This is a genomic window from Halostella sp. PRR32, from assembly GCF_034808085.1.
In the GTDB taxonomy this organism is placed as follows: Archaea; Halobacteriota; Halobacteria; order Halobacteriales; family Natronoarchaeaceae; genus Halostella; species Halostella pelagica.
Map to the genome: position 1 here is coordinate 167908 of NZ_JAXHGL010000002.1, position 57094 is coordinate 225001.

58 protein-coding genes (2 of these 58 running past the window's edge) are annotated in these 57094 nt (G+C 63.2%); 43 read left to right on the plus strand and 15 right to left on the minus strand.

Going from position 1 to position 57094, the window contains the following annotated elements; all coding sequences use genetic code 11:
* From SM753_RS06065 to SM753_RS06085, 5 genes are all read left to right on the plus strand, one after another.
* Positions 1–231 carry the final stretch of an ABC transporter substrate-binding protein gene (locus tag SM753_RS06065; RefSeq protein ID WP_138798172.1) on the plus strand. Its footprint begins 1356 nt before the window's first position, so the window shows 231 of its 1587 coding nt (coding positions 1357–1587); the start codon falls outside the window, past its left edge; its stop codon occupies positions 229–231.
* A 95-nt stretch (positions 232–326) separates the two neighbouring features.
* A complete protein-coding gene (locus SM753_RS06070) occupies positions 327–1325 on the plus strand; it encodes an ABC transporter permease (RefSeq protein ID WP_369335325.1) in 999 nt (332 codons plus the stop codon).
* 82 nt (positions 1326–1407) lie between these two features.
* A complete protein-coding gene (locus SM753_RS06075; RefSeq protein ID WP_369335342.1) occupies positions 1408–2412 on the plus strand; it encodes an ABC transporter permease in 1005 nt (334 codons plus the stop codon).
* On the plus strand, positions 2412–3542 hold the full coding sequence (locus SM753_RS06080) for an ABC transporter ATP-binding protein (RefSeq protein ID WP_323190930.1): 1131 nt from the start codon (positions 2412–2414) through the stop codon (positions 3540–3542). The genes SM753_RS06075 and SM753_RS06080 overlap by 1 nt, the downstream gene beginning before the upstream one ends.
* A complete protein-coding gene (locus tag SM753_RS06085) occupies positions 3535–4839 on the plus strand; it encodes an ABC transporter ATP-binding protein (protein ID WP_323190931.1) in 1305 nt (434 codons plus the stop codon). Before SM753_RS06080 ends, SM753_RS06085 begins: the two co-directional genes overlap by 8 nt.
* Positions 4840–4912: 73 nt before the next feature.
* On the opposite strand, the gene SM753_RS06090 is transcribed toward SM753_RS06085, so the two are convergent.
* The gene (locus SM753_RS06090; protein WP_323190932.1) at positions 4913–5389 is read right to left on the minus strand and encodes a hypothetical protein; all 477 of its coding nucleotides are present in this window, start codon (positions 5387–5389) and stop codon (positions 4913–4915) included.
* Between the two features lie 2 nt (positions 5390–5391).
* On the minus strand, positions 5392–5733 hold the full coding sequence (locus SM753_RS06095; RefSeq protein WP_138798175.1) for a ferredoxin: 342 nt from the start codon (positions 5731–5733) through the stop codon (positions 5392–5394).
* A 168-nt stretch (positions 5734–5901) separates the two neighbouring features.
* Here SM753_RS06095 and SM753_RS06100 point away from each other — a divergent pair, with 168 nt between their 5' ends.
* Together SM753_RS06100 and SM753_RS06105 are read left to right on the plus strand one after the other, a co-directional pair.
* Positions 5902–6330 (plus strand): CopG family ribbon-helix-helix protein, encoded by a 429-nt coding sequence (locus SM753_RS06100; RefSeq protein ID WP_135536213.1) that lies wholly within the window; start codon positions 5902–5904, stop codon positions 6328–6330.
* A gap of 133 nt (positions 6331–6463) precedes the next feature.
* A complete protein-coding gene (locus tag SM753_RS06105) occupies positions 6464–7252 on the plus strand; it encodes a formate/nitrite transporter family protein (protein WP_323190933.1) in 789 nt (262 codons plus the stop codon).
* Between the two features lie 80 nt (positions 7253–7332).
* Here SM753_RS06105 and SM753_RS06110 read toward each other — a convergent pair whose 3' ends face one another.
* Positions 7333–7881, minus strand: a complete 549-nt coding sequence (locus SM753_RS06110) for a peptidylprolyl isomerase (protein ID WP_135536211.1) — start codon at positions 7879–7881, stop codon at positions 7333–7335.
* Between the two features lie 147 nt (positions 7882–8028).
* On the opposite strand from SM753_RS06110, the gene SM753_RS06115 reads away from it, so the two are divergent.
* Both SM753_RS06115 and SM753_RS06120 read left to right on the plus strand, forming a co-directional pair.
* Positions 8029–8988 (plus strand): succinylglutamate desuccinylase/aspartoacylase family protein, encoded by a 960-nt coding sequence (locus SM753_RS06115; protein ID WP_323190934.1) that lies wholly within the window; start codon positions 8029–8031, stop codon positions 8986–8988.
* Between the two features lie 81 nt (positions 8989–9069).
* Positions 9070–10188: an ATP-binding protein gene (locus tag SM753_RS06120; protein WP_323190935.1), complete on the plus strand. Its 1119-nt coding sequence runs from the start codon at positions 9070–9072 to the stop codon at positions 10186–10188.
* 30 nt (positions 10189–10218) lie between these two features.
* Here the strand turns inward: SM753_RS06120 and SM753_RS06125 are convergent, their stop codons facing one another.
* On the minus strand, positions 10219–11283 hold the full coding sequence (locus tag SM753_RS06125; protein ID WP_135536208.1) for an anthranilate phosphoribosyltransferase: 1065 nt from the start codon (positions 11281–11283) through the stop codon (positions 10219–10221).
* A 243-nt stretch (positions 11284–11526) separates the two neighbouring features.
* Between SM753_RS06125 and SM753_RS06130 the strand changes: the two genes are divergently transcribed.
* Positions 11527–12285, plus strand: a complete 759-nt coding sequence (locus SM753_RS06130; RefSeq protein WP_323190936.1) for a class I SAM-dependent methyltransferase — start codon at positions 11527–11529, stop codon at positions 12283–12285.
* Between the two features lie 132 nt (positions 12286–12417).
* Here the strand turns inward: SM753_RS06130 and SM753_RS06135 are convergent, their stop codons facing one another.
* Positions 12418–13305, minus strand: a complete 888-nt coding sequence (locus tag SM753_RS06135; RefSeq protein WP_323190937.1) for an SDR family NAD(P)-dependent oxidoreductase — start codon at positions 13303–13305, stop codon at positions 12418–12420.
* 100 nt (positions 13306–13405) lie between these two features.
* On the opposite strand from SM753_RS06135, the gene SM753_RS06140 reads away from it, so the two are divergent.
* The gene (locus tag SM753_RS06140) at positions 13406–14488 is read left to right on the plus strand and encodes an Lrp/AsnC family transcriptional regulator (RefSeq protein ID WP_138798181.1); all 1083 of its coding nucleotides are present in this window, start codon (positions 13406–13408) and stop codon (positions 14486–14488) included.
* Here SM753_RS06140 and SM753_RS06145 read toward each other — a convergent pair.
* Positions 14485–15624 carry a thiolase family protein gene (locus tag SM753_RS06145; RefSeq protein ID WP_323190938.1) on the minus strand — a complete coding sequence of 380 codons (1140 nt, stop codon included), beginning with the start codon at positions 15622–15624 and terminating at the stop codon, positions 14485–14487. The genes SM753_RS06140 and SM753_RS06145 overlap by 4 nt on opposite strands.
* Before the next feature lie 435 nt (positions 15625–16059).
* Between SM753_RS06145 and SM753_RS06150 the strand changes: the two genes are divergently transcribed.
* From SM753_RS06150 to SM753_RS06170, 5 genes are all read left to right on the plus strand, one after another.
* Complete coding sequence (locus SM753_RS06150; RefSeq protein WP_323190939.1) at positions 16060–17895, plus strand: flippase activity-associated protein Agl23; 1836 nt, start codon at positions 16060–16062, stop codon at positions 17893–17895.
* 201 nt (positions 17896–18096) lie between these two features.
* On the plus strand, positions 18097–19467 hold the full coding sequence (locus SM753_RS06155; protein WP_323190940.1) for an ATP-binding protein: 1371 nt from the start codon (positions 18097–18099) through the stop codon (positions 19465–19467).
* Positions 19467–20291, plus strand: a complete 825-nt coding sequence (locus SM753_RS06160; protein ID WP_135536201.1) for an MBL fold metallo-hydrolase — start codon at positions 19467–19469, stop codon at positions 20289–20291. The genes SM753_RS06155 and SM753_RS06160 overlap by 1 nt, the downstream gene beginning before the upstream one ends.
* Positions 20288–20479, plus strand: coding sequence for a hypothetical protein (locus tag SM753_RS06165; RefSeq protein ID WP_135536200.1), 192 nt, complete (start codon positions 20288–20290; stop codon positions 20477–20479). The genes SM753_RS06160 and SM753_RS06165 overlap by 4 nt, the downstream gene beginning before the upstream one ends.
* Positions 20480–20576: 97 nt before the next feature.
* Positions 20577–21353, plus strand: coding sequence for a hypothetical protein (locus SM753_RS06170; protein WP_323190941.1), 777 nt, complete (start codon positions 20577–20579; stop codon positions 21351–21353).
* 54 nt (positions 21354–21407) lie between these two features.
* Here SM753_RS06170 and SM753_RS06175 read toward each other — a convergent pair whose 3' ends face one another.
* From SM753_RS06175 to SM753_RS06195, 5 genes are all read right to left on the minus strand, one after another.
* Positions 21408–22373: a DUF5787 family protein gene (locus tag SM753_RS06175; protein WP_323190942.1), complete on the minus strand. Its 966-nt coding sequence runs from the start codon at positions 22371–22373 to the stop codon at positions 21408–21410.
* A gap of 70 nt (positions 22374–22443) precedes the next feature.
* Positions 22444–23667 carry a metal transporter gene (locus SM753_RS06180; RefSeq protein WP_323190943.1) on the minus strand — a complete coding sequence of 408 codons (1224 nt, stop codon included), beginning with the start codon at positions 23665–23667 and terminating at the stop codon, positions 22444–22446.
* Entirely contained in the window at positions 23668–24918 is a 1251-nt protein-coding gene (locus SM753_RS06185) for a multicopper oxidase domain-containing protein (protein ID WP_323190944.1), read from the minus strand.
* Positions 24919–25143: 225 nt separating this feature from the next.
* Positions 25144–25443 (minus strand): hypothetical protein, encoded by a 300-nt coding sequence (locus SM753_RS06190; protein WP_323190945.1) that lies wholly within the window; start codon positions 25441–25443, stop codon positions 25144–25146.
* A gap of 94 nt (positions 25444–25537) precedes the next feature.
* Positions 25538–26509, minus strand: a complete 972-nt coding sequence (locus SM753_RS06195) for a winged helix-turn-helix domain-containing protein (protein ID WP_323190946.1) — start codon at positions 26507–26509, stop codon at positions 25538–25540.
* A 269-nt stretch (positions 26510–26778) separates the two neighbouring features.
* On the opposite strand from SM753_RS06195, the gene SM753_RS06200 reads away from it, so the two are divergent.
* From SM753_RS06200 to SM753_RS06265, 14 genes are all read left to right on the plus strand, one after another.
* Positions 26779–28017: a translation initiation factor IF-2 subunit gamma gene (locus tag SM753_RS06200; RefSeq protein ID WP_323190947.1), complete on the plus strand. Its 1239-nt coding sequence runs from the start codon at positions 26779–26781 to the stop codon at positions 28015–28017.
* The gene (locus SM753_RS06205) at positions 28018–28401 is read left to right on the plus strand and encodes a PIN domain-containing protein (RefSeq protein WP_135536192.1); all 384 of its coding nucleotides are present in this window, start codon (positions 28018–28020) and stop codon (positions 28399–28401) included.
* 3 nt (positions 28402–28404) lie between these two features.
* Positions 28405–28974, plus strand: a complete 570-nt coding sequence (locus SM753_RS06210) for a DNA-directed RNA polymerase (protein ID WP_135536191.1) — start codon at positions 28405–28407, stop codon at positions 28972–28974.
* Positions 28975–28976: 2 nt separating this feature from the next.
* On the plus strand, positions 28977–29174 hold the full coding sequence (gene spt4, locus SM753_RS06215; RefSeq protein WP_135536190.1) for a transcription elongation factor subunit Spt4: 198 nt from the start codon (positions 28977–28979) through the stop codon (positions 29172–29174).
* Between the two features lie 4 nt (positions 29175–29178).
* A complete protein-coding gene (locus SM753_RS06220) occupies positions 29179–29724 on the plus strand; it encodes a GTP-dependent dephospho-CoA kinase family protein (protein WP_323190948.1) in 546 nt (181 codons plus the stop codon).
* Positions 29725–29805: 81 nt separating this feature from the next.
* Positions 29806–29970, plus strand: coding sequence for a hypothetical protein (locus SM753_RS06225; protein WP_323190949.1), 165 nt, complete (start codon positions 29806–29808; stop codon positions 29968–29970).
* Positions 29971–30190: 220 nt separating this feature from the next.
* Entirely contained in the window at positions 30191–30505 is a 315-nt protein-coding gene (locus SM753_RS06230) for a 30S ribosomal protein S24e (protein ID WP_138798191.1), read from the plus strand.
* Between the two features lies 1 nt (position 30506).
* Positions 30507–30641 carry a 30S ribosomal protein S27ae gene (locus SM753_RS06235; RefSeq protein ID WP_135536187.1) on the plus strand — a complete coding sequence of 45 codons (135 nt, stop codon included), beginning with the start codon at positions 30507–30509 and terminating at the stop codon, positions 30639–30641.
* A gap of 64 nt (positions 30642–30705) precedes the next feature.
* Positions 30706–32289, plus strand: a complete 1584-nt coding sequence (locus SM753_RS06240; protein WP_323190950.1) for a bifunctional N(6)-L-threonylcarbamoyladenine synthase/serine/threonine protein kinase — start codon at positions 30706–30708, stop codon at positions 32287–32289.
* Between the two features lie 72 nt (positions 32290–32361).
* A complete protein-coding gene (locus SM753_RS06245; protein WP_323190951.1) occupies positions 32362–32631 on the plus strand; it encodes a DUF5808 domain-containing protein in 270 nt (89 codons plus the stop codon).
* Positions 32632–34499: 1868 nt separating this feature from the next.
* A complete protein-coding gene (locus SM753_RS06250; RefSeq protein ID WP_323190952.1) occupies positions 34500–34796 on the plus strand; it encodes an ArsR family transcriptional regulator in 297 nt (98 codons plus the stop codon).
* A 60-nt stretch (positions 34797–34856) separates the two neighbouring features.
* Positions 34857–35978, plus strand: a complete 1122-nt coding sequence (locus tag SM753_RS06255) for a pyridoxal phosphate-dependent aminotransferase (RefSeq protein ID WP_323190953.1) — start codon at positions 34857–34859, stop codon at positions 35976–35978.
* A 128-nt stretch (positions 35979–36106) separates the two neighbouring features.
* Positions 36107–37534 (plus strand): sodium-dependent transporter, encoded by a 1428-nt coding sequence (locus SM753_RS06260; RefSeq protein ID WP_323190954.1) that lies wholly within the window; start codon positions 36107–36109, stop codon positions 37532–37534.
* A 79-nt stretch (positions 37535–37613) separates the two neighbouring features.
* Positions 37614–38393, plus strand: coding sequence for an IclR family transcriptional regulator (locus SM753_RS06265; RefSeq protein ID WP_323190955.1), 780 nt, complete (start codon positions 37614–37616; stop codon positions 38391–38393).
* Positions 38394–38520: 127 nt separating this feature from the next.
* Here SM753_RS06265 and SM753_RS06270 read toward each other — a convergent pair whose 3' ends face one another.
* Positions 38521–39495 (minus strand): NAD(P)-dependent oxidoreductase, encoded by a 975-nt coding sequence (locus SM753_RS06270; protein ID WP_323190956.1) that lies wholly within the window; start codon positions 39493–39495, stop codon positions 38521–38523.
* A gap of 113 nt (positions 39496–39608) precedes the next feature.
* A complete protein-coding gene (locus tag SM753_RS06275) occupies positions 39609–41306 on the minus strand; it encodes a thiamine pyrophosphate-binding protein (protein WP_135536179.1) in 1698 nt (565 codons plus the stop codon).
* A gap of 746 nt (positions 41307–42052) precedes the next feature.
* Between SM753_RS06275 and pdhA the strand changes: the two genes are divergently transcribed.
* A complete protein-coding gene (gene pdhA, locus SM753_RS06280; protein WP_323190957.1) occupies positions 42053–43201 on the plus strand; it encodes a pyruvate dehydrogenase (acetyl-transferring) E1 component subunit alpha in 1149 nt (382 codons plus the stop codon).
* Positions 43198–44214, plus strand: a complete 1017-nt coding sequence (locus tag SM753_RS06285) for an alpha-ketoacid dehydrogenase subunit beta (protein WP_323190958.1) — start codon at positions 43198–43200, stop codon at positions 44212–44214. Before pdhA ends, SM753_RS06285 begins: the two co-directional genes overlap by 4 nt.
* A 553-nt stretch (positions 44215–44767) precedes the next feature.
* Here the strand turns inward: SM753_RS06285 and SM753_RS06290 are convergent.
* Positions 44768–44980, minus strand: a complete 213-nt coding sequence (locus SM753_RS06290) for a hypothetical protein (RefSeq protein WP_135536176.1) — start codon at positions 44978–44980, stop codon at positions 44768–44770.
* Positions 44981–45523: 543 nt separating this feature from the next.
* Between SM753_RS06290 and dgoD the strand changes: the two genes are divergently transcribed.
* The 6 genes from dgoD (at position 45524) to SM753_RS06320 (ending at position 50816) form a co-directional block, all read left to right on the plus strand.
* A complete protein-coding gene (gene dgoD, locus SM753_RS06295) occupies positions 45524–46675 on the plus strand; it encodes a galactonate dehydratase (protein WP_323190959.1) in 1152 nt (383 codons plus the stop codon).
* A 26-nt stretch (positions 46676–46701) separates the two neighbouring features.
* Positions 46702–46854 carry a hypothetical protein gene (locus SM753_RS06300; protein WP_323190960.1) on the plus strand — a complete coding sequence of 51 codons (153 nt, stop codon included), beginning with the start codon at positions 46702–46704 and terminating at the stop codon, positions 46852–46854.
* A gap of 354 nt (positions 46855–47208) precedes the next feature.
* Positions 47209–47907, plus strand: a complete 699-nt coding sequence (locus tag SM753_RS06305) for a PIG-L family deacetylase (RefSeq protein ID WP_323190961.1) — start codon at positions 47209–47211, stop codon at positions 47905–47907.
* Between the two features lie 130 nt (positions 47908–48037).
* The gene (locus SM753_RS06310) at positions 48038–49159 is read left to right on the plus strand and encodes a sn-glycerol-3-phosphate ABC transporter ATP-binding protein UgpC (RefSeq protein WP_323190962.1); all 1122 of its coding nucleotides are present in this window, start codon (positions 48038–48040) and stop codon (positions 49157–49159) included.
* A 7-nt stretch (positions 49160–49166) separates the two neighbouring features.
* Entirely contained in the window at positions 49167–49541 is a 375-nt protein-coding gene (locus SM753_RS06315; RefSeq protein WP_323190963.1) for a Rid family detoxifying hydrolase, read from the plus strand.
* A gap of 78 nt (positions 49542–49619) precedes the next feature.
* On the plus strand, positions 49620–50816 hold the full coding sequence (locus tag SM753_RS06320) for an aminotransferase class V-fold PLP-dependent enzyme (protein ID WP_138798198.1): 1197 nt from the start codon (positions 49620–49622) through the stop codon (positions 50814–50816).
* A 162-nt stretch (positions 50817–50978) separates the two neighbouring features.
* Here SM753_RS06320 and SM753_RS06325 read toward each other — a convergent pair whose 3' ends face one another.
* Positions 50979–51998, minus strand: coding sequence for an alcohol dehydrogenase catalytic domain-containing protein (locus SM753_RS06325; protein WP_323190964.1), 1020 nt, complete (start codon positions 51996–51998; stop codon positions 50979–50981).
* A 331-nt stretch (positions 51999–52329) separates the two neighbouring features.
* Here SM753_RS06325 and SM753_RS06330 point away from each other — a divergent pair, with 331 nt between their 5' ends.
* From SM753_RS06330 to SM753_RS06350, 5 genes are all read left to right on the plus strand, one after another.
* Entirely contained in the window at positions 52330–53652 is a 1323-nt protein-coding gene (locus SM753_RS06330; protein WP_135536169.1) for an ABC transporter substrate-binding protein, read from the plus strand.
* Entirely contained in the window at positions 53649–54662 is a 1014-nt protein-coding gene (locus SM753_RS06335; protein WP_323190965.1) for a sugar ABC transporter permease, read from the plus strand. Before SM753_RS06330 ends, SM753_RS06335 begins: the two co-directional genes overlap by 4 nt.
* A complete protein-coding gene (locus tag SM753_RS06340) occupies positions 54659–55519 on the plus strand; it encodes a carbohydrate ABC transporter permease (protein WP_369335326.1) in 861 nt (286 codons plus the stop codon). Before SM753_RS06335 ends, SM753_RS06340 begins: the two co-directional genes overlap by 4 nt.
* A gap of 48 nt (positions 55520–55567) precedes the next feature.
* Positions 55568–56563 carry a hypothetical protein gene (locus tag SM753_RS06345; RefSeq protein ID WP_323190967.1) on the plus strand — a complete coding sequence of 332 codons (996 nt, stop codon included), beginning with the start codon at positions 55568–55570 and terminating at the stop codon, positions 56561–56563.
* 82 nt (positions 56564–56645) lie between these two features.
* Positions 56646–57094: the 5' portion of an IclR family transcriptional regulator gene (locus SM753_RS06350; RefSeq protein WP_135536166.1), read on the plus strand. It continues 334 nt past the right edge of the window; 449 of the gene's 783 nt are visible here — the first part of the coding sequence; the start codon lies at positions 56646–56648; its stop codon lies beyond the right edge, outside the window.

Consider the following 57094-nt stretch of genomic DNA (forward strand, 5'->3'; position numbering starts at 1 on the left):
TTCTACAACGAGATCAGCGACCAGGTGATCGAAGCCCGCCGGACGCCGGACCGGGACGAGCGCAAGCAGATGTACGAGGAGGCGATAACGACGATGTTGGAGGACAGGCCGCACTTGCCGTCGTACAACCTGAAAAACAGCTTCGGCGTCAGGGACTACGTCAGCGATTTCGCGGCGCATCCGATCAACAGCTTCAGTCTGGTGAGTGACTGGAACAACGTCTCGCTGTAGCAGTGACGCTCACCAGCTTTCGTATCGGGTTCGATCGGTGGGAACCAGTCGTCCGTCACGCGCGACGCGGACGCCGTAGAGCGAGGTGATCCCCCGTGGGAATGCTCCGGTACACGGTCCGACGACTACTGCAGGCGATCCCGGTACTGCTCGGCATCGTCACTATCACGTTCCTGCTAACTGACGCCATCCCGGGCGACCCGGTGAGCATCATGCTCGGGCCGTCACCCAACGCCGAGCAGGCGGCCGCGATCCGGGCGAAGTACGGCCTCGACCGGCCGCTGTACGTGCGATATCTCAACTACATCGCCGACGTCGTTCAGGGCGACCTGGGTCACAGCCTCTACTACGGGGTGCCGGTCACCCAGAAGATAGCGGAACGGATGCCGGTGACGCTACTGCTTCTCGTATCGAGTTTCACGTTCGCTATCCTGACGGCGGTCCCGCTGGGTGTCATCTCCGCGAAACGACGGAACCAGCCGACCGACCACGTCTCGCGGGTCGTCGCTCTGATCGGCGTGAGCACGCCGTCGTTCTGGATCGGCCTGTTGCTCATCATCGTCTTCTCGTTTCACCTGAACCTGCTTCCGGCGACGAACCTGATCATGCCGTGGGCGGACCCGGTGAACGTCGAGGGGGCCGGTTCGCGCCTCGACGTACTCGTGATGGCGGGAGAACACCTGCTCATGCCGACGATAACGCTCGGAACGCTCCAGATGGCGGCGATCACCCGCATCGAACGCTCCGCCATGCTGGAAGTGCTGTCCGAGGAGTACGTCAAACTCGCCCGCGCCTACGGCGTTCCCGAAGGAACGATCCTCCGGAAGCACGCGTTCCGAAACGCGCAGCTGCCGGTTATCACCGTCGTCGGCCTGCAGTTGACGGCCGCACTCGGTGGCGCGGTGCTGACGGAGACGGTGTTCAGCATCAACGGGATGGGCCGGTTGATCATTACGGCGATCAACAACCAGGATTACGAGCTCGTGATGGGGACGACCCTGTTTTTCGGGCTCACGTTCGTCATCGGCGTGATACTGACCGACCTCTCGTACGCGTACATCGACCCGCGAGTGACCTACGGAGAACGAGAATGATGGCGAGACTACCACGACTGATACGACCGAGACGCGGGGGAGACGACTAATGGCAACGACGAGCGACACGCAATCAGACGAGATGCTCTCGTCGGGGCGCGAAGAGGGCGGCGTCGAGGAAGAGGAGATCGAATCGCGAGTCGGCATCAGCTACACGCTGTGGCAGATCCGGCGCGACCCGACGGCGCTTGCCGGACTGGCGATCATCTCCGTGATGACGGCTATCGCGGTGTTCGCCTACATCGACGCAGTCATCTTCGACCGCCTCTCGGACTACGCCTTCTTTGCCAACATGGGCGTCGAACAGTACTGGTTCGCGAACAACTACTGGGTAAACCCCGAAAACGACCCGGCGAGCGTCCGGAGTCTCCTCCCGCCGGCGTGGATGGAGAACACGTTCGGCCAGGGGACCTGGGACCACCCGCTCGGCACCGACCACCGCGGCCGCGACATCCTCGTCCGCCTGTTCTACGGCACCCGGATCGCCATCCAGGTCGGGTTCATCTCGACTGCGATCGGGATGGTCGGCGGGACGCTGGTCGGAGCCGTTTCCGGCTACTACGGCGGGTGGATCGACGACGCGCTGATGCGGGCCGTCGAGACGCTGTATGCCATCCCGTTTCTGGTGCTCGTCATCGCGTTCATGACCGCGTTCGGCCGCGACCTGACCTACGCGATGATCGGCGTCGGGATCACGACGATCCCGGTGTTCGCCCGACTCATCCGCTCGCGAGTCGTCAGCGTCCGCGAGGAGGATTACGTCGAGGCTGCCCGCGCGGCCGGCGTCCGCGACCGGAACATCATCCTCAGACACGTCATCCCGAACAGCTTCGCGCCCGTTCTCGTTCAGGCGACCCTGCAGATCGGCGTGAGCATCCTCATCGTCGCCGGTCTCTCCTTTCTCGGGTTCGGCGTCCAGCCGCCGAAACCGTCGTGGGGGCAGATGCTCTCGCAGTCACGCGGGTACATGTTGCCGAACCCCTGGTTCAGCGTCTGGCCGGGAGTGGCGATACTGATCACCGTCGTCGGCTTCAACCTGCTCGGCGACGGCCTCCGAGACGCGCTCGACCCGAGGGTGAACAACTGATGAACGGAACCGACCCGCTGCTCGAAGTCCGCGATCTGAAGACGCAGTTTTTCACGGCGGAGGGGACCGTCAGAGCGGTCGACGGCATCTCCTTCACCGTCGAGGAGGGTGAGATAGTCGGCATCGTCGGCGAGTCCGGAGCCGGGAAAAGCGTCGCGGCGAGTTCGATACTGCGACTCATCGAAAACCCCGGAGAGATAGTCGGCGGCGAAGTCCGGTACAGAGGCGAGACCCTCGTCGGGTTCGAGCAACGCGACGGCGAACTCCGTGAGCGCGACGACATGCTCTCGAACGAGGCGGTCCGAAAGCGGATCCGGGGACGGGAGATAGCGATCATCTTCCAGGACCCGATGGAGAGTCTGAACCCGGTGTTTACCGTCGGCGGACAGCTTCGGGAGTTCATCGAGATCAACCGCGACCTCCCCGAATCCGAGGCGCGCGAGGAGGCCGTCGACATGCTCCGCGAGGTCGGCATCCCGGAGCCGGTGAAACGGTTCGACGACTACCCGCACCAGTTCTCCGGCGGGATGCGCCAGCGCGTCCTCATCGCCATGGCGCTTGCGTGCGAACCGAGTCTGATCATCGCGGACGAGCCGACGACGGCGCTCGACGTGACGGTCGAGGGCCAGATCTTGGACCTCGTCGAGGACTTACAGCAGAAGTACGGGACGAGTTTTATCTGGGTCACACACGACATGGGCGTCGTCGCAGAGATCTGCGACCGCGTCAACGTGATGTACCTCGGCGAGATAGTCGAACAGGCGTCCGTCGACGACCTCTTTCACGAGACGAAACACCCCTACACCGCGGCGTTGCTCGACTCGATGCCCCGCCCGGACGAAACCGTCGAGGAACTGAACCCGATAGAAGGCGTGATGCCCGAGGCGATCAACCCGCCGAGCGGGTGCCGGTTCCATCCGCGCTGTCCCGACGCCCGGGAGGTGTGTGTCAACGTCCACCCGGAGAACCGCGCCGTCGCGGAGGGTGAGAGCCACCCGCACCGGGCGGCCTGTCTGCAACACGAGGAGGTGTTCAGGGCCGGCTACTGGGGGAGCCAACCGCTCGACGACGCGGAACGGGCACAGAGACACCGGGAACTGACCGCCGACGGAGGTGGCGCGGATGAGTGACGCGGACGACGTGGCGTTCGGTGACACGCTGCTGTCTGTCGACGGCCTCACGAAGCATTTCACCGACGACGGCGGATTTCTCGGAGGGCTGACGGTCGACATGGACGACGGGTTCTCGCTCGCGTACGACCGCGATTCCGTGCGGGCCGTCGAGGAGGTGAGTTTCGATATCCGGAAAGGCGAGACGCTCGGGCTCGTCGGGGAGTCCGGCTGCGGCAAATCGACGCTTGCCCGGACCATCCTCCGTCTCCTCGAACCGACCGACGGAAACGTCTACTTCAAGGGGCGAAACCTCGCGGAGATCGGCGGCGAGGAACTGCGCAGCCAGCGAAAGGACATGCAGATGATCTTCCAGGACCCGCAGTCGTCGCTGGATCCGCGCATGAAGGTGGGGCGCATCGTCGAGGAGCCCATGAAGGCCCACGGGCTGTACGGCGACGCCGAAGGCCGCGAGGAGCGGGCCAAGGAACTGCTTGAGAAGGTCGGACTCGACCCGCAACACTACAACCGCTATCCGCACGCGTTCTCCGGGGGTCAGCGTCAGCGTGTCAATCTGGCCCGGGCGCTGTCTGTCAACCCCGACTTCATCGTCTGTGACGAACCCGTCTCGGCGCTCGACGTCTCCATCCAGGCGCAGGTGCTCAATACGATGAACGAACTGCAGGCGGAGTTCGGTCTGACCTACCTCTTTATCGCTCACGACCTCTCGGTCATCCGCCACATCAGCGACCGCGTCGCGGTGATGTATCTCGGCCAACTCGTCGAACTGGCCGACAAGGAGGAACTGTTCGAGAACCCGCAACATCCCTACACCCGCGCCCTGCTGTCGTCGATACCGGTTCCGGACCCGCGGGCGAAGGGGACGCGGGGCGTCCTCGAAGGTGACGTTCCGAGCCCCATCGACCCGCCCAGCGGCTGCCGGTTCCGGACGCGATGCCCGGAACTCATCGCGCCGCCGGAGTACGACCTCACGCCCGCCGAGTGGGAGAATATTCGGACGTTCACCCGCGCCGTCGACCGGCGGGCGTTCGAGGCGGCGAGCGTCGACGCCGTGCGCGAGCGGTTTTTCGACGACGCCGTCCCGTACGGCGAGGCGGGGACCGTCGTCGACGAAGCTATCGGTCTGGTCTGTACCGACGACTGGGAGTCGGCGGCGACGCTCCTTCGGGAACGGTTCGCCGAACAGAGCATCTGCGCCCGGGAGGAACCCGCCTACGAAGTGCCGACGGAACACGGCGACAGTCGGCATTTCGCGGCCTGTCACCTCCACAAGACTGACCTCGACGAGGTTCACTGATCCGCGTCACCGAGCGAACCGTCGCGGACAGCGGACACTTCGTGCATCACGCACCCACGCGAACGCCGCGCTCCTACTCGATTCGGACGGTCGTGGAGTCGGCCGGGCGGTCGCCGTCGATAGCGAGGAACGCACCTATCTCGTACTCTCCGGGATCCGCGGGAACCCATCGGGTCCGGTCGTCGACTCGCTTGAAGCGACCGTCCCACGTCCGGGTTATCTCCTTTCGCTCCCGGGGGGAAAACGCGAGGTTCCCCCCGTCGGAACTGCGTCGCCGGGGTTCGTCGCTGGCTTCGAGTTCACCGTCGACGGTCCACCCCCAGAGGCGCTTCCCCGGCGTCCGGACCGTGAGGGGGACGGGGAGACGGTTCCGAAACTCGACCGTGATCGGGATCCGGTCACCGACGGTGTACAGGTCTGCATCGGTGGTCACGCTGACGGCGACCGCGCGGCGCGCGACCGGTTGTGGGACGAACGACCCGAAAAGTCGACGCAGGTGGTCCCGGGTGTCGTCGAGGCCGTGTCTGTGCTCGCGTTCGTCCCGCGGCATCGTCACCAGTCGACAGAAAGCGTCCCGTCGTCCTGCGGGTCCGGCGCGATCTCCTCGTCCGTGCGCCGGTCCACGACGTGGATACAGCCGTCCCCCTTCTTCGCCGGGCACACCTCCGCAGCCCGGACGTTCTCGTCGACCTCGTCCTCGTCTAAGAAGTACGACCGCGGTTTCGCCATCCCGCTTTTCAGGTCCATCTCCCAGTTGGTCGCCACCTCGGCGCACTTGCCCGCGCCGAAGCACTTGTTCGCCTCGAAGATGATCTTGTACGGTTTCTCTGCCACCGGCGGGGCGTCGCTCTCGCCGACGTCGCTCGCCGCGAGGACCTCGTCCGAATCGCTCATTACCTGAACTCTCGGTACGGACGGACTTTCGGCTTACGGTTCCCGGCACCGATGTTTCACCCGACGGCCCGTTATCAGCGACGGTTCTCGGGATCGGAATAGCAACTCCCGCCGCCACAGAGCGCTTGAATAATAACTCTTAATACGAAACTCCCCGCCGGTTAATACATGACAGTCGTCAGCGTTTCGATGCCCGAAGCCCTGCTCGAACGAATAGACAGGTTCTCCGAGGAACACGGCTACACCGGACGAAGCGAAGTCATCCGCGAGGCCAGCAGGAACCTGCTCGGCGAGTTCGAGGACAAGCGTCTGGAGGACCGCGAACTGATGGGCGTCGTCACCGTGCTGTTCGACTTCGAGACGACGAGCGTCGAGGAGAAGATGATGCACCTCCGGCACGAACACGAAGACGTCGTCGCGTCGAACTTCCACAGTCACGTCGGCGGCCGCCACTGCATGGAGCTGTTCGTCCTGGAGGGCACCCTCGAAGAGATATCCGCGTTCGTCGGCCAGATCCGCGCGACGAAGGACACGCTGAACATCGATTACTCGGTCATTCCTGTCGACGACTTCACCGCGCTCGCCGACACGGAGTGACGGCTGGGTTCGGTCGAGTACCGGACGTCTGGATCCCGGAACTCGGGACCGATCTTTACCTCAGATCTGCCGCCTAGGTCGTGTGAGGTCGCTTATGAGCGTGCTTTTCACCGCCCCCGTTGACGCTCGACGCATGGGTGCAGCTCCGCCCCCGTCCGAGATCTTCGACCGCGCGGCAGCGGAGGGACAACGACGACTCGACCAGTCGACGCTTGAACTCGCCTCGACCAGTGTCATCGCCGGGTTCACGATCGTGTTCGGCCACATCGCTCTCGGGATCGTGGAGGGACTCGTGGAACCGGAGTTCGGCGAGGTCGGCAAAATCGCGGGCGCACTGGCGTTCGGGTTCGGGCTGGTGTTTCTGGTCGTCGGCCGGGCGGAACTGTTCAACGAGAACTTCTTCGACCCGGTCGCAGCGGCGGTCGAACAGTCGGGGTCGTGGCTGGTCTCACCGATCCTCCGTCTCTGGGCCGTGACGTTCGCCTTGAACCTGGTCGGGGGCCTCCCCTTCGTGCTTCTCCTGTCGGTCGAGGGCGCGCTACCGCCGAGCGCGGCGACGGTGTTAAGCGAAACGGCCGTGGAACTCGTCCACCGGACGGCCGTCGGCGAGTTCGCGAAAGCGTTCACGGGCGGCGCGCTCGTCGCCCTCTTGTCGTATCTCCTGCAGGGCGTCGACAGCGTCGGAAGCCGGATCGTCCTCGCCTACATCGTCGGCGTACTGCTGGCGCTCGGGCCGTTCGACCACGTCATCGTCACCGTGTTGCACGTCGTGTTTGGCCTCTTCCTCGGGGCGGAGGTCGGCCTCGCGGCGTTAGCCGAGACGACGGCCGTGACTACGGCCGGTAACCTCGTCGGCGGACTCGGTCTGGTCACGCTCACCCACGTCGCGCAGTGGAAAGGAGCGAGTGAGACGAACGGGTAACCGCCACGAACTCGGTAGTTCGTGGCCGTTGCGACGGCGAGGCTCACCGCCTCGTTTGCGGCGAGAGGACGCTCACCGCCTCAGTCGCGGTGGACGGTCACCGACTCCAGCACGACCTCCTCTTTCGGCTGGTCGTTCGGACCGGTTTCGACGGAGCCGATCTCCTCGACCACGTCCATTCCTTCGGTCACCTTCCCGAAGACGGCGTGGCGGTCGTCGAGGTGGGGCTGAGCGTCCAGCGTGATGAAGAACTGCGAACCGTTCGTGTCGGGGCCGGAGTTGGCCATCGAGAGGATTCCGGCGTCGTCGTGGCGGAGTTCGTCGTGGAATTCGTCCTCGAACTCGTAGCCGGGACCGCCCCGCCCCGACTCCGTCGGGTCGCCGCCCTGGATCATGAAGTCCTCGATGACGCGGTGGAACGCGACGTCGTCGTACAGCGCGTCGCCGCGCGTTTCGCCGCTCTCGGGGTCCGACCAGGTGACGGTGTCGGGCGCGGGGTCGGCGTCCGCGGCGGGGTCGTGTTCGGCCAGGTTGACGAAGTTCTCGACCGTTCGGGGGGCGCGGTCGTCGAACAGTTCTACGTCGATATCGCCTTCGCTCGTGTGCAGCGTCGCAGTCAGATTACTCATACGCCTACTGGGAGCGCCCGGGTGAAAACCCTGCTGACATTCCTCGGGTCGGAAAGAGGAGACCGCCGACGCACGACCCCGACACCGAACGGACACGAGACCGTACACACCGCACGTACAAGGGACCGCGCACCCACCACTGAGTATATGCACACTGCCGAGCGCGTCACGCTCGCTCGTCTCCCGTCCGGCGTCGCGGTGACGACGACGGTACACACCTACGAGGGATCGGCGGACGGTCCGACGGTCTACCTGCAGGCGGCACAGCACGGCCGCGAGGTAAACGGGACGGAGGTACTCCGCCGCGTTCACGACACGCTCGCCGACGCCGACCTCGCCGGCCGCGTCGTCGCCGTCCCGGTTGCGAACCCGCTCACGTTCGACCGCGTCTCCTACACCACGCCGGAGCAACTCGACAGCGTCCACTCGAACATGAACCGCGTGTGGCCGGGCAACCCGACGGGCACGCTTCACGAACGGCTAGCGGCCGGCCTGTGGGAGTTCGCGAGCGACGCCGACGCCGTCGTCGACCTGCACACGGGGAGCCCCGACATGCACACGCACGTCGTTTTCAAAGACGGGGACGCGCAGTGCCGCGAACTGGCGGCGGCGTTCGGAACCGATCTGCTGCTGGCGGAGCCCGCAGGCGACGACGCGAGCGAGGAGTGGAAACGGCGGAACTTCTCCGGGAAGTTCCGCGTCGCCGCCGCCGAAGAGGGAATCCCGTCGATCACGCCGGAACTCGCCCACAGCAAGCAGATAGTCGAGGAAGCGGTCGAGACCGGCGTTTCGGGCGTGCTGAACGTCCTCCGGTATCTCGGCGCACTGGGCGGAACGCCGGACCGCGACGGCGAACCGACGGTGGCCCGGAACCACCTCGGCCGGGTCAACGCGGCGGAATCCGGGCTCTTCAGGCCGAACCCGGACCGCGCCCTCGGGGAGCGGGTCGCGGCGGGGACGCCCCTCGGAACGGTGTACGACCCGACGACGTACGAAGTCCTGCAGGAACCGACCGTCGACCGGAGCGGGATCCTCTATTCGCTCACCCGCGAAGCGACCGTCGTCGGCGGGGACAAACTGGCGAACGTGGCTATCCCGCGGGACTGAGACGGGCGTCGGTATCGAACCGCTCTCGCAACGACCAGAACTGGCCGAACGTATCATAAACCTGAAGCGCTAGTACGGTGTATGAACCGATCCGTTTCGCTCGAAGGAGCCGCCCTCGACGCTTTCCCCTCTCAGGTAGCGATCCTGGACGCGGACGGCACCATCGTCTACACGAATCAGGCCTGGGAGGAGTTCGGCGCGGAGAACGGTATGCAGACGGATTCCCTCGGGATGAACTACCTGAACGTCTGCGACAGCGACGAGGAGATCCGCGAAGCAGGCGACGGGATACGGGCCGTTATCTCGGGCGAGCGCGAGTCGTTCGAACACGAGTACCCCTGTCACTCTCCGAACGAGCGCCGCTGGTTCATGATGCGTGCGGTCCCGTTCGACCGCGGTGACACCGCATATGTTCTCGTGATGCATATGAACATCACCGAGAGAAAATTGGCCGAAGAAGCCGTTGCCGACCGCAACGAGCGCCTGAAGACGGTCGCTAGCGTCCTCTCGCACGACATCAGAAACCCGCTAACCGTGGCGATGGGAGAGTTGGACCTGCTGGCGACGGAGAACGACTCCACACACGTGTCATCACTCCGACACGCTCTCGATCGGATCGGATCCATCGTCGAGGACTCGCTCGTGTTCCTCCGCCGCAACGAGATCGACCTGGGACCGGTCGACCTGGGTGCGGCGGTACGAACAGCGTGGGCCGCCGTCGACACCGAGGATGCGACCCTCGCCATCGACGACGCGCCGACCGTTCGGGCGGACTCCGCAGTGGTTTCTCATCTACTGGAAAACCTCATCAGCAACGCGGTCCAACACGGCGGCGACGACGTCACTGTTCGCGTCGGACGGATAGACGAAGCCGACGGGACGAACGGGTTCTTCGTTGCCGACGACGGCCCCGGGATCCCCGAGAGCGAGCGAGACAAGGTGTTCGACTACGGCTACACCACCGCCGGCTCGGGTCTCGGTCTCGCTATCGTCGACCGGACGGCCAAGATGCACGACTGGTCGGTCAGCGTGACGGAGAGCGAAAGCGACGGCAACTCGGCGGTAGAGGAGAGAGCCGGTGACTCAGCGAAGGGTAGGAATGACGGCGAGACGGGAGAGAGCGGAGGGTCCGAGTCTCGCCGGGACGACAGGTCCGGCGGCGCGCGGTTCGAGGTGACGGACGTAGAGATGATCGAATGAGCCGGAATCCGGTGGGACCGTTCGACAGTGTCAGAACGCGCGGAGGTCGTCGAGGACCGCCGCGGCGCTCCCGTCGTCGATGGCCTCGCGAGCCAGGTCGAGACCGTCCTCCAGCGTCTCCGCGTCGCCGCGGGCGTAGATCCGGAATGCGGCGTTGACGGCGATGGCGTCGGCGAAGTGGTCCTCACGGTCGCCGGCGACGACCGCCTCGGTGATGCGTGCGGAGTCGGCAGGCACGTCGTCGACTTCGAGGTCCTCCTCCTCGAACTCCATGCCGTACTCGGGAGTTTCTATCTCGTAGTCTTCGAAGTCGCCGTCGCGCCATTCGGCAACTTTCGTGTACCCCGGCCGGATGTCGTCGTACCCTTCCATCCCCTGGAACATGATGACGCGGTCGGGGCTCTCCGTCTCCATCTCGGCGAACGTGTCAGTCACCTTCTTGGCGAACGCGAGGTGGTAGAAACTGCCGAGGTGGACGTTCGCGTTCGCCGGGTTCGCAAGCGTCTCGACGGTGTTGACGAACGTGCGTACGCCCATCTGGTCGCGGCGCTCGTACAGGTCCTGAATGCCGGCGTTGAACTCGGGCTGGTAGTAGAACCCGAACCCGGTCGCGTCGACCATGTCCGCGCTCTCGGCGCGGTCGAGTTCCGTTCGGACGCCGAGTTCGTCGAGGACGTGCTTGTACGCGCAGGCCTTGTGCGTCGGCACTCGGTCGCCGCTGTGGGCGACAACGGGGGTGCCCGCGCCGGCGGCGACGACGCCGGCGGCGACGCCGAGCAGCGCGCTGTCGTTTTTCCCGTCGTAGTTCGCGCCGCAGTCGACGGGGTCGGCGTCGGGTTCGGCCCGCTCGACGGACTCCTCGACCATCACGTCGGTGTAGGCCGCCAGTTCCTCGGGGTTGTTCCGCTTCCAGCGGTTCGCCAGCCAGAACGCCCCGAGCGTCGTCGGGTCCGGTTCGTCACCCAGGATCCGCTGGAACGCCTCGCGGGCCTGGTCGCGAGACATGTCCGCAGCGGATTTCGGCCCGGAGCCGACGACCTCAGTCATCAGACGCTTCAGGGGCCACTCGCCGTACGTCTCGGTTGCCTCGGCCATACGCCCGGGTTGGGTCGCGCCCCGCAAAAGCGTCCCGTTTCTCGGAACCGTTCAGAGGCTGTTGTGATTCGTGTCGGTGTTTCGCCGACGTGGGATGGCCGAACACCGGCACACAGTGCCACCAGTCTGGCTCTGTTGAAACCCCCGACAGTTCATCGGACGTAGTGTGATAGGTAGGGCTGCGGACTTGACAGATGGAGCGGAGACGATATGTTAAGTTCTCCCGTGACGATCTGACCTCGTATGGACGACACCGGTTCGTTCTTCGACACCTTTGCGGCGGTGCAGGACGCCAGGTTTGATCAGCAAAACGGGAATTCTCCACCGGAAGACGTCGGCTTCTATCGAGATCTCGCAACCGAGGCCGACGGTCCCGCACTCGGAGTTGGCGTGGGAACAGGTCGTGTATACCTCGAGTTGCTTGACGCTGGCCTCGATGTTGATGGGTTTGACCTCTCGGAAGGGAGTTTGAACCGTCTCCGGTCGAAAGCTACCGACCGCGGCCTCTCACCGACTGTATGGGTCGACGACGCAACCGACTTCGATGTCGACCGTGAGTACGGATTCATCTATGCGCCGGCCCGAGCATTCAATTTCACACATACGCTTGAGAAGCAAAAACAGGCACTACGAAGCATCCGAGATGCGCTCGCTCCCGAGGGCCGCTTTGCGTTAAACACGTTTGTCCCTCGGTTCGACGCCGTCGAGGAGTACGGTGAGCCTCAAACCGACGAGGTAACCATCGACGGCGAACAGTATCGGGTCGTCCAGACTACGTACTTGGACGACGAAGTGGAACAGGTAACCAGATATCAGCGAGAGCTATACCACGATGGAGAACTCGTAGCGAAGCGGGAGACGCCATTCGCGTTGATTCCGAAGCGGCAATTCGAACTCTTGTTCGAAGTCACTGGTTACAGCGACTGGACAGTCACAGGAGATTTCGAGGGAGCCCCGCTGGACTCTGCAGAGCAGGAGATGGTATGGATTGTCGACGCATAGGGTCGAGAACGGAGTTGGTACCGGACTACGAGCCCTACTCTCCGAACGTACCGGTTCGTTTTCCCACTGCATTGACCACAGCCCGTTCGAACCTACCGTCTCTAAGGATCTCAACGAGGCCAACGATCCGCCTCAGACCTTGCGTTGCACCGTCGGCCACGCCGGGTCGACGCCGACCAGTTCAGCGCTCCGGTCCCACAGCGCCCGACGGAGGTCGGCGTCCTCCGCGGCGGGTGCCGGGTCGGCGGGGTCGGTGCCGTCGAAGTAGTGTCCGGATGCGTTCGCGACCTCGTCCGAACAGGCGACGTGAGCGAGCGCCAGACCGCCGTCTTCGACGCTTTGCCCGATCGGGAGGATAGAGAGAAAGCGCATGACTGCACGGACCCACACCGAACTGTCGCGGTAGAGGCCGCTCGACGGGATGAACCCGGGATGGACCGCAGCGGCGGTGATATCCGTCCCGCGTAGGCGGTCGGCGAGTTCGTAGACGAACAGCACGTTCATCAGTTTCGTCCGGGCGTAGGCGTCGAACCCCTCGTACGGTCCCGTGAGGTCGAGGTCAGTCCTGTCGAGGGAGGCCCGTTCGTGGACGCCGGACGCGGTGACGACGACTCGGGAGGGCGCGCTGTCGGCGAGCAGCGGCATCAGTTCGTGAGTCAATAGGTACGGCGCGAGGTGGTTGACGGCGACCGTCGTGGGGACGTTCTCCTGCGTCCTGGTCCTGTTCCCCCGCGCTATCCCCGCGTTGTTCACCAGCGCGTCGAGGCGGTCGACGCGGTCGCGAACGTCGGCCGCGAGGTCCCGAACCGCCGACTGGGTCGCCAGGTCGTACCTGAGAAACACAGCGTCGGCACCCGCCCGCCGTATCCGCTCGACCGTCGCCTCGCCGCGTTCGGCGTTCCGGCCGACCAGCAGCAGCGTCGCCCCGGCCGCACAGAGTTTCCGCGCCGCGAAGCGCCCGATGCCGCGAGTCCCGCCGGTCAAAAGCACCGTTCGTTCGGAGCAATCGGGGATGTCCATGTCCGATCCACGGGCTCACGAAACAAAGAAATCGGGGCGTGAACGGAGAGGGCCGGAGCGACCCGAAAAAGGTACCTTCGCCCAACCCTCATATCGATCAATGAGCCTCCAGTCGGGCGACTGGCGCGAGCGTATCGACGACTGCGACGCCAAACTCGTCGACGGATTTCAGAGCGAGTTCCCCGTCGAACGGCGACCGTTCAGGGCCGTCGGCGACGCTATCGGTACGGACGAGACGGACGCGCTGGCCCGCGTCGAACGCCTCGCGGAGGAGGGCATCTTCCGGCGGTTCGGCCCCGTCCTGAACCCGCCGGTGATCGGCAGTTCCACGCTCGCGGCCGTCCAGGCCCCCGAGGACCGCTTCGACGAGGTGGCCGAGACGATAAACGGGTATTCGCAGGTAAACCACAACTATCGGCGCGACCACGAGTGGAACGTGTGGTTCGTCGTCACGGCCGCTTCGCTGGATCGGCGGGACGAGATCCTCGACGAGATAGCGGAGCGGACCGGCTGTGAGGTGTTGAACCTCCCGATGTTGACGGACTACTACATCGACCTGGAGTTTCCCGTGATGAACCGCGACCGGTTCGCCAGAGAGAGCGGCGAGGAGCCGCGCTCCGCGGGATCCGCGAGCGGAGAGACTCCGCAAGCGCTCCGGGGGACGTCGGTCGACGCAACCCGGATCAGCGAGAGCGCTGCCGGCGACCTGAGCGAATTCGAGGGGAACCTCCTCCTCGAAATACAGGACGGCTTCCCGCTAACTGCGACGCCGTACGAGGACGTCGCGGACGCGCTGGACGCCGGCGTCGACGACGTTCTCGCGGCCATCGAACGCCTGCGCGATGACGGCTGTATCAAGCGGATCGGCTGCGTCGTCAACCACGTCGTCACCGGGTTCGACAGCAACTGTATGGTCGTCTGGGACGTGCCCGACGAGGACCTTGACGACCGCGGTACCGCCGTCGGCAGCCTCCCCTACGTGACGCTGTGTTATCACCGACCGCGCCGCGAGGAACAGGGGTGGCCCTACAGCGTGTTCACGATGATACACGGCCGCGACCCCGACGCCGTCGACGAGAAGATAGACGAACTCGCGGCCGAACACCTCCCCTACGACCACGAGCGCCTCTACTCGACGGAGACGCTGAAACAGACCGGGGCGCGCTACGAGGACATCGTTTAACGCTGGAACTCGATAGCAGCGCCCTGTCCGAACCCGACACAGAGCGTCGCGAGGCCGCGGTCGCCGTCGCGCCTGATGAGTTCGTGGATCAGCGTTACCGGGAGGCGCGCACCGCTGGTCCCCAGCGGGTGACCGATGGCGATGGCACCGCCGTTGACGTTGAACTTGTCGTCCGGGACGCCGAGTTGGCGCTGGCTGTACACCGTCTGGCTGGCGAACGCCTCGTTCAGTTCGACGAGGTCGTAATCGTCGATGTCGCGGCCGGTCCGCTCCAGCAACCCTTCAGTGGCCGGAACGGGACCGACGCCCATGATTCGGGGGTCGACGCCGACGACGTTGTTCGCGCCCACTTCGACCATGATGTCGAGGCCGTGGTCCTCTGCGAACGCCTTGCTCGTCACGAGCGTCGCCGCCGCCCCGTCGCTGATCTGGGATGCGTTGCCCGGCGTGACGGTCCCCTCGCTCTTGAACACGGTCGGGAGTTCGGCGAGTTTTTCCTTCGTCGTGCCGGGCCGCAGGCCCTCGTCCTCCTCGACCAGACCGTCCTCGGTCTCGATGGGGATTATCTGGTCGTCGAAGCGGCCCTCCTCGGTCGCCGCGCAGGCGCGCTGCTGGCTCCGAGCGGCGTACTCGTCTTGCTCCTCGCGGGAAACGTCGAACCGCTCGGCGACTTCCTCCGCGGTCATCCCCATCTGGAGTTCGCCGACGTTGTACTCCTCGGCCATCCGGGGGTGGATGTAACCGTGGCTCGCGCCCATCTCGACGCGGGACATCGACTCGACGCCGCCGGCGATGATGGCGTCGCGCTGGCCCGCGCGGATGGCGTCGGACGCGGAGATGATAGTCTGCATCGACGACGCGCACCAGCGGTTGATCGTGGTACCGGGAACGTCCTCGCCGAGGTCCGAGAGCAACGCGATCACCCGTGCGAGGTTGTTGTCCTGTTCCTCGCGTTGCTGGGCACAGCCCCACATCAGGTCGTCTATCTCCTCCCCGGAGAGCCCGGTGTCGGCGAGTATCTCGTTGATCAGCGGGATCGACAGGTCCTCGCTCCGCACGTCGGCGAAGACGCCGTCCTCCTTGCCCTGCGGCGTTCGGTACGCCCGCACGATGACGGGCGTCGTGTCGCTTGCCATGCGCGAATCGACGTTCCTCACGAACTTAAATGGGCATAAAACCAGCAGGGTTGCGAAAGGAGTTTGACCGCCTACGGACTGTTTCGGGGGCCGCCCCCGTATCTCGTCCGAGCTATCGCCCTCCCCGCGAACAGCAGCGTCACCGCGATCCCCCACAACAGGTCGTGGTTCCCGGAGAGAAGTATCGCAGTCGCCCACAGGGGCGACTCGAGGCCGTGAAACGTTCCCAATGACCGAAAATAGACGACGACGGAGAACGCCAGGACAGCCAACCCCTAGAACAGACTCGGTAGATGGGTGGATTCGATCACGTACGGATCGCTTGGCGCGCGTTTTATCCAGTCCGGGGGATCTTGTATTTTCCCTTTTCGGTGGTCCGCCGAGAGCGCATCACAACACACAAACCATTTATCCGCTACTGATCTCGGCACGATCATGACCGACCGGTTCTCGCTGCCGGACGCCCTCTCGGGTCGCCGCGGGACGGCGGTTGCCCTCCTCGCCGTGACGCTCGGCGGACTCGTCGTCCGCCTCTACGACCTCGGCGCGCGGGTCGCCCATCAGGACGAGGCCCGCGTCGCCTACTGGACGGTCCGGTACGCCGTGACTGGGGTTCACGAGTACCGCCCCATCGTCCACGGGCCGTTTCTGCCGCTGGTCAACAGCAAGGTGTTCGCCGCGCTGGGGGCCAACGACTTCACGATGCGGCTCTCGACCGCGCTGATCGGGGCCTGCCTGCCGCTGTCCGCGTGGCTGTTCCGCGACCGCCTGCGCGACAGCGAAGTCGTCGCGCTGGCCGTCGTACTGGCGTTCAACCCCATCCTCCTCTACTACTCGCGGTTCATGCGGAGCGACATTCCGCTCGCCGCGTTCACGTTCATCGCGCTGGGGCTGTTCGTCCGGTGGTACGACACGCGCAAGCACCGCTACCTGTTCGCGGCGACGGCGTCGTACGCGCTGTCGTACACCACCAAGGAGAACGCGCTGGTGTACGCGCTCTGTCTCCTCGGCGCTGCGGTCCTGTTGCTCGACCACAGACTGTTTCTCGCCCGCGTTCGCGACCGGAACCCGTACGGCGAGTTGCGACGGTACGCCGCGGCGGCCCTGACGTTCGACCCCGTCAGCGCTCGCCGTCGTGACGACCGCGGGCGGCTACTCGCCGGACTCCCCGACGCCGTTCGCGCCCGGAAGACGAAACTCCTCCTGAGTCTCGCCGTCGTCGCCGAGTTCTTCGCGGTCGTCGTGTTCTTCTACGCGCCGCGGAAGGGGAGCTACCCGGACTATCCGACCCACATAGCGGGGGGAACCGAGGGGATAGGCCTGTACTGGTCGCTGGAGGAACTCGCCGCCGGCCGACCGGGCATGTTCGTCGCCGTCGTCGAGGACGCGCTACTCGTCAGTTGGCGGAAGTTCCAGCATCAGTGGGGGACCGGCGAGGACCACGAGTTCCTCTACTACTGGAACGACTACGTCAGCACGATGGAGGACGGCGCTGTTGTCCTCCTCGCGCTCGCAGTCGTCGGGTTCGTCGCGGACCGGTACTCGTCGCGGGGACCACGCGACGTGGTCGCCCTGGGCGGGTACATCGGCGCGGTGAGCGTCTTCGGCTATCCGATCATCACCGACATTCCCGCGCCGTGGGCGACCATCCACGCCCTCGTCCCGCTCGCTCTGCCCGCCGCGGTCGGGCTGGCACTGATCGGGCGCTGGGGCGTCGACGCGTACGCTGACGGCGACGGGGTGGGCGTCTCCGCGGCGGTCATCCTCCTGTTGCTCCTGACGGCGCAGGTCGGCGGGGCGGTGATGGAGACGAACTACCGGAACCCGACCGACCCCGACAACGAACTCGTCCAGTACGCCCAGTCGTCCTCGGACCTGAAGCCCACGCTGAACACCGTCTACGAGATAAGCCGGGAGAACGAGGGCGTCGACGTGATGTGGTACGGGTCCGAGTTCAACGCGCGGAACGAGTCCATCAACGACCAGCCCCCGGCTCGACCGAGCGGCTGGTTCGACAGGCTGCCTGTCGCGTGGTATCTCGAGGCCGAGCAGTACAACCGGGACGAGACCGACGCCGAACTCGTCGTCGAAAGCACGACGAACGCGAGCCAGTTCGACGAGGACCCGCCGCCGGTTATCATCTCGCTACGGAACGACGCCGGAGCCTACGAGCGGAAGCTAGACGGCTACCGAGCCCACCAGTTCCAGCGCTACTTACACGGTAGCCCGTTCGTGATCTTCATCGACGAGGCGTATCTCGACGAGGAGTAAAGCGGTATCGAGTACGGGAGAGAGCAGCGGACGACCGCGAGAGGGACAATTTCTACCGGACGACCGCACGGAGAGAGCCGACGGACGACCGCGACGCAGGACGGGCCGACTGCTGGCGCGAACAGCCTGACGCTGTCCGGCGGTTCAGTGGCTTGCGCGCTTCGACGGCCTTAAGATTCCCCCGTCCCAACCCTTCGGGGAATGAAGGACGGGGCGCTTGACGTCGTCGAGTTCCTGTTGACGACCCGGGTGTACGACGACGAACGAAGCTTAGACGAGAACGACCTGCCGCCGCGATACCGCAAGGTGTTCTGGACCGGCGGCGACGATGAGGACGAACCGGGCGGCATCGAACGGCCGCTGTCCGTGACCAACAATACCGCGCGGTCGGCGACCGGCATCGAACGACCGTGGGACGCCGTCTCCGACCTCATGTTTACGGAACGTGACGAGTTCACCGGCTCTATCTCGCTCAGCGAGTCGGAGATGGCCGAGGAGTGGTTTCTCGACCGGGCAGACGACGCCCGGATCCGGAGCAATCCGACGCTCGCGTACTACTTCGAGGGAGCCGACGGCGTGGATGTCGAGTACGAAAGCGCGCGGGAGGCCAACCGACCGATCCAGGCCGACCGCGTGTGGATAGATAGCCTGCTTGAGGAGTACTTCGACGACGAGGAAGAGGAGGAGATGTTAGACCTCGTCGACATCCGCGCGCCGGAGGAGATAGAGATGACGCTCGACGACCTGGTGCTGACGGAGGACCAGGAGGCGGAGATCAACAAGATCGTCAAAGCCATCGAACACCGCGAGTACCTCGCGAAGATCGGCCTCCGCGAGATAGGGAAACTGCTGTTCGTCGGCCCGCCGGGGACGGGGAAGACGTCGTCCGCCCGGGCGCTGGCGCACAACCTCGACCTGCCGTTCGTCGAGGTGAAACTGTCGATGATCACGAGCCAGTATCTCGGCGAGACGGCCAAAAACGTCGAGAAGGTGTTCGAGGTAGCGAAGCGGCTCTCGCCCTGTATCCTCTTCATGGACGAGTTCGACTTCGTCGCCAAAACCCGCTCGTCCGACGAACACGCCGCTATCAAGCGGGCCGTCAACACCCTGCTCAAGAGCATCGACGACATCAGTCTCATCCAGGACGACGTCTTGCTCATCGGCGCGACGAACCACCCCGACCAGTTAGACGCCGCGGCATGGCGGCGGTTCGACGAGATCGTCAACTTCCCCAAACCGGACCTCGGGATGCGGGCGGACATCCTCAGAGTGATCACCCGGGCGATGGACATCGACGAGTTCGACCCCGAGGGGATCGCCGACCTGACGGAGGGACTGACCGGCAGCGACCTCCGGATGGTGCTCCGCGAGGCGGTGCTCGACGCGCTGACCGAAGAGCGGACGACGCTCACCCAGCAGGACCTCGAAGACGCCGTCGCCGACTTCGAGGAGCGCGACACGCTGAAAAACATGGACATGATCGAGGGCGACCACGACGCGCTGGTCGCCGGCGGCGACATCGGCGGGTCGAGTGATGGAGGCAGCGGACACGACCACTCTCACGACCACTGATGCGAGTCACCCTGCTCGGCACCGGCGACACGACGGGGACGCCGACCCCCGGGTGCGACTGCGAAACGTGCGAGCAGGCCTCGGAGATGGGAGTCGAACGAACCCGGTTCTCCGTCCACGTCCGCAACGACCGAACGGGCGAGTCGCTGCTGGTCGACGCCAGTCCGGACTTTCGGCACCAGTTTCTCACGCAGGACGTCGACCTGCCCGACGGTATCCTCGTTTCACACGTCCATTTCGACCACCTCGACGGACTCGGCAACGCATACCGCCTGCTCGACGACGTACCGGTGTACGCCGCCGACGAGACGGACCCGGAAACCGGTGAGAGCGTCGCGGAGACGGTCGAGCGGAAGTACGACTATCTCGACGCCGTGACGGTCGAACCGCGGTCGCCGCTGTCGACGTTTCGGGCCTGCGGCTTCGACGTGACGCTGGTTCCCGTCGACCACCCGCCGCTGGTCTGTTACGGCGTCGTCGTCGAGGACCCCGATACGGGCGCGAAGCTATCGCTCTCGGGCGATACGAACTACGCTATCCCGGACGAGTCCCGGGAGCGACTCGCGGACCCCGACCTCCTGCTCGCGGACGCTATCGTTCCCGCCAGTCTCTGCGAGCATCACCCGCTCGGCGGCCGTCACGAGGGGGCGGACGGCGTCCCGCGGACGTTCGGCACGAAACACATGACTCGCGAGGGGGCGCTGGCGCTCGCCGACGACCTGGACGCCGCCCGGACCCGACTGGTCCACCTTGCACACTTCTATCCGGCCGCGGAGGCGTTCGAGGAACCGCTCGCGGTCGACGGAGAGGTGTACGAACTGTGAGCGGCCTGCGGGAGGGATCGCGGCTGGTCGGCCTCGTCGCTGTAGTCGCCGCCGGCTACGTCCTCGGGTCGCTGTTGTCGGGCGGCGGCGTCGACTGGTTCGGCCTCGGCGTCGTCGTCACCGGTGCGGCGATGGTCCTCGCTCTCCTGTGGTACGTCAGCGAAGAGTTCGCGGCCGAAGAGACGTGAATCGTGCCGTCTCTCCCGCCGATCTGGGGCCGAGTTCGGTACGTCCGCCCGGAGGAAAAACCGACAGTATAAAACCGGACGAAATGCCAATCAGATTATGAAACGCTCGAAAACGCAGTCCGTTCGACGAATCCTCGCGACGCTTTTCGTCACCATGATCGTCCTCACGGCCGGTTGTTCCGGCGTGACGGGTATCTTCGGGAACGACGACGGGGATAGCGGGGTCGAACCGTACACCGAATCCGGCGATGAACTCACCGGCGAAATGCTGAACGAGAGCCACCGCGACACGCTCCGTTCGGCCGGATCGTACACAGCCGAGGTCAACATTTCGCTGACGAGCGACGAGTCCTCGATCACGCAGGACACCCGGGGGAAGGTCGACCTGGAAAACGACCGTCAGTACGTCGTCCAGTCCGCCAGCCTGTTCGGCAACCGGACTACCTACCGGTACATGGCCGATAATGTCACCTACGAGAAGGTGGTCCCCGAGGGCGGCGACACACGGTACGAGACGACTCAGAACGCGGAGACCGCGTCTGCGTCCGTCAACACGGACAACATCGACGCCTTCGAGTGGGAACAGCGCGGCACCGAAACCCACGAGGGCGTCGGTGTCACCCGGTACGAGGCGACCGGCGTCGCCAACTACAGCGCACTGCCGACCGACGCCAGCGAGGACAACATCAGTGACCTCTCCGCGACGCTGCTCGTGACCGAAGACGGCGTGATGTACGAGTACACCGTCGATTACACCCGGGAGTCCGACTCGACCCAGGAACTCTCACTCCGTTACGCGACGCGAGACATCGGGTCGACGACGGTCGAAGAGCCGGACTGGCTCGACGAGGCACAGAGCAATAGTAGTCACTGAAACGATTTACACGCTGATCGCATTGCTTTCGTGCGATCAGGTGTGTATTGATTTTCAGTGACCACTATAAGAGAACCAGTCGAGACCCGCCTGTCGCCGCGCGACGCCGTCGGGGTCGTCGACCCACGGTGACCGGTCCGCGCGTTCGGCGGCGGCGTCGACAGTGGGGCCGTCGTCGGGTGCGTACCCCGGACAGTCCGGTCCGCATTCGTTTCCCGGGTCGACGACGCGGCCGTGCCAGTCACAGCGCGGAACGCCGCCGCGCTCGACCGTGGCCCGCCGGCAGGCCGGAAACTCGTCGGGTCGCCACCCCTTGCCGTAGGCGCGTTCTGCCAGGCGGCGACGGTACTGAGCTTTCTCTGCGGCGGTGACTGGCCGTATCTCGGCGCGACCTGGGTGTTCTTCGACGAGTTCGATACCACCCGCAGCGACGGGAAGCGGCGTCGGCGGCTGAACCACCTCGACGCCGTCGGGGGGGTCGAACCGCCAGACGCCGACCTCGTCGGGGATGCGGTTCAGATGCGCACGGGTGACGTGGCTCTCGGTCGCGAGGACGACTTCGTCCGCGAGAGCAAGGCTGACATCCGTCCGTAACTGGCGACGGAGCGCGCCCGGCGAGCCGAGATCGGGTTTGTTTTCGATGGCCCGGATCCGGCCGAACCAGTCCGGATACCGGGCGACCTGTCGGACGTAGTCGCGGTTGCCCCGTCGCTCTCGCTCGAAAAAGCCGACATCGACGGCGCGGTCGACCACGTCGCGGGCGCGGTCCGGGTGGCAGTCGAACGCGTCCTTCCAGTACTGGAAGCGGCCGGGCCCCACGTCGCTCTCGACGGCGAGGGCGGGGATCCGTGCCGGCGTTATCTCCGTTCGGGCGTCGAACTCCGGACCAGGGGTCACGGTAACGACATCGAGGATACGGTTCCCGGGAGCGGCGACACCGCCGCCTAGCTGTCGGGCGACGAGCGTCTCTGGGTCCTCCAAGTGGGCACACAGCGCCAGTTCGAACCCGAACTCTCGCACGACTGGAGAGAGGGGCGCGGACGAAAAAAGGGTCGCGGTCAGTCGGCGTCGGCCTACCGTCGAACGGCCGTCAGATCATCACTAACAGGTCAGTTGCGTACATCACGACGAGGCCGCCGAGGAACGCGATGGCGTTCGTCGCGCTACCGAGGCGACCACCTCGGTCGCGGACCATGTCGGCTATCTCCCAGACGACCTGCGCGATAGCTCCGACGCCGAGTGCGAGGAAGAAGGCACCCAGGGTCGGCGAAAAGGCGAATCCGCCGATCCAGCCGCCGAGGATGACCGGCGCACCGGCGATCGCGCCGATGGCGACGAAGTGCCCGAGCGCGGGGCGCTCGCCGCGGGCCACCGGTGCGACCACGGCCGGTCCCTCCGTGACGTTGTGGATCATGAACCCCACGACGAGGAACGCGCCGAGGGACATCCGACCGAGCGCGAACGCGCTACCGATCGCGAGTCCCTCTGCGAGGTTGTGGAGGCCGATACCGACGGCGACCATGTACGCAAGAGCGAGGCCGCTCCCTCGGTCGTCGGCGCTCCAGGCGGTGACGGATTGGACGACGAGCATCGCTCCGAGGACACCGAGGACGACCAGCAGGTGGCCCTCGTAAGCGCCGGGGATATCCTGCGCCACCTCGAACGCCTCGAAGCCGCCGTCGAAGCCGAGGAAGGCGAGGACGCCCGCGGAGAAGGCGAGCACGGCGTGGAGCCAGCGGTCGCGCATACCCTGCATGAACGGAAACCAGAGCATGCCGAGCGCAACAGGGATCACGCCGACGAACAGTCCCACCAGCGCGAGCGTCCCGAGCGTTCCCGCCGTCATTCCGGGCGTCGGTTGCGGTGCCTCGATGTCGTGATGGACCGTCGTTCCGTCGGAGAGGACGAGGGCGACGTCGAGATCCCATCCCGGTTGCCAGTGGTAGAGGACCCGCACCGTCGCGCCCTGTCCGGGTGCGAGCGTTCGCGTCTCTTCGCCGCCGCTCGTCACCGTGTGTTGCCAGTACGCCTCGTCGACAAGCACCTGCGAGACCGTCACCGGTTCGGGACCGTTGTTCACGACGTGTAACACGACGGTGCCGTCGTCCGGGAGCGTCGCGTGGCTCACCGTCACGTCCGGCAGCGGTTCGCCGGACTGGACGCCGCCTAACGGCGGTGCGACCAGAAACCATCCCACGATGAGCGCCAGTAGCAGCAACGGCACCGCTGCAGCCACCCATCGGGGCAGACCGAAAGGCACGTTCACGCGGTCCGTCGCGGTGCCGCCGTCCGTGGAAGCGTCTGCGTCCGTCATTCAGACCACCTCGAAGAAGCTCATCCAGCCGAGTTCGGCGAACTCCGATTGGTGGGCGTGAAACATGTACAGACCCTGCTCGTGGTCGGAGTAGTCGAGTTCGAGTATCCCCCGCTGAGCCTGACACTGCATGACGGTGTCGACGGTGCTGTGAGTGGGTTCTAGCGTCGTCCCGTGGTCGTAGTAATCGTAGAACTGCGAGTGCGTGTGAAAGGAGTTGATCGGGTCGAACTCCGTCGCGTTGAGCAAGTACACGCGCTGGCGCTGGTTCTTGTCGATTTGGATGGGACGGATCGTTTCGCCGGCTTCCCACTCACCGTTGGCGTCGGTCGACCCGACGCCGTAGGCGAATGCGCGCGTGTTGGCGGCGTACACCTCGTTCTCGCCGTCGAAGTTGGTGTCGAACCCGTTCATCACCATCACCATCTCGTCGTAGCGGGCGTTCTCGGAGTACTCGTGGTTGCGCGTTTTGGCCGTCTCGACGAGTTCCGCGGCGTATTCGTCGGAGACGGGACGGTTTCCGGAGACGTACTCGCGTGGATTTTCGCGGACCCGATCGGGGTCCGGGTCGACGACGATAACCCCGTACAGGCCTCGGTGGAAGTGTTCTTTCAGGGGGAGCGAGTGACAGTGATAGAAGTGCAGGCCTGCCGGTTGGGCCTCCCACTCGTAGGTGAATTCCTCGCCTGTTTCGAGGACGCCGGGGCCGTTCTGCGGGGTACCGTCCATCCGCGGATCGACGTTTTTCACGTGCGGATGGATGGTGTGAGCGTGTGAGCTCCCGTTGACGAACGTGACCCGGATGGTGTCGCCCTCCACGACGCGGAGCGTCGGACCGGGGACCTGCCCGTTGAACGTCCATGCGTCGAACTCCACGCCCGGCGCGATGGTGATCGTCGTGTCCACGGCGGTGAGCGTGAAGTGTCGCACCGTTTGTCCGTCCTCCTCGTAGACGTTCTCGTTCACGTTGTCCTGGCCCTCGCCGCCCGTGTTGAACGTCCGTAGGAAGTCGTGCGGGTCGAAATTCTCGTCCCCATACTCGCCGTTCGGGCCGAAGTTTCCGTGTTCATCGTCGTCGTGGTCGCCGTCCGCCGCGCCCGTTCCGGAGAGGCCGAGGGCGGCACTTCCGGCGACGCCGATACCGCCGAGAACCGACCGGCGACTGACGGTATCCGGAGCGAGCGTCGCCGTCAGGCGGTCTTCCAGCGCCGCCGTAAGCGTCTCGGCGTCGTCGTAATCGATACCCGTCACGATCTCTCTCCACATCGAGGATCCGTTCTCGAATCGATACTGTCGTCGACAGTCCGTCGAGTCTGTGCCATATCGAAATTAGACTAGTCTAAATATTATATTTAGGAGTCCTAACTAGATGTTGCCGGTACTCAAAACTCCGGGCTGCGCTGTGATGTAAGCGAAAACCGCGTCGACTGGAACGTTGGCGAGAAAGCGCGAAAACGGTCGATATCAGGCAGGGAGTTAGCCCTGCGAGCGAGACAGCGCGGCGACGACGGCACGGACAGCGACGAACGGGACGGCGGCGATGGCGACGAACAACACGGCCGTTCCGACGACCATGGCGAACGCGCCAGCGCCCTCGAACGAGGTGATGACCGCGACGCCGCCGGCGACGGTGAGCGCGGCGACGGCGGCCCAGAACAGGCCGACCAGCGCGCGGTTCGCTCGGCGGACTATTTCGCCGACGCTGCTTACTGGAGCGCCGGTTCGGACGGCTCTCGAACTGTGGTCGCGTCGTACTGAAGTGTGTTTAGCAGGCATCGGTCTTCACAGATAGATAGAGAACCCCCAACGACTAAAGTATAATCTGAAGAACATTTCTGTAGCCCGGCTTACTGAAAATCCTTTCAGTAGTTCAGGGCGTCGTCCGGACTTCGTCGCCGACCGGCGTTCGCTCGACTTCCGTGACGGTCAGGTCGTCGTCCACCGTGAGCGAGAGCGTCTCGCCGCTTCCCGAACTGGGCGCGTCACGGCTGCTGGCTGGGCCTTCTTCGTCGCATTTGACCGGGACGTCGAGTCGGATCCGCCAGGGGTCCTCGGAGACGACAGTCGTGTACTCGTCGTCTGTACACCACGCGAGCGTCCAGAACGGAACCTGATTCAGATCGATGCCGTGGTCGCGGTAGAACGAGACTATCTCCGCGTGGTCGAGCAGTACCTGACCGATAGAGGTCGTCAGCTGATGTCGGCAGCGCTGGCACTCATGGCGGACCGCCACGTCGAGTTCGAGGGTCGCGGGGTCGCGTTCGACGGTCGTCTCGACGGTGCCGCTGCACTCCGGGCAGACGCCGTCGGCCATCAGGCAGTGTAGATGCCGGACGCGCTGGTTGAACGCGGCCATCACCTCGCCGGTCGTACGGTCGTCGAGACCGCCGGGCGGGAACGGGTAGTTGGCGTGAATTCGCCCGCACTCCTCGCAGTCGACTACGATCCGCTCGTCGTCGTAACTGGCCTGCAGTCCCGCGCCGCAGTCGACGCAGTTGCCCTCGACGCCGAACGGTTCGATGCGTGGATGCTCGTTTATCGATCCCGCCTGCACGGCGTGAATGACCGCCCAGCCGGCGTGTCGGAACCCGTAGCCGTCCTCGGTCTTTCGCACGAACTGGCCGCGGAGTTTGTCGAGGTGGTAGTTGAACTGCGCGCTGTCACGCATTCCGACGCGTTTCCGCAGGTCGGAAAACGACACCGGTCGCTCCTCGGCCGTCCAGAGGGCTTCGAGGATTTCCAGTCGCGTCTCGTTTCCGATGACGGAGAACGCCTCGGCTGGAGTCATGCAGTCGTCGCAGTCCTGCAGGACAGTTTCGCTCGCTTCGCTGGCCTCGCTCATACGAGGGTGATCTACTGCCACCGCCTAAAACGTTCGCTAAATTACATTCATGTAATGGCAGTTATTATTTCCGCCGCGTTCGACGCTCCGGAAACTGAATTCGACCGGTCGGGGCCAGGGCTGGATCGGCCCAGCCAGCACTGAATCGTATACGGAGGCCCGGTCGGATGTAACGGGACGGACGAACGGCCCGCCGCGACCCGCACGAGAACAGTAGGTTTATCAGTCGTTCGGGGCGAAATCACTACAAGATTACTTCAGGAGGTCACATGCCAGGAACACACCAACAACCGGAGGTGAACATCGGACTCGTCGGCCACGTCGATCACGGTAAGACGACGCTAGTCCAGGCGTTGAGCGGAGAGTGGACGGACCAGCACAGCGAGGAGATGAAGCGGGGAATCTCTATCCGTCTCGGCTACGCGGACGCGACGTTCCGCCGCTGCCCGGAAGGCGATGAACCGGAAGCGTTCACCGTCGAGGAGACGTGTTCGGAGCACGACGTCGAGACGGACGTACTCCGTACCGTCTCGTTCGTCGACGCGCCGGGCCACGAGACGCTGATGGCGACGATGCTATCGGGTGCCGCGATCATGGACGGTGCGGTCCTCGTCGTGAGCGCGAGCGAACCCGTCCCCCAGCCCCAGACCGCGGAACACCTGAGCGCGCTGGACATCATCGGCATCGACAACATCGTCATCGCACAGAACAAGGTCGACCTGGTCGACGCGGACCGGGCACGCGAGAACTACCAGGAGATACAGGACTTCGTCGAGGGCACCGTCGCGGAGGGCGCGCCCATCGTGCCGATCAGCGCCCAGCAGGAGGTCAACGTGGACCTCCTCATCGACGCTATCGAGGAGGAGATCCCGACGCCCGAACGGGACCCCGACGTGGACGCGCAGATGCACGTCGCGCGGAGTTTCGACATCAACCGCCCGGGAACGACCTGGGAGAAACTGTCCGGCGGCGTACTCGGTGGAAGCCTCGTCAAGGGCGGTCTGGAGAAAGGCGACGAGATCGAGGTCCGCCCCGGACGCGAGGTCGAAACGGGCGGCCAGTCGGAGTACCAGCCGATCACGACGACCATCCGCTCGCTGCAGGCGGGCGGCGAGACGGTCGACAAGGTGACTCCCGGCGGACTGCTGGGCGTCGGTACCGGTCTCGACCCGAGTCTGACGAAAGGCGACGCGCTTGCCGGGCAACTCGCCGGGCCGCCGGGTTCGCTCCCGCCGACGTGGGACTCTTTCACTATGGACGTCGACCTGCTCGACCGCATCGTCGGCGACATGGACGGCGGCGAAGTCGACGACATCAGCACCGGCGAACCGCTGATGATGACCATCGGGACGGCGACCACTGTCGGGTCAGTGACGAGCGCCCGCGGCGACGAGGCCGAGGTGCAGTTGAAACGGCCCGTCTGCGCTCAAGAGGGCGCGAAGATAGCGATCAATCGCCGTATCGGCGCGCGGTGGCGGCTGATCGGCATCGGGACGCTAACCGGGTAGATGACGACCGTCGCCCTCGATACGAACGCGCTCATGATGCCCGTCGAACTCGACGTGCGGCTGTTCGACGAACTCGATAGGCTCCTCGACAGCTACGACCCGGTTGCGCCACAAGCCGTCGCGGAGGAACTCCGGAAACTATCGGAGACGGGCGGCGAGGAGGGCATCGCCGCGAGCGTCGGACACGACCTGGCGACGGACCGCTGTCTGCTCGTCGATACGGAAGAATCGTACGCCGACGACGCCATCGTCGAACTCGCCCGAGAGGACACGACCGACTACGTCGTCACGAACGACCGGCCCCTGCGGGACCGCGTCCTCGACGCGGACGTGCCAGTAATTGGTTTAAGGGGCAAGAACAAACTTGCGATCACTCAACCATAACATATGTACAAACGGGTCAGGCTCAAGGACACCGTCGAGGTACCACCGGAAGAACTCGCAGACGTCACGCCGCGTCTCGTCAAGCGTCTCCTCCAGGAGAAACTGGAGGGGCGCATGGACGAGGACGTGGGAAGCGTCGTCAGCGTCGTCAACGTCCACGATATCGGCGAGGGGACCGTCCTCCCGAACCGTCCGGGCGTCTACTACGAGGCGGATTTCGACGCCGTCACGTACGACCCCCAGATGCAGGAGGTCGTCGACGGCAACGTCGTCGAAGTCGTCGAGTTCGGCGCGTTCGTCGGGATCGGTCCCGTCGACGGGCTGCTCCACGTCTCGCAGATCTCGGACGAGTATCTGGCGTTCGACGCCGAGAACCAGCAGCTCGCGTCGAACGAGTCGAACCGCACGCTCGGCGTCGACGACGCCGTCCGAGCGCGCATCGTCACGAAGAGCATCGACGAACGCAACCCTCGGGACAGCAAGATCGGGCTGACAGCGAAGCAGGTCGGCCTCGGGAAGCACGGCTGGCTCGAAGAGGAGCGCCAGCGGCGACAGGCGACCACGGGTGAGTAACGATGGCCGAGGACCGACTCGTCTGTCGCGAGTGTCACCGCGTCGTCGAACCGAACGTGGAGACCTGTCCCTCCTGCGGGTCGAGTAGTCTCACCGAAGACTGGGCGGGGTACGTGTACATCGCCCATCCCGAAGTGAGCCAGATCGCCGAGGAGATGGAGGTCGAGGAACCGGGAGCGTACGCGCTGAAGGTCCGATAGCGTGGTGCCAGAGGAGTCCGACCCGCTCTTGCGGCTGCCGGACGAACTCCGGAGTGCGTTCAAAGACCCGCTCGGCCCCGTCGAGACAGACCCGGAGCGCGTCCTCGCTGACGTGACCGGTCCGCTGGTCGCCGTCGGGGATATCGTTACCTACCACTTCGAGCGCGTCGGCCGCACGCCGGACGTCGCCGTTATCGACGGCCGCACCAAGCGCAAGGCGGTCGAACAGGAGGTCCGTGAGACGATCCGGGAAGACGAGACTGTCCACGTCACCAATCCGGCAGCGACGCTCACTGTCGACCTACTCACCGCGCTACGTGACGCCCTGGGCGACGAGCGCCGGACCACTATCGTCGTGGACGGCGAGGAGGACCTCGCCACGCTTCCGGGGGTCGTCGCCGCCCCCGACGGCGCGAGCGTCGTTTACGGTCAACCCGACGAGGGGATGGTCCACGTTCGCGTCGACGCGGAAACCCGGGCGCAGTTCCGAGACCTGCTGACGCGGATGGACGGGAACCACGTGCGGGCGCTGGAACTGCTCGACGGATAGCGTGCGGGACCCGGTTCGCGCTCGCGCCGCCGGGAGGCAGAGAGAGACAGATCTATTATCGCTCGCGAACGGTACGGATATATGGAAGAGCCCGCCCTCCGTCGACGGCTCGACGCCGCCCTCGCGCTGTTGGTCGCGAACTTCCTGCTCCTGCTTGCGCTCGCGTTTCGGTACGTCCCCGAAACCGCGGTCAGGCTGTTAGCGGTGACGGGATTGGTCGGCTACGGACTATTACGGGAGAGTTGACGAGCCGCCACGCTAGAACTCGATGAGTCACTCGGTCCGCGTCGGCCGTCGTAGACTGTCCTGTGGGCCGGTTTCGCCGCGACAGCGTCCGCGAGTGATCAGGTCGCGAGCCAGCGAGAAGAGAGCGGCCGGCGGAGCGGGGCTGGGAAAAACGGTCGCAGGGGTCGTTCGAAATCCTTTTACCCGTTTCGAGGAGAAGTAAGAGGTAACTGATCACACCATGGATGTCGACATTATCGACGAAGACGAGAACCCGATGTTGCACCGTACCGACGTGACCTTCGAACTCACGCACGACGAAGCCACGCCGTCCCGACTGTCCGTCCGCGACAGTCTCGCGGCGAAGCTCAACAAGGACGCCGAGGAGGTCGTCGTTCGCAACCTGGACACGAAGTTCGGGATGCGCAAGACCGTCGGCGAGGCCAAAGTGTACGAGACGGCCGACCACGCCCGCGACGTCGAGCAGGACTACATGCTCGAACGGAACAAGATAGTCGCCGACGAGGAGACCGCGGAAGAAGCGGAGGAGGCCTGAGATGGCGCGACACGAACTCTACAACGACGACGGGTCGACGGACCGCGAGATGTGCCCGCGCTGCGGCGACACGTTCCTCGCGGACCACGGCGACCGCCTGCACTGCGGCCAGTGCAGTTACACCGAGTGGGAGTAAAGGCGATGCGCCGAGCGGAAGCGAGGCGCACCGCGGACGGCCGAACGACGACCGCAGGTGAGCCGTGAGCCGCGGCACTCGCGTTCTCGGTATCGAGGGAACAGCGTGGGCTGCAAGCGCCGCAGTACACGACACGGCGACCGGCACCACGTTCATCGAAACCGACCCGTATCAGCCCGAGAGCGGCGGCATCGACCCGAGCGAAGCCGCCGAACACATGTCCAACGCGATTCCCGACGTGGTCGGGACGGCGCTGGATGAGGCGGACGGCCCGATAGACGCCGTCGCGTTCTCCCGCGGACCCGGACTCGGCCCGTGTCTCCGGACCGTCGGCACGGCGGCGCGGGCGCTTGCGCAGGCGCTCGACGTCCCCCTGATAGGCGTCAACCACATGGTCGCGCATCTGGAGATCGGCCGCCACCAGTCCGGGTTCGATTCGCCGGTCTGTCTCAACGCGAGCGGTGCGAACGCGCACGTCCTCGGCTTTCACAACGGCCGCTACCGCGTCCTCGGCGAGACGATGGACACGGGCGTGGGCAACGCTATCGACAAGTTCACTCGTCACGTCGGGTGGTCCCACCCCGGCGGGCCGAAAGTCGAAGCGCGCGCGGACGGCGGCGAGTACATCGACCTGCCGTACGTGGTCAAAGGGATGGACTTCTCCTTCTCGGGGATCATGAGCGCCGCGAAGCAGGCGTACGATTCGGGGGAAGCCATCGAGGACATCTGTTTCTCCTTACAGGAGAACGTCTTCGCGATGCTCACCGAAGTCGCCGAGCGCGCGCTGTCGCTGACGGGCAGTGACGAACTCGTACTCGGCGGCGGCGTCGGCCAGAACGACCGGCTTCGAGAGATGCTCGCGGAAATGTGCGAATCCCGGGACGCCGACTTTTACGCGCCCGACCCGCGCTTCCTGCGGGACAACGCCGGAATGATCGCGGTGCTGGGCGCGACGATGTACGGGGCCGGCGACACCGTCGCGCTCGACGAGTCCCGCGTACGCCCGGACTTCAGACCGGACCAGGTTCCAGTCACCTGGCGCGCGGGCGAGAGCGTCCGTCGGCGAGCGCCCGAGGGCCGCAAGCGCCAGGGTGCCGAGGCGGTCGTCGAGATGGGAGAGGAAACGGTGACGAAACGCCGCGTTCCCAAATCCTACCGCCATCCCCAGTTAGACGCTCGTCTGCGGCGGGATCGGACGGTGCTCGAAGCGCGCCTCACTAGTGCGGCCCGGCGGCAGGGCGTCCCGACGCCCGTCGTTCGGGACGTAGACGTTGCCGAAGGGACGATCGTTTTCGAGTACGTTGGAGACGCCGACCTTCAGACCGATCTCACCGAGATGCGAGTCCGCGACGTGGGGCGTCATCTCGCGACCATCCACGCCGCCGGGATCGTTCACGGGGATCCGACGACGCGGAACGTCCGGGTCGACGGCGACCGGACGTTCCTCATCGACTTCGGACTCGGCTACTACACGGACGACGACGAGGACTACGCGATGGACCTCCACGTGTTCGAGCGGAGTATCGAGGGCACTGCGGAGCACCCTGAACGACTCCGAGAGGCGTTCGAAGCGGCCTACACCCACACTGGTAACAAAAGCGTCCTGACCCAGTTACGCGCGGTAGAGGGCCGCGGCCGGTATCAGTGAACCGGCGGCTCCGCCCCGTCGAACGGTGAGCCACTAGTAACGTTCTTAATCCAGCCCGTCGTAACGTCTCGTATGGCCGACAAGCCGAAGTCAGGCGAACTTCTCGGCGTACCGTACAACTTCGAACGCCCCTCAGTCAGTCGCCTACTCTCCTCGTACTGGCAACCCGGTGACGGGATGTTAGTCGAGAAGCCGTTCGGGATCGGATACACGCTCAATCTGGCTAGCTGGCGTTCCTGGGTCGTTCTCGGGATCGCCGGTGTCTTGCTGTGGAACGAGCAAAGCGACGGTACCGCGGACGAGGCAGACGAGGACGAACCGGTCGAAGTCGTCGTCGACTGATACTGTCGGCTGTACTCCTTTGAAGAATATCGGACCCCGAGGCCCGAGCATCGTTACGAAGGTACAGCCGACAGTATGAGACAGCACCGTTTTCGAGCGGTCGACTGCGACGACCGAAATCTATCTGCACGGACGAGGGTGTCGACAGCGACAGGTCCGGTACGGACCGTTGGGGACGTCGAATTACAACAGCGAAAGATATCTTCTGTAGAAGCCAAACTGGTGGGGGTCGATAGAAGCAAAACTGACGGAAGGCGAATGGATAAAACTTGTATTGAGTTTATTCTAATAGATCGGTACCGGTCATGAGAAGTATAATTATTCCAAATATAACAGATAAAGGACACAACGGTTCTAATCCTGACCAATTGACAACGTCTCTGGACGCAAACCGATCTCGAACTCAGAACAGCACCTTACAGCACGGTTGGAGTAAACTGGCCAATCGAGCCGAAATACAGTAGTCACGGAAACACTTCAAGCACTGATCGAATCGCTGTCGTGCGATCAGATATGGCTTGGCTTTCAGTGACAACCGTCGCTCTCTGAGCCGAGGTTTTGGCGCTAATGTAGCGAGAGAACCAGTATCTCTCGCGATGCCGGCCAGATGACCGGACCATGGCGGGCCTGTCGTATATCGGGAATAGTAACGCTGTATCCGTCGTCTGAGATAAGCTAGCCGAAAGAAAGAGGATTTCTTGAGAGATCCCGAGTTCGGTCTGGTAGAACATGAGTAGAAACGTCACTGGTAGTATAATAATATTTATTTGAGTGTATAGCTGTCTACTTTCATAATATCATACACTGCCATATAGTAAACTCAAGATCTGTTTATCCTACAGAGCCAACTGGACAGAACTCCCGTCTCTCGTCGCCACTGGCGATCTCTGAACGCGTTCTTCCTGCCGTCACAGTCCTTTACACCCATAGGCCTGTGATAGTGTGACAGTTCGAAAATTCCGCCAACCGCGGCAGAAAACATAACGGGTGGGGAGAACTCGTCGACTCACTCAACAGCGGCCACGGACGTACCTGAGGGGAGGAACGGCGATGGTGGCTTGCTGAGACTGAGACAGAGTACAAGTAACTCGGACAGAGATGCGATGCGAACTCTCGGTTTCGAATCCACTATGGAAGACCGAACAGAGCTACCAGATCTGCACCAATAGCCACGCTACATCTCTTTTTCCGGCTATCAAAAGTGGCGGGACGAGAATATCGGTGAAGGAACTCCTCTCGGGAACCCGGTCAGGCGAAAAGGCGCAGGTTCCGAGTGCGGTGTCGACTGGAGTTTCCGTTGACGGAAGCGAAACAGGACTGGATCCACCAACGGTACAGATCGATCCCGTCGAATTCCTACGCTCAGCCGGGTTTCTATTCGTTCGGCGTCTCTCGTTATTCTTCTCAGTTCCGTTCGAGGACACCATAACCGGAGCGTTTTGTACACTACTAGTGACTGATGTGCACTACTGTACGTCGTATTCTACTAATTCGGATCTCGATTGTTATTTCGGCGGTGAATGTGCTAATCTTAACGGTCCCGAATGTACATGATTGTTAGTCAGAGTGTGGATATCATTCGTTTCCAGAGTACCCTCAGAGTGACGCGCTAAAACCACCGGATAACCGAACGTGTTCCGGTAGCTGGTGATTCGCAAGATCCTACTTGCTTGGATATCCGTTGCTACAATGGTCTCAAGGACGTGTTTTGCCTACCAAATCCGGTAGTTGGCGGCTGAGGCGGTCATACCACCGCGTTCTCCGAACTGCCTCGAGATCTCCTTTCGGTTGCGTACGGGGACTTGCGAGTTCCACCTGTTCGATCACAACGGATTTAACCACCGAAAATGATATTAGTGCTGTACATTATGGAAGGCAATGCGCAGCAGAGAGACCAGTCGTGGGACGACGCGGCAGCACAACTGGAAGAGTATCCACCGAGCGTGAAACTCGTCGCGAAAGTGCTTGACATTCACGGCGAGCTGGGCCAACAGGCGATCATCGAGGAAACCCTGCTGCCGTCTCGCACCGTCCGCCACGCCGTTAGCCTGCTAGACGAGAACGGACATCTAGACAGCAGACACTGCTGGAAGGACGCCCGCAAACGGCTGTACAGGTTAGAACTAGATCAGATCGAAACCGACCAGCAATCGCTCGCACAGTGATGACCCAGCCGTTGCAGGGGTCGACAGCGGACACCGATTCGGATCTAACAGATCACCAACATGAGTGAATTCACCACGCGCGTAGAAGAGATGGATATCAGCGGGATCAGGGAAGTGTTCGAGGCGGCGAGCGAAGACGCCATCAACCTCGGCATCGGACAGCCCGACTTTCCGACGCCCGAACACGTCAGAGAGGCGGCGCTATCCGCGATAGAGGACGAACTCGCCGACTCGTACACGGGTAACAAAGGGATACCCGAACTTCGCCAGGCTATCAGCGAGAAATACGAACGGGACAACGATATCGCCGTCGATCCGGACGACATCATCGCGACCGCCGGGGCCAGTGAGGCCCTACACATCGCGATCGAGGCTCACGTCGGTCAGGGTGACGAAGTGATCTATCCGGACCCGGGTTTCGTCGCCTACAAGCAACTGATACTGCTTGCTGGCGGCACGCCCGAGCCCGTCGGACTGAGAGACGACCTCACTCTCGACCCCGCGACGGTCGAGGACGCGATAACCGAAGACACCGCGATGTTCGTCGTCAACAGCCCTGCGAACCCGACCGGTGCGGTCCAGTCGGAAGCGGATATGCGGGAGTTCGCCCGTATCGCCGACGAGTACGACGTAGTCTGTCTGACTGACGAAGTGTACGAACACATCATCTTCGAGGGCGAACACCGCAGTCCGATGGAGTTCGCAACCACCGACAACGTCGTTCAGGTGAACGCCTGTTCGAAGTCGTACTCGATGACCGGATGGCGGTTAGGCTGGGTAGTCGCGTCCGATGAGCGGATCGAGCGGATGCTCCGTGTCCACCAGTACATACAGGCTTGTGCGAGCGCACCGTCACAGTACGCCGCTGAAGCCGCACTGTCGGGGACTCAAGACCCGGTCGGCGAGATGGTAGCCGCGTTCGAGAAGCGACGCGACGTGGTTCTCGACGGACTGAACGACATCGGGCTGGAAACGCCGGAGCCGAAAGGTGCCTTCTATGCGATGCCGAAAGTTCCGGATGGCTGGGCGGCTGAAATGCTGGAAAACGATGTCGTCGTCGTTCCCGGTGACGCGTTCGGTGAAAACGGTGCCGGGCACGCGCGTCTCTCGTATGCAACCAGTGTCGAAGAACTGAAAGAGGCGTTAGAAGTGATGAAATCTGTCACTCGGACATCCTTTTAACGGTAGAACGGCGTCGTTTTCCGCCCACGGTTCGTTTCTCCTACAGCAGTTCTTTTTTCAACCGTTCCCCATCTGTCTTTATGTCGAACAGAAAGATTTTTATTGGATGTAATGATGGGTGGCTTTGTATGGCACGGGATACATGGACAGGTCGTATCGGCTTCATATTAGCCGCCGTCGGAAGTGCTGTCGGTCTCGGGAACATCTGGCGGTTCCCCTGGATGACTGCCGAGAACGGGGGGAGCGCGTTCTTGCTCACCTATCTCGTCATCGTTCTCGGCGTGGGCGTGCCGGGACTGGTGGCGACGTTCGTCATCGGTCGGCGTTCGAACCTGAACCCGGTCGGTGCATTCAAATCCCTTGGCGGGTCACGCGCATGGTCGTTACTCGGTGGACTGTGCGTTCTGACCTCTCTGGCACTGATCTCGTTCTACAGTGTCGTCGGAGGCTGGGTCCTCCGCTACTTCGTTGGCAGTTTCACCGGAGCGTACTTTGGTGATCCGGCAGCGTACTTCAACGCCGTCAACTTCGGGCTACCGGCGTTTATGTTCCAGATCATCTTTCTGGGGATAACCGCCCTCATCGTCGTGGCGGGGATCAAAGACGGTATCGAGATGGCGACGAAGTTCATGATGCCTGCGATCGCCATCCTTCTCGTCGGTCTGGCGGTTTGGGCGTCACAGCAGGCGAACGCGATGGAGGGGTATCAGTTTTACCTTTCCTTTGACGCGGATTATCTCGCTAACAACTTCCTCGCAGTCGTCGGTTCGGCCGCGGGACAGGCGCTGTTCACGCTATCGATCGGTGGTGGGACAATGCTCACGTACGCGTCGTACATCAACGACGACCGGTCGCTACCGTTCGACGCTTCGCTGATCGCCATCCTCAATCTGGCTATCGGCGTTGTTGCGGGGCTCGTCGTGTTCCCCCTGCTGTTCACGTTCGCCGACGGTCCGACCGGCGGCGGGGAAGGCGCACTCTTCGTGAGTATCGCCGGCGCGTTCGCTGATCTGCCCGCCGGGCGTCTCATCGGGATCGCGTTCTTCCTGGTTGTGCTGTTGGCTGCACTGACTAGTTCGATCAGTATGCTGGAGATCCCCGTCTCGTATCTCGTCGACCAGTTCGACATCGACCGGTCGAAAGCTACCGGGGGAATGTTCTCTCTCGTCTTCGTGACGGGTGCGATTAACGCGTTCAACGCCGAGGTGTTCGCACTCATCGCGGGTCCCATCGTGAGCCTGCTCATGATCCTGGGCCTCATGGGATTCATGTTCTACGCAGCGTGGGTTCTCGGTCCGGACGCCGTCGACGAGTATCTCTCCGGAGCGGGTCCGGTTTCCAGCGCAGTCGCCGTCCCCTGGCGGTACGCGATCGGGACGGTGTTCCCGCTGTTCCTGCTGTTCTCGTTCTACAGTGACGGCCTGAGTGTGGCCGGCTTCTCGCTGTCCACGACGGCGATACTCGGACTCACTCTCGCAACCGGCATTCCGTTCATCCTCTACCTACGCATGTCCGGCGGCGCAGTCCCCTCGGAAAGCGTCGAAACCAGCGACTAACCCCTTTCTGCGGTACTCTTCGGGCGGATGTGACTTTCTCACAATAAGAATTATACGGCGAATAGCTGTACTGTTCGGCATGCCCGGAGAAAATCGGAAGAATCGCCCGGTCACCACGACCGAAACGTCGCTGGAGATCCTCGAAATCGTCAAACGAAACGACGGCGTCACGCTGTCTGACCTGAACCGAGAGCTAGACGTCGCCCGAAGCACGATCCACCGACACCTCCTGACGCTCGAAGACAACGATCTGCTCGTGCGGGAGGACGGTGGGTACGGTCTCGGCCTTCGATTTCTGGATTTCGGTATGCGGTCTCGAGAGCGGATCGAGTTCTACGATATCGCGCGAGACCAGGTCGACAGGCTGGCAGAGGACACTGGGGAGAAAGTCTGGCTCGTCGCGAAAGAAGGCGATTACAGCGTCCATCTGTACAAGGCCCACGGTGCAAACCCCCTCGAAACGTCGGCCAGGGTCGGTCAGTACCGGCATCTCCATCAGTTGGCCGCCGGAAAGGCGATCCTCGCACACCTCCCGGACGACGAACTGGAGGGCATCATCGAGAGACAGGGGTTACCGGAGAAAACCGAGAACACGGTCGTCGACATGGACGACCTGACCGAGGAGCTAAACACGATCCGGGAACGGGGTTGCGCGTTCAACCTGGGCGAGTCGATCGCGGGCCTCAACGCCGTCGGTGCGCCGCTTCGGACCGAGGACGGCTATCCGATCGGCGCTCTCAGTATCTCGGGGCCGGCGAATCGCGTGAAAGGCGACCTCCTCCGCGAGCAGTTGCTCGATAAGTTACTGGCGGCCATCGACGAGATCCAGATTCATCTCCGATACTCCTCTACCGACTAACTCCGGCCGTTGCTTCTTTCGTTTCTTTTCGCTTCTCTTTCCGTTCTGTTCACGGATGACGACGCGGGAAGCGTCACAAAAGCTCACGAACGGTAGGCGAAGAAAAACAGCTACACTCGGGACGGATTCAGACGGGGTCGAGTCCGTTCTCCTCGCGAAGGACGTTGATGTACTCGCGGAAGCCCGTTTCGAGGTCGTACTCGGGTTCGTAGCCGAGGTCTTCCTGTGCCTTCGTCATGTCGAGGCGCTGGGTCCACGGGAGTTCGCCGTCGTCGCTGACCTCGATGTCGGCGTCCGGAACGATCCCTCTGACGGCCTCGGCCGCCTCGCGGACGCTCGCGAGTTCGCCGCGGACGTTGTACACCCGTTGCGTGAGGTCGGACTCGTCGGCGAACGCCGCCTTGCGGAAGCCCTGCGCGATGTCCTTGACGTGCTGCCAGTCGATCTCCTGGTCGCCGTAGTCGACGCTGAACGACTCGCCGAGTGCGGGCTTCTCGATGATGTTGGCGAGGAACGCGCTCCCACCGGTTTCGCGGTACGGCCCGTACGCGACGGTCGGGCGGATCGCCACGTCGGAGACGCCGTACTCCTCGCGGTAGACGCGAGCCTGGTGCTCGTTGTACTCCTTGGTCGCACCGTAGAGGGTGTCGGGCGAAACGAGGTCGTCCTCGGTGACCCACCAGTCGCCGCCGTCGTCGTAGTTCTCCGGCGGGGCGTAGATAGCGGCGGAGGACGCCCACGCGACGCGTTCGACCTGGTCGTCGAGCGTGCGTGCGGCCTCGAAAATGTTGCTCGTCCCCTCGATGTTCACTTCCAGTGCGGCACGGGGGTTCGACTCAGCCGTGTTCGTCAGTAACGCCGCCAGGTGGACGATGTGAGTCGTGTCCGTCTCGGCGACGGCGCTTACGACGTCCGTCGGGTCAGTCACGTCACCGCGGCGGATCTCGACGTCGTCTTCGATCCCGAGTTTCGAGAGGATCCGGTCGTCGGTCGAGAGGTCGTAGGCGACCACGTCGTGACCGTGTTCGACGAATGACTGTGCGACGTAGGAACCGATGAATCCGGTCCCCCCGGTTATGAGAACTGTAGCGTTTTCAACCATCACGTTGACACTCGTGCGAAGAGCAAAAAAGCGTTGTGCTGTCCGCTGTACCTGACTGTTTACCCGAGATTCGTGCGCTAACACCAACTCACAGGGAGTAGAGAGGAGACGGGTTACTCGTGGAGGCCGCCGACCTCTTCGTAGAACGACGACTGGAGCGACTCGACCATGTTCTGGTCCCTGTCGATACGCACGTCGACGACTGTGGGGATATCTGCTTCCTTCGCCGCCTGAAGTTCGTCCTGAAGTTCGTCCGCGGAGTGAACGTGAACGCCCTGTGCGCCGAACCCTTCAGCGACCTGAATGAAGTCGGTGTCGTGGAACTCGACGCCGGGGATCTGGTCGTCCATCTGTCGGACCATCCCGAGACTCGTGTCGTTGAGCACGACGAACGTCGGAGCGACGTCGTACTCCACGGCGGTTTCGATGCAGGTCATCGTCATCGTGAACCCGCCGTCTCCGGCGACCGCGACGACGTCTTTGTCGGTCGTGACTGCGGCAGACACGGCCGCCGGCCCGGCCCATCCCATTCCGCCGACGCCGCCGCTGCCGAAGTACGTGCGGATGTCCGGCGTCTGGAGGTAGTTCAACAGCCAGAAGCGGTTGTTTCCGGAGTCTGCGGTAACGATCGTGTCCTCGTCGACGATCTCGTTTATCTCCGCGACCGCACGCTGCGGGAGGATCGGCTCGGCGTCCGACTCGCACTCGGACACGTGGAACGATTCCCGGGCCGTTTCGGCCCGGTCGCGGGCCCAGTCGTTCCCCGGCGTGTGATCGGATGCGGCCTGGTCGAGGAGCTGTAAGGTCTGCTCCGCGTCGCCGATCAGACCGACATCGGCGGGATACACCCATCCGGCGTTCCGGGTGTCGATGTCCGCGTGGAGTATCGTCTGTTCGTCCGGTCGGATGAACGACTCCGCCTGCCAGTTCGTGTCCATGGGGTTCATCCGACAGCCGACGATGAGGAGGGCGTCCGCCTCGCTCACCATCTGGTTCGCCCCTTCGTGTCCGAACGAGCCGATGACCCCCGCGGCGAGGTCGTGGGTCTCGGGGATCGTGGATTTGCCGAGATACGAGGTCGCGACGGCCGCGTCGTACGTCTCGGCGACGGATTCGAGTTCGTCGTACGCCTGAGAAACGTGGACGCCGTTTCCGGCGATGATCACCGGTCGTTCGGCGTCCGATAGTTCGCTTGCGGCCTGTTCGACGTCGGACGCTGTCGGGCTCGGGTCCCAGTTTTCGGTCTGTTCGGATGCCGACCAGAGCGGTGGGAACTCCTCGTCCGAAACGTCGTCCGTGACGGCCTCGCCGTCCAGGATGACCGCCGTCGGTCCCGGGCGTCCGGCGGTAGCGTGTTTGAATGCCAGTCCCAGCGTTCGGAGCGTTTCGTTCGCCGTCCGGGGGAACCACCACTCCTTGGTCACGCCGTCTAAGATCTTCGGGAGCGAGAATCCCCCGTAATCACCTCGGGCCTGCTGATACGGCGCGAGCGTGGAGTAATCCCCGCGCTCCGACGCCTCGGTGATAGCGACCATCGGAGACGATCCGAGTCGCGCTTCCATCTGGCCGATCGCTCCGATACTACCGATCCAGGGGCCCTGTCCGGTCAATACCCCCGGTTCCTGATGGAGTCGACCGTACATCTCGGCCATCACGCTGGCTTCGCGTTCGTCGCGTGGACGAACGACGGTGATGTCCGAGTGTGCGAGTTCCTCGAGGAGTTCTATCGCACGACCGCCGGGATATCCGAAGAGATACTCTACATCCAGGTCTTCTAGAGTGTGGACGAGTTCCGTACTTACCTTGGTCATAGTTATGCGCTTACTGTGTTGGCTTACACGCAGTGAATCGATCTGGCGAGCGAGTCAGGTGCCCGGGGTCAGATCTCCTGTCTGTGTGCAAGGCGTAATACCAACGACTCCTCGCGGTAACTTTGTTCTGTCGGTAGATCCGAGTGGTGCCCGGACCCGGCCACTGCTGTCGGTTTCCACGAGACACTCTCGCGCTGACGAGCCCGCGGATGCCGGATCTGCGGTTCGTGACCGGATACTGTCAGCTGTTCCCGTTCGTCCGTTTTCGCGATCCGTCCCTATCGCTACTAGTTGTACGCTCGCGCGCTGGCGTAAACGCCCGACGGTACAACCGGACACGTTGCCACCGATCCGACCGAAGAGGACCGAGGATTTCCGAAAATCCGACCGTCTTTCGCCGTCTGTTCCAGTTTCTTCGACATCACTGAAACATGTGAACGGGAGCCACGCAACAACTAAGTAATGGGACGGAGTTTATTCGCTTATGGCTTCCGCCAGCAAAAGAGAGATTCGCGCGGCCACTAAGTCATCCAGGCGCAGTGGCGCCATGCGAAGCGTGATCGCTCTCTTTACATTTACACTGGCGGAACTTGCTTCTCTGCGTCTCGCCACGCGGACACGCGAGAAACACGCTCTCTGGGATTAGTCCACGGACCTCGCTACCACCGAGCCCGGGGGCGCCCAGACCGCCCGCCGCACTGCCTGCTAAACAGATAGAAGCCGACCAACGGAAAACGGAGACACCAATGAGTGCACAAGACGAAATCGAGCAACAGACTATCAGCAACACGCCGCAAGCGAACGCCGAACCCATCCGGATCTTAGACGAGAACGGCAACGTCCTTCCGAACGCGGAGGTTCCGGACCTTTCGGACGACGAGCTACTGTCCATGTACGAGGACATCAAGCTCGCACGTGAGTTCGACCAACGCGCGATCAGTTTACAGCGACAGGGACGGATCGCGACCTACGCGCCGATGACTGGACAGGAGGGCTCACAGGTCGCGACGAGCTACGCCCTCGACGACCAGGACTGGTTGTTCCCGACGTACCGCGAACACGCGGCGAAGTACGTCCACGGCGTGGACCTCGCATCGATCCTGAAGCCGCTTCGCGGATTGAGAGAAGGGTACGCGGTGCCCGACGATGTCAACGTCATGCCAGAGTACATCCCGATCGCCACACAGGTTCCGCAGGCGATGGGAATGGCCTGGGGGTTCAAGCTCCAGGGACGGACCGACGAGGCGGTTCTGTGCCATCTCGGGGACGGAGCGACCTCGGAGGGCGACTTCCACGAGGGGCTGAACTTCGCCGGTGTCTTCGACGTCCCCGCGGTTTTCGTCTGTAACAACAACCAGTGGGCTATCTCGGTTCCCCGCGAACGCCAGACCGCAAGCGAGACGATCGCACAGAAGGCTCGCTCGTACGGCCTCGAAGGGATTCGGGTGGACGGACTCGACCCGCTCGCCGTGTACAAAGTCACGCGCGACGCCATCAACAAGGCGAAAGACCCCGCCGGAGACGAACTCCGGCCGACCTTCATCGAGTCCATCCAATACCGGTACGGGGCGCACACGACCGCCGACGACCCGTCCGTCTATCGGGAGGAGAACGAAGCGGAGGAGTGGCGGGAAATGGACCCGATCGACCGCCTCGGGAACTATCTGCGCGGCGAAGGGATCCTCGACGACGAACTGGAAGCGACGATCGACGACCGGATCGAGGCCCACATCGACGAGGCCCTGGGCGAAGCCGAGAACGCGGAAACCGAGCCCGAGATGATGTTCGAACACGTCTACGACGAGATGCCCGCCCGTCTGCAAGAGCAGATGGACGAACTGAACGCACTTCGCGAGAAGTACGGGGACGAAGAGTTCTCCGAGGTCTTAGAATGAGTTCAGCGACGAACCCAGAAACGGAGACCAAGACGGACCGCCTGACGCTCGTCGAGGCCGTTCGCGACGGTCTGTACACGGAGATGTCACAGGACGATAGCGTCATCGTCCTCGGTGAAGACGTCGGCAAAAACGGCGGCGTCTTCCGCGCGACCGACGGACTCCACGAGGAGTTCGGCGAGAACCGGGTCGTCGACACGCCGCTCGCCGAGGCGGGGATCGTCGGCTCCGCGATCGGCCTGGCGATGACGGGCATGAAGCCGATTCCGGAGATGCAGTTCATGGGCTTCATGTACCCTGCGTTCGACCAGATCGTCAGTCACGCCGCCCGGTTACGGAGTCGTAGCCACGGCCAGTACTCGGTTCCGATGGTCGTCCGCGCGCCGTACGGCGGCGGTATCCGCGCGCCGGAACACCACTCCGAGTCGAAGGAGGCGTTTTTCGTCCACGAGCCCGGTCTGAAGGTGGTTTCACCGAGTACGCCCTACGACGCGAAGGGGCTTCTCACGGCGTCGATCCGGGACCCGGACCCGGTCATCTTCCTCGAACCGAAGCTCATCTACCGCGCGTTCCGGGACGACGTCCCGACCGAGTCGTACGAGGTTCCGCTGTCCGACGCCGCGATCCGTCGGGAGGGAAGCGACATCTCGGTGTACACCTGGGGCGCAATGACCCGGCCGGCGCTCATCGCCGCCGACAACCTCGCAGAGGAGAAAGGCGTCGACGTGGAAGTCGTCGACCTCCGGACGCTGTCGCCGCTCGACAGCGAGACCATCGTCGACTCGTTCAAGAAGACGGGTCGGGCCGCTATCGTCCACGAAGCCCCGAAGACGGGCGGGCTAGGGGCGGAAGTGGCGTCGACAATTCAGGAGGGTGCGCTACTCCATCAGGAAGCACCGATCAAGCGGATCACCGGGTTCGACGCGCCGATGCCGCTGCACTCGCTCGAAGATTACTATCTGCCGCAGGCGGTCCGGATCCAGGAAGGCATCCTCGAAACGGTCGACTTCTAACGACCCCACATTCGACCTGCACTGTTCTCGCGGAGCTGTACGTTGGTAACAGAGCTGAATACGCGGGCAACACAACATCCAGCGCGTTCTGTCGGCAAGAACTACGTCTCGCCGAGAGTCCCATCGCTGTCCCCACGCCGTCTGATGGGCCGCTCGGAAACGCGAGCGTTCCGAACGACTCGTCGGCCGGACGGTGCTGTTTTACACGGACTTCTACCCGATGCTGTCGGCCCTGTGTGAGCTATAGTAACCAGTGACAGTCATTGCACACCCGCTCGGCTGCTATCGGACGATCGCGGTGTGAACCATTTCACTGGCTACTACAGTTCCCAGAGAGGCCTGCGAGACGCTTCACTGACGTGGATTCGTCATATTGACGGACGGAAGTCAGTGAAGAATTTCGCGGGGATGTTCCCGCGAAATATCTGAAACAGTTCCGTCCGTCAGTATCAGTATCACTGGCCCCGCCACCGCTTTCCCGGAGTCGCGGTAGTTGTACCGCTAACTGGGGGCGACGACCGCGTGGTCGCCGTCCCGGGTGTAAGTGTGGGGGTTAAAATGTCTCGCCGAAGCAGTCCTCGTCGCAAAAGGAGAACTCTGTGAACCGACCGGAGGAGCCCTGAACCGTGACGTACTTGTACTGGACGCGCTGCTCAATGCTTTCACCACAGCCATCGCACGTGGTGGAGTTCTCGGTAAGCTGGATGCGGGTAGAGACGCACTCTACTCGCTCCGACTTGCTTACCTGTCGGACGTTTTCGGCCATTACGATAGCATCGTAACGCCGGGACCTATTTAATCCATGGGTTAGCGGCAGGTTCACGTAGCATCGAACGAACCGCCCGGTTATCGCGGGACGGGAGGTGATTTCCGAGTAATCCGAACAACGGAAACTACCACGACGCGGACTGCGCTGACAGTCGCCGACTATCGATCCAGGAAAAAGCGGCCGCAGTACGGCGGTTTCCGCGTTTAGATTGGATTGCAGGCCTCGGGAATAGGACTCGAAACTGACGATACCGATAGATTAAGCGAGGAAAATGTCCAATTTACTCGGATAGAGAATTACGAGCATAGGCGTGTAATGCAGCCGGTGGTTTTCACTCATACACCGGGTTGAGCAGTACAATCCGTCACTCCGAGGGAAAACGCGCAGATCGAACCGGCACAGACCGGACGGTTCAGGGATTCTTCGCCGGAACGAACACGCGCCGCTGGAATTCACCGGGGTTGTCCGAGTCTTTCGGATATATTCGACGCGAACTGGCGGACCCTCAACCATTATTATCTCCGGGGAGGAGATGTAACTATGAAAATCGTTAACTACGAACTGTACGAGGTTCCGCCCCGGTGGCTCTTCCTCGAAGTTACCACCAGTGACGGCCTCGTCGGCTGGGGTGAGCCGATAGTCGAGGGGCGGGCGAGTACAGTCCGCGAGGCCGTGGAGGATATCTTCGAGAACTATCTCCTCGGGAAAGACGCGTCTCGGATCGAAGACCACTGGCAGGCGATGTACCGCGGCGGGTTCTACAGGGGAGGTCCGATCCTGATGAGCGCTATCGCCGGCATCGACCAGGCGCTCTGGGACATCAAGGGGAAGCGACACGGACTGCCGGTGTACGAACTGCTCGGTGGACCGTGTCGCGACCGGGTACGCGTCTTCCAGTGGATCGGCGGCGACCGGCCGGAGAACATCGCAGAAGAGGCGGAACAACTCGTCGACACGGGGTACACCGTCCTGAAGATGGATGCCGCGGGACTCGTCGATTTCATCGACACGCCGTCGACGGTAAACCGTATCGTCGACCGGGTAGCGGGCGTCCGCGAGGCCGTCGGCGACACGGTTGACATCTGTCTCGATTTTCGGGGCCGCATCTCGAAGGCGATGTCGAAGCGCCTCGTCGCGAAACTCGAACCGTACGACCTGATGTTCGTCGAAGAGCCGGTTCTGCCCGAGCACAACGATTCGCTGTCTGCGATCGGAAACCACACCACCACGCCGCTCGCGACGGGCGAGCGAATGTACTCGCGATGGGATTTCAAGCCGCTACTCGAGGAGGGAGCGGTCGATGTCGTCCAACCGAACCTCTCACATGCAGGGGGGATCACGGAGGTGAAGAAGATAGCGGACATGGCGGCCGCATACGACGTGGCCGTCGCACCCAACTGCCCCGTCGGACCGATAACGCTTGCCTCGTCGATCCAGATCGCGATGTCCGTACAGAACTTCCTCGTGCTTGACCACGGCTTCGATATCCAGATGTCCTCAAAGGATATGGCCTACAAGTACCTCTCCGACGCCAGCGTGTTCGACCTCGAAGACGGCTACATCGAACCGCCGGACGAACCGGGTATCGGGATCGCGATCGACGAAGAGACCATTCGGGCGCAGTCGGACAAGGAGATCAGCTGGCACAACATGATCTGGCGGCACGCCGACGGGAGCATCGCCGACTGGTGAAAGTTCACGTTGCATGAACTCCCCTGATGGCGCTGGCTCGTATCGGACCGGAGAGTGAGACGCTATCTACGTGTCCGGACGAAACTGACCGCACCGGCAGCGTTATCGACCGAAATCGGGGGCTGGAGGGCAACCCCGCGCGGGTCGCGTCGACGCCGTCCGAAGCGAACACGCAGTGAATCGGAAGACTGCCAGAGTCCGATTACAGCCATACCTCTGTAAAACACGAACCGCTGTCGCTGTTCGGGTACCCACCCCGATATTCACGTTGACGAAACATCGACGAACGGTACTCGCTGCGGTGGCGGACTGGGCGAACCCGGACTGTCAGGATCTGTCGTGAACTATCCGCAGTCTCTCGCCGGCCGGCCGGAGGCAAGTGTTCATTCAGCATGAACAAATAGCGCTCTATCCCGGACACACGGTCCCCGGGGCCGACCAGTCACGTGAACCGTTGGACGGATCGCTATCCGCATCTTTCATCCCGTTCGTCCCACAATTTTATTACAGTCCCACCGGGAGATGGAGGTACAATGGATCTACTAGCCATTGTGGCACATCCTGACGACGCAGACATCTTCTGCGGTGGCACACTCGCAAAGCACGCTGACCGGGGCGACGACGTCGTCGTCGCCCACATGACGCGGGGGGAGTACGGCGGGTTCGACACGACCGAGTCGGATATCGCCGCGACCCGGGAGGCGGAAGCGACGGAAGCGGCGGAGGTGCTGGGCTGTGACTGTACGTTCCTGGGTTTCGAAGACGGACGTATTACGTACTCGCTGGAGAACCGACGGCGCATCGTCGAGGTGATCCGGCAGTACGAACCTGCGGTCGTCCTCACGCACTACGAGGACGACATGCATCCGGACCACCGCACGACCTCTGAACTGGTTACGGACGCATACTACATGGCGTCGCTTCCGCTCGTCGAGACGGAGTCCGACCCGCACGACCCGGACAACGTCTACTTCTTCGGCAAGCCCACGTCGTCGTTCGACCCCGAGGTGTACGTCGACATCGCGGAGTATCAGGAGACGAAAGAGCGAGCGATCGAACGCCACGAGTCCCAGGTGAGTTTCCTCGAGGAACACGGCGGGATCGACGGGGAGTTCGACGACCTCGTCGACAGCACTCGTGCGGAAGCACGCGTCCTAGGAACGGAAGCCGGCGCGCAGTTCGTCGAGGGGTTCGTACCGTTACACCAGCCGACGACCGACTACCTACGATGACAGATAGTATCCGCGTCAGATCCGCGTCAATCGAACGTTTCAATCCCTCTCCTGGCCACTCAGGCTTGACTGTATCGAAGCCACCTGGGGAAAATACTTATGTGGTGGGCATGGAATCAAGGGATAGGCTATGAGTACCGTATCGATCCAGGACCTGAAAAAGGTCTATCGGAGCACCGACTCCCCAATCGTCGCCGTCGAAGGACTCGACATCAGTATCGAGGACGGCGAGTTCCTCGTGTTGGTCGGCCCGTCCGGCTGTGGCAAGTCGACCACGCTCCGCTGTATCGCCGGGCTGGAGACAGTCACCGAGGGCGAGATCACCTTCGACGGGAAACCCGTCACCGACGACAAGCCGAAAGACCGGGACATCGCGATGGTGTTCCAGAACTACGCGCTGTACCCGCATTTCACCGCTCGGGAAAACATGGCGTTCGGCCTCAAGATGACGACTGAGCTCTCGGACGCCCAGATCCGCCCCAAAGTGGAGGAGGTCGCACAGATGATGGGGATCGAGGACCTGCTGGAGAAACAGCCCGGCGAGCTATCGGGCGGCCAGCAACAACGGGTCGCTCTCGGTCGAGCCATCGTCCGCGACCCGAAGGTGTTCCTGATGGACGAACCGCTCAGCAACTTAGACGCAAAACTGCGCTCGGAGATGCGCACCGAGTTACAGAACCTCCAAGAGCAACTGGGCGTGACGACGGTGTACGTCACTCACGACCAGACCGAAGCGATGACCATGGGCGACCGCGTCGCGGTACTCAACGACGGCGAACTCCAGCAGATCGGCACGCCGCTCGAATGTTATCACGAACCGGAGAACATCTTCGTCGCCGGGTTCATCGGCTCGCCGGAGATGAACCGTCTGGACGTGCGCCTCGACGGCGACCGCCTCGTCGACGAGGAACTGTCCTATCGGATACTCGAAGGGACCGCAAAACGCATCAATAGCTCCGAACTGACACTGGGAATCCGGCCCGAACACATCCGGGTGTCGGACGACCAGGCGAACGCGGACCTCACTGCGGGCGTCTCCGTCGTGGAACCGATGGGCCAGCAGACAAACCTCTATCTCGAGTTCGGCAGCGAGACGTTCACCGCAACCGTCACCGGCGAGACGATGTTCGAATCCGGCGACACCGTCGGGATCGAGTTCCCGCACGAATCGGTCCACCTGTTCGACCGCGCCACCGGAGAGGCACTGGTCCACGGGATGGAACAAGCCACTTCACCGGATCAGACGGCCTGATAACTCCATGGACTCTATCACAACTGACGACGCACCGGAAAGCATCGGACCGTTCTCCCAGGCAGTCCGGGACGACGGGACTATCTACGTCTCCGGACAGGGGCCTGTCGACCCCGACACCGGACAGATCGTCGACGGGGGAGCGGGTGACCAGACCAGACGGACTCTCGACAACGTGGCGGCCATCCTCGAAGCCGCCGACTGCGACTTCGGCGACGTGGTGAAAGTGACAGTGTACACCCGCGACATGGAGGCCTACGACGAGATCAACGACGCCTACGCCGAGTACGTCGACCCGCCGTATCCCGCCCGTTGCGCCGTCGAAGTCAGGGACCTGCCGATCGATATCGACGTCGAGATCGAGGCGATCGCCCATGAGTGAAGCGCCTCGGTCGTCGGCGAGAAGAGCCAGACAACGACCGTACAGATGACCGAACCACCGACAGACGCACACACTACGATGACAACAGAGAACGTATATCAGCGACTCGGCGTGGAAGAAGTGATCAACGCGGCAGGCACCAAAACTCGCATCGGCGGAAGCCTCATTCGGCCGGAGGCGGCGGACGCGATGCGAGAAGCAGCCAACGGCTTCGCGGAGATCTCCGAACTCCAGGCACGAGCGTCGGAACTGATTCGGGACGTAACCGGCGCGGAGGCCGGATACGTGACGTCCGGAGCGAGTGCCGGACTGACGATGGCCGCTGCGGCCTGCATCGCTGGTGACGACCCCGAGAAGATGCGTCAGTTGCCGTCGACCGACGGGATCCCCGACCGGATAGTCGTGCCTCGAAGTCACCGGAGCAGTTACGACCACGCCTACCGCGTCGCCGGGGCGACGATAGCAGACGTCGGCGCGAACGACCACCGCCTTGGAACGGGCGCGGAAAACACTAAGCTCTGGGAGATCGACGCCGCGATCGACGAGGAGACGGTCGCCGTCGGCTACATGCAGAAGCCGTCTACGGACCCGCCGCTGGCGGAGGTCGCCGAGGTCGCCCACCGCCACGACGTGCCGGTCATCGTCGACGCCGCCGCCGAACTCCCGCCGGTCGAGAACCTGCGGCGTTTCGTGGACGCAGGTGCCGACCTCGTTGCGTTCAGCGGCGGGAAAGCGATCCGGGGGCCACAGACTACGGGGATCCTTGCCGGTCGGAAAGACCTGATCCGGTCGACCGCGCTCCAGCATCTCGACATGCACGAACACCGGGCCATCTGGGACCCGCCGGCCGGCCTCATCGACAGCGACGCGGTGGACGGCATCCCCGGCCAGGGCGTCGGTCGCGGGATGAAAGTGAGCAAGGAGGAACTCGTCGGCCTGATCACGGCACTGGACCTGTTCGTCGAAGAGGACTTCGCCGCGTCGTCCCGCAAGTGGCGAGCGCAGGCCGAGGGGATAGTCGACGACGTGGACTCTCTCGACTGCGTATCGACGCGAGTAGACGGCGGTGACGTTGCGACCGTCGTCGTCACGGTGGACGGAGCGGCTGCCCCGGCCTCCGCGACGGACGTCGTTCGACGCCTTCGAACGGGGTCCCCGCCGATATTCGTCGGGAGCGACGACATCGACCGGGATCAGTTCACCATCAACCCGATGTGTCTCGCCGACGGGGAGGCTGACGTTCTCGTCGACCGACTCTACGAGATCCTCTCTTGACCCGGTGGCGAATCCGGCGACTGGCAACCTCTCCACACTGGCGGTCTACCGTTCAGAGCGTTCGCCGGGGTCGTCCGCGAATCGCTTCGGTGACTTGCGTCCGGATGAGAGAAAAGCAGCGAACGTCAATGTCGCCCGTTGTTCACGAGAACGAAACTCCGATCAGGGGCGGAGAACCGCTTTGATCACGCCGTCACGTCGCTCGGTTACCGTCTCGAACGCTTCCTCGTACGCCGCGAGCGGGAACTCGTGAGTGACGATGCCGTCGACGCTCAGGTCCCCTCGGCGGAACAGTTCAGCGCATTCGTCGACGGCGTGGGCGGCGGTCACACCGCCGACTACCTCCAGTTCCTTGGCGACGATGTCGTTCGGATCGACCTCCCGTAGACCGTCGAACACGCCGGTGAGAACCACCGTCCCGCGCTTTCCGGCGGCCTGCAAGCAGGTGTTCACCACGTCGCCGGCACCCGCCGCCTCGACGCAGATGTCCGCGCCGTCGCCGTCGGTGTGGTTCCGGATGGCCTCGACCGGGTCTTCCTCGCGGACGTTGACCGTCCGGACAGCGCCGTAGTCCGCTCCCACGGAGAGCCGTTCGTCGCGGGTGCCGGTGAGAACGATATCTCGGACGCCGCGGGCGCGCAGGAGCTGGACGCCGAACAGGCCGAGCGACCCGGGGCCGAGGACGACGGCGGTGTCTGTCACTGACGTTTCGACGCGTCGAAGCGCGTGCTGGGTACAGCCCGCGGAATCTATCTGCGTCGCGGCGACATCGGAGATGTCGTCCGGCAGGGGCCGAAGCGTCTCCTCGGGGAAGGCTGCGAACTCGCGGTATCCTCCGTCGATCGTAAAGCCGATCTCCTGTAAGTCGCGGCACTGGTAGTAGCGCCCGTCCCGGCAGTGGGTGCAGGTACCGCAGTAGACGAACCCGTGGAGCGAGACGCGGTCGCCGACGGAAAGCGACGTTACGTCGTCGCCCAGTTCGACCACTTCGGCACACACCTCGTGTCCGGGAACCAGCGGATACTCCGTCCACGGCGGCCCCTCGCCGTGGATCAGACCGACATCGCTGCCGCAGATGCCGACGGCACGGACCCGCACCAGAGCCTCGCCCGGTTCCGGTTCCGGCCGGTCGCGGTTTTCCTCCCAGACGGTACCACTCCCATTCGTGACTAGCGCTCGCATTGATTCGGTGTTCCCCGGGTATCAAAATAAACCTGTTGCCCCGGTCAACACTCACTCCACGGTGTCCGTCAGGAAGGCTCGCCGCCGGCCCGGTCGTACTCGACTGGCCGACCAGCAGCCGGAACTGGCGGGCGGACGCAGTCGTCTGGGAGAGCAACTCAGTCGAGCAAGCGACCTCAGCCGACCGGGGGAGTGAACTCAGTCGAACGGAAGAGCGTCCGCCGGTTTGATCAGACGAACGTCGACGGTTGATTGAGCGGCAGTTACTTGCATTCGTTAAAGATTTCTTACGAAACATTTATGAACCGGCCAATGCTCGGTAATTTCTGTCATGGCAGACAGCCATAGCCAGCTAGACGTACATAGTAGTCGGAGAAGCGTGCTGAAAGCGACGGGCCTGACGGGGACAGTCGGACTCGCCGGCTGTCTCGGCGTGCTGGGCGACGGCAACGACGGCGACGTGACGCTCCAGATCCGGCACATGGACGCACCGGGACTCGAAGACCAACTAGACAAACACACCGCGGATTTCGAGGACGAAACCGGGATCGCAGTGGAGTACGAACTCATGGGCTGGGGCGAGGCGTCGGAACAGCAGATGGCGAGCATCACGAGCCAGAGCGGACCGGACGTCGAGGAGATCGCTTCCTCGTGGATCCCTCAGCAGGTCGAAGCGGGCGGCTGGATGGACATGCAGGAGATAGACGGGTATCAGGAACTGGACCCGTTTTTCGACCCTGTCCAGGACGTTGCGATGTACGACGGCAAGCAGATCGGTGTCCCCTGGTACTGGGGACCGCGCGGACATCTTCAGTACGACCCGCTTCTGGAAAATGCTGGCCTCGACGGATCGCCGTCGACGTGGGACGAACTCGCCGACATGAACGAGCAGTTCCAGTCGGAGTATCCGGACAAGAACCTCTTCGGGCTGACCGGCGTCGTGCCGGACCTCGGCCACCACTTCGCGACGCTGACCTGGCAAAACGGCGGTCAACTGCTCTCGGACGATAACTCGGAAGTCACGTTCAATAGCGACGCGGCCGTCGAAGGGATGAACTACTGGGCGAGTCTGATCAGCGAACACGACGCCATCCCGTCTAGTTCCGCCGAGTGGGGACCGAACGAGATCAACAGCGCGTTCATTAACGAGCGGATCGGAAGTCTCTGGGGGTCGCTGACTGCCGTCGAGCGCTTCGAAGAGGAGCGAGACGACGTCTCCCGCGAGGACTTCTCGATCCACGAACTCCCCGCCGGACCGAACGGCGACAGCGCGACGTTTTTCGGCCTCGAACTCGTCGGAATTCACCCCTGGACGGACCACCCCACGGAGGCCGCCAAGTGGGTGAGTTACCTCTCAAAACAGCAGGTCAACGGCGAACTCTCCAAGTCCGTCGGATTCCTGCCGACGCGCGAGGACAGTTTCGAACTGGACATCTACGAGGGACACCTGTACGACAGTTTCCAGGAGGAGATCCTCCCGACCGGGAAAACCTTCCCCGCCGTCCTCGGCTGGGGGCAGGTCGAAGAGTCTATCAACAACGCAGTCGGCGAGATCCTCACGTCCGTCGCCACCGACAACTGGGACGAGAGCGTCACTCGTGAGGAACTCGACGACGCGGCCCAACAGGCCCAGAACGCCCTAGACAATCAATGAGCGAGGGCCCCTCCGACACGACATCGGGACACGCCGTCGGCGATCCGGAAAGCCGTGATACCCACGGGGTGAGCGGATGGATCCGACAACGGACTCGCCTTACCGAGGAGAACAGGTACGCCTACAAGCTCATCCTCCCGGCGATCGCCATGATGTTCATCATCCACTTCGTTCCGATCGTCTGGGGGTTCGCGATCAGCTTCATGGAACTCGACGCGCTGTACATCGCTCGGTGGACGGAAGCGCCGTTCACCGGCCTCAGCAACTACACGCGGGTACTCGACCCGGCGACGATAGTCGGCCAGCGCTACTGGTTCTCGCTCCGCCAGACGCTCATCTTTACCGTCGGGAGCGTCGGCGGTGCCTACGTTCTTGGACTGATCACGGCGCTGATCCTGAACCGCGGGTTCCGGGGGAGCAAGGTGGCCCGAACGCTGATCCTCCTTCCCTGGATATCCCCGATCGTCGTCGTGTTGCTGACTTGGCGGATGATGCTCCTCTCGGACACGGGGATCATCAACCACCTGCTACAGACGGCGGGGATCATCGACGAACCGATCCTCTGGCTGCTCGGAAGCAAGACGATCATCTCGGTGACGCTCACCAACGTCTGGATCTACTTCCCGTGGGCCACGATCATGCTGTTCGCGGGGCTGAAATCGATCCCCAACCAGTTGTACGAGGCGGCATCGATCGACGGTGCCGGTCGGTGGGGGAAGTTCCGCTACGTAACGCTCCCGCAGCTGAAACCGGTGTCGGCTGTCGTCGTGCTGTTGATGGTGCTCTGGTCGATGATCAACTTCACAGTGCCGTTCGTGCTCACCGGTGGCGGGTCTGGCCGACACGGTGAAGTGCTGATGCTGTTCATCTACAACTACGCGTTCCAGAACTACGAGTTCGGGCTGGGTGCGGCGATGAGCGTCGCTCTCTTCCTGGTCGCGATGGTGTTAGCGATGGTTTACTACCGGAGAGTTATCGACGACAGCTTCGGCGGAGGTATCGGCGGATGAAGATGAAAGACGAACACCGGGACATGCTGTTCGACCTGCTGGCCAAGTCGGTACTCGTCTGTATCCTCATCTTCGCGTTGTTCCCGATCTACTGGATGGTCATCACCAGCTTCCGCACCTGGTCGGACGTGACCCAGACCGACCCCAGCCTGCTACCCACGTCGTTTTACTATCAGAACTATCTGGACATGTGGGACCGCTTCCCGCTGATCGACTACTTCGTGAACAGCCTCGTCATCTCGCTGACGACGACGGCACTCGCGCTGTTCATCGGGAGCCTCGCGGCGTACGCGTTCTCCCGCTACGACTTCCCCGGCAAACAGCTGTTCGGCGGCGCGATCCTCGGGACACAGATGATCCCGGGCGTGTTGATCCTGTTGCCGATGTATCTGCTGTTCGTCTGGGTCCAGACGAACGTCGGGATCCCGCTACGGAACACGTATCACGGGATGATCTTCGTGTACACGACGTTTACCGTTCCGTTCGCGATCTGGATGCTTCGAGGCTTCTTCGACACGATCCCCGCGGCACTGGAAGACGCCGCGCGTATCGACGGCTGTACGCGTTTCCAGGCGCTGATACGGATCGTGTTCCCGCTTGCGGCACCGGGTATCGCCGCCACCGGGATGTTCGTGTTCATCGCCGCCTTCAACGAGGTGTTGTTCGCGTCCATCCTGGCGTCCAGCGACGTGACGCCGTTCGCGATCGGGATCACTCGGTTCGAGGCCCGTTCTCAGACCTTCTGGGGACAGATGATGGCCGCTTCGACGGTGGCGACGATCCCGCTGTTGGCGCTTTTCGTCCTCTTCCAGCGGCCGATCGTCGAGGGACTGACGTCGGGGAGCGTGAAGCAGTAGCACACACCGAAAGTTCCTTATCCTCTCTTTGCGTGGCTACTGTTACCGATGGTCGAGACTGGCACTAGTTACTTCGGCGTCCGGAGCGAGAGCCACGTCCGGGAAGACCTGGACCGGTTCCGCGAGCGCGGCCTCGACGCCGTCTTACACACGTTCAGCGAACGCGACCGGGAGTACTATCAGGAGACGATGGCGGATATCGTCTCGGCGAGTCACGAGCGAGGGTTCCGGGTGTACGTCAACCCGTGGGGCGTCGGACGCGTCTTCGGCGGCGAGGCGCTCTCGGAGTTCATCGGCCGTCACCCGGAGGCCTGCCAACAGCTATCGACGGGACAACGCCTTCCGGCGGCGTGTTTCAACCACCCCGAGTTCCGGGAGTACATGCGAGAGTGGTCCCGCGACGCGGTCGCGACCGGCGCTGATGTCGTCTTCTGGGACGAGCCGCACTGGTACATTCCCGAATGGCACGGCGACGAGATACCCCAGGGTGCCTGGACCTGCCGGTGTTCCGCCTGCCAGGACCGATACGAACAGGAGTACGGCGAGGAGATGCCCGCCGAGCGGACCGACTCGGTCGACGAGTTCCGGGAGGAGTCCCTGCTCGATTTCTTCGAGGAGATGACCGGCGTCGTGGCCGCCGAAGGGGCCGAAAACGCCGTCTGCGTTCTTCCCAGCGACGACTGGGACCACGGCCTCTCGGACTGGGACCGACTCGCGGGCCTCGAAGACCTCGACGTGTTCGCGACCGACCCGTACTGGGCGATCCACGACCACGACTGTGCGGAGTTCGTGGCCGACAGCACGGCACGCGTCACCGACCTCGCGGACCGGCACGACCTCGAAAGTCAGATCTGGGTGCAGGGCTTTCGGCTCGACGACGAGGCGGCGACGGTCGAGGACGTGGCGACCGCGACGCGGGCCGCCCTCGACGGCGACGCCGACAGCGTGTTTATGTGGGGGTACGATGCCTGTGAGTCCATCTCAAGTATCGCCTGCGAGGACCCCGAGGCCGTCTGGGAGTCGTATCTGATGGCGCTGCCCTGACTGGATACCGGCCCGTGAGCCCGATAGGTGATCCTGACGGGGGTGGGCAAACTATATTTATTCGGCCACCGACTGCACTGGTATGAACGATTCGCGCGGCGAGACGGTCGACGCGACGCGGACGGCGTTCGACATCGTCGAGACGCTCGCGGCGGTAGACGGCGCGCGACTGACCGACATCGTACAGGAACTCGACCTCCCGAAAAGCACGTGTTACAAGCACCTTCAGACGCTTCGGTCGCTCAACTACGTCTACCGTGACGGCTACGTGTACCACGTCTCCCCCCGTTTCGTCGAGATCGGAAACGCCGTCACGTCGAATCGGCAGGTACCCGAGTTCCGCTCGGAGATAGACCGCCTGGCGGAGATCACACAGGAGGTCGCCGGTGTGTACGTCGAGGTCGGCGGTCTCGGCACCGACGTCTACCAGACCGTCGGAGAGAGCGCCGTGGAGGATATCGGCGAAGTCACGAACAGTGCGTATCTCCACTGCACGGCCCCGGGAAAAGCGATCCTCTCCGGACTCGACGA

Coding starts and splice junctions, on each gene's coding strand:
- SM753_RS06310 (WP_323190962.1), top strand. CDS start 48,038: ATGAGTACCGTATCGATCCAGGACCTGAAAAAGGTCTATCGGAGCACC.
- SM753_RS06105 (WP_323190933.1), top strand. CDS start 6,464: ATGGGTGCAGCTCCGCCCCCGTCCGAGATCTTCGACCGCGCGGCAGCG.
- SM753_RS06170 (WP_323190941.1), top strand. CDS start 20,577: ATGAAACGCTCGAAAACGCAGTCCGTTCGACGAATCCTCGCGACGCTT.
- SM753_RS06235 (WP_135536187.1), top strand. CDS start 30,507: ATGGCGCGACACGAACTCTACAACGACGACGGGTCGACGGACCGCGAG.
- SM753_RS06155 (WP_323190940.1), top strand. CDS start 18,097: ATGAAGGACGGGGCGCTTGACGTCGTCGAGTTCCTGTTGACGACCCGG.
- spt4 (WP_135536190.1), top strand. CDS start 28,977: ATGGCCGAGGACCGACTCGTCTGTCGCGAGTGTCACCGCGTCGTCGAA.
- SM753_RS06120 (WP_323190935.1), top strand. CDS start 9,070: ATGAACCGATCCGTTTCGCTCGAAGGAGCCGCCCTCGACGCTTTCCCC.
- SM753_RS06255 (WP_323190953.1), top strand. CDS start 34,857: ATGAGTGAATTCACCACGCGCGTAGAAGAGATGGATATCAGCGGGATC.
- SM753_RS06230 (WP_138798191.1), top strand. CDS start 30,191: ATGGATGTCGACATTATCGACGAAGACGAGAACCCGATGTTGCACCGT.
- SM753_RS06160 (WP_135536201.1), top strand. CDS start 19,467: ATGCGAGTCACCCTGCTCGGCACCGGCGACACGACGGGGACGCCGACC.
- SM753_RS06200 (WP_323190947.1), top strand. CDS start 26,779: ATGCCAGGAACACACCAACAACCGGAGGTGAACATCGGACTCGTCGGC.
- SM753_RS06305 (WP_323190961.1), top strand. CDS start 47,209: ATGGATCTACTAGCCATTGTGGCACATCCTGACGACGCAGACATCTTC.
- SM753_RS06340 (WP_369335326.1), top strand. CDS start 54,659: ATGAAGATGAAAGACGAACACCGGGACATGCTGTTCGACCTGCTGGCC.
- SM753_RS06335 (WP_323190965.1), top strand. CDS start 53,649: ATGAGCGAGGGCCCCTCCGACACGACATCGGGACACGCCGTCGGCGAT.
- SM753_RS06180 (WP_323190943.1), bottom strand. CDS start 23,667: ATGACGGACGCAGACGCTTCCACGGACGGCGGCACCGCGACGGACCGC.
- SM753_RS06145 (WP_323190938.1), bottom strand. CDS start 15,624: ATGGCAAGCGACACGACGCCCGTCATCGTGCGGGCGTACCGAACGCCG.
- SM753_RS06190 (WP_323190945.1), bottom strand. CDS start 25,443: ATGCCTGCTAAACACACTTCAGTACGACGCGACCACAGTTCGAGAGCC.
- SM753_RS06135 (WP_323190937.1), bottom strand. CDS start 13,305: ATGGACATCCCCGATTGCTCCGAACGAACGGTGCTTTTGACCGGCGGG.
- SM753_RS06140 (WP_138798181.1), top strand. CDS start 13,406: ATGAGCCTCCAGTCGGGCGACTGGCGCGAGCGTATCGACGACTGCGAC.
- SM753_RS06325 (WP_323190964.1), bottom strand. CDS start 51,998: ATGCGAGCGCTAGTCACGAATGGGAGTGGTACCGTCTGGGAGGAAAAC.
- pdhA (WP_323190957.1), top strand. CDS start 42,053: ATGAGTGCACAAGACGAAATCGAGCAACAGACTATCAGCAACACGCCG.
- dgoD (WP_323190959.1), top strand. CDS start 45,524: ATGAAAATCGTTAACTACGAACTGTACGAGGTTCCGCCCCGGTGGCTC.
- SM753_RS06090 (WP_323190932.1), bottom strand. CDS start 5,389: ATGCCGCGGGACGAACGCGAGCACAGACACGGCCTCGACGACACCCGG.
- SM753_RS06345 (WP_323190967.1), top strand. CDS start 55,568: ATGGTCGAGACTGGCACTAGTTACTTCGGCGTCCGGAGCGAGAGCCAC.
- SM753_RS06330 (WP_135536169.1), top strand. CDS start 52,330: ATGGCAGACAGCCATAGCCAGCTAGACGTACATAGTAGTCGGAGAAGC.
- SM753_RS06300 (WP_323190960.1), top strand. CDS start 46,702: ATGGCGCTGGCTCGTATCGGACCGGAGAGTGAGACGCTATCTACGTGT.
- SM753_RS06245 (WP_323190951.1), top strand. CDS start 32,362: ATGGCCGACAAGCCGAAGTCAGGCGAACTTCTCGGCGTACCGTACAAC.
- SM753_RS06290 (WP_135536176.1), bottom strand. CDS start 44,980: ATGGCCGAAAACGTCCGACAGGTAAGCAAGTCGGAGCGAGTAGAGTGC.
- SM753_RS06125 (WP_135536208.1), bottom strand. CDS start 11,283: ATGGCCGAGGCAACCGAGACGTACGGCGAGTGGCCCCTGAAGCGTCTG.
- SM753_RS06225 (WP_323190949.1), top strand. CDS start 29,806: ATGGAAGAGCCCGCCCTCCGTCGACGGCTCGACGCCGCCCTCGCGCTG.
- SM753_RS06150 (WP_323190939.1), top strand. CDS start 16,060: ATGACCGACCGGTTCTCGCTGCCGGACGCCCTCTCGGGTCGCCGCGGG.
- SM753_RS06260 (WP_323190954.1), top strand. CDS start 36,107: ATGGCACGGGATACATGGACAGGTCGTATCGGCTTCATATTAGCCGCC.
- SM753_RS06315 (WP_323190963.1), top strand. CDS start 49,167: ATGGACTCTATCACAACTGACGACGCACCGGAAAGCATCGGACCGTTC.
- SM753_RS06320 (WP_138798198.1), top strand. CDS start 49,620: ATGACAACAGAGAACGTATATCAGCGACTCGGCGTGGAAGAAGTGATC.
- SM753_RS06080 (WP_323190930.1), top strand. CDS start 2,412: ATGAACGGAACCGACCCGCTGCTCGAAGTCCGCGATCTGAAGACGCAG.
- SM753_RS06130 (WP_323190936.1), top strand. CDS start 11,527: ATGGACGACACCGGTTCGTTCTTCGACACCTTTGCGGCGGTGCAGGAC.
- SM753_RS06085 (WP_323190931.1), top strand. CDS start 3,535: ATGAGTGACGCGGACGACGTGGCGTTCGGTGACACGCTGCTGTCTGTC.
- SM753_RS06210 (WP_135536191.1), top strand. CDS start 28,405: ATGTACAAACGGGTCAGGCTCAAGGACACCGTCGAGGTACCACCGGAA.
- SM753_RS06195 (WP_323190946.1), bottom strand. CDS start 26,509: ATGAGCGAGGCCAGCGAAGCGAGCGAAACTGTCCTGCAGGACTGCGAC.
- SM753_RS06270 (WP_323190956.1), bottom strand. CDS start 39,495: ATGGTTGAAAACGCTACAGTTCTCATAACCGGGGGGACCGGATTCATC.
- SM753_RS06075 (WP_369335342.1), top strand. CDS start 1,408: ATGCTCTCGTCGGGGCGCGAAGAGGGCGGCGTCGAGGAAGAGGAGATC.
- SM753_RS06285 (WP_323190958.1), top strand. CDS start 43,198: ATGAGTTCAGCGACGAACCCAGAAACGGAGACCAAGACGGACCGCCTG.
- SM753_RS06250 (WP_323190952.1), top strand. CDS start 34,500: ATGGAAGGCAATGCGCAGCAGAGAGACCAGTCGTGGGACGACGCGGCA.
- SM753_RS06100 (WP_135536213.1), top strand. CDS start 5,902: ATGACAGTCGTCAGCGTTTCGATGCCCGAAGCCCTGCTCGAACGAATA.
- SM753_RS06275 (WP_135536179.1), bottom strand. CDS start 41,306: ATGACCAAGGTAAGTACGGAACTCGTCCACACTCTAGAAGACCTGGAT.
- SM753_RS06265 (WP_323190955.1), top strand. CDS start 37,614: ATGCCCGGAGAAAATCGGAAGAATCGCCCGGTCACCACGACCGAAACG.
- SM753_RS06115 (WP_323190934.1), top strand. CDS start 8,029: ATGCACACTGCCGAGCGCGTCACGCTCGCTCGTCTCCCGTCCGGCGTC.
- SM753_RS06110 (WP_135536211.1), bottom strand. CDS start 7,881: ATGAGTAATCTGACTGCGACGCTGCACACGAGCGAAGGCGATATCGAC.
- SM753_RS06205 (WP_135536192.1), top strand. CDS start 28,018: ATGACGACCGTCGCCCTCGATACGAACGCGCTCATGATGCCCGTCGAA.
- SM753_RS06095 (WP_138798175.1), bottom strand. CDS start 5,733: ATGAGCGATTCGGACGAGGTCCTCGCGGCGAGCGACGTCGGCGAGAGC.